At 42.6% G+C, this 56,151-nt stretch carries 62 protein-coding genes, 12 tRNA genes and 1 rRNA gene; 18 read left to right on the plus strand and 57 right to left on the minus strand.

The window, feature by feature from the left end; all coding sequences use genetic code 11:
- The 14 genes from C1A12_RS19010 to C1A12_RS19075 form a co-directional block, all read right to left on the minus strand.
- Positions 1 to 207 (minus strand): 16S ribosomal RNA (locus tag C1A12_RS19010); the annotation flags it as partial.
- Between the two features lie 123 nt (positions 208 to 330).
- Positions 331 to 407, minus strand: a tRNA-Ile gene (locus tag C1A12_RS19015).
- Between the two features lie 20 nt (positions 408 to 427).
- Positions 428 to 501 (minus strand) — tRNA-Gly (locus tag C1A12_RS19020).
- Positions 502 to 684: 183 nt separating this feature from the next.
- A tRNA-Pro gene (locus C1A12_RS19025) sits at positions 685 to 761 on the minus strand.
- Between the two features lie 7 nt (positions 762 to 768).
- A tRNA-Arg gene (locus C1A12_RS19030) sits at positions 769 to 845 on the minus strand.
- A gap of 72 nt (positions 846 to 917) precedes the next feature.
- A tRNA-Leu gene (locus C1A12_RS19035) sits at positions 918 to 1,001 on the minus strand.
- A 43-nt stretch (positions 1,002 to 1,044) separates the two neighbouring features.
- Positions 1,045 to 1,126 (minus strand) — tRNA-Leu (locus C1A12_RS19040).
- Positions 1,127 to 1,133: 7 nt separating this feature from the next.
- Positions 1,134 to 1,209: transfer RNA gene (locus C1A12_RS19045), tRNA-Lys, on the minus strand.
- A 129-nt stretch (positions 1,210 to 1,338) separates the two neighbouring features.
- A tRNA-Gln gene (locus tag C1A12_RS19050) sits at positions 1,339 to 1,413 on the minus strand.
- Between the two features lie 8 nt (positions 1,414 to 1,421).
- Positions 1,422 to 1,498, minus strand: a tRNA-Asp gene (locus C1A12_RS19055).
- 22 nt (positions 1,499 to 1,520) lie between these two features.
- A tRNA-Glu gene (locus tag C1A12_RS19060) sits at positions 1,521 to 1,592 on the minus strand.
- A 19-nt stretch (positions 1,593 to 1,611) separates the two neighbouring features.
- Positions 1,612 to 1,702 (minus strand) — tRNA-Ser (locus tag C1A12_RS19065).
- 4 nt (positions 1,703 to 1,706) lie between these two features.
- A tRNA-Asn gene (locus tag C1A12_RS19070) sits at positions 1,707 to 1,781 on the minus strand.
- Between the two features lie 199 nt (positions 1,782 to 1,980).
- A complete protein-coding gene (locus C1A12_RS19075; RefSeq protein ID WP_373420495.1) occupies positions 1,981 to 2,427 on the minus strand; it encodes a SprT family protein in 447 nt (148 codons plus the stop codon).
- 77 nt (positions 2,428 to 2,504) lie between these two features.
- Between C1A12_RS19075 and cmpA the strand changes: the two genes are divergently transcribed.
- On the plus strand, positions 2,505 to 2,618 hold the full coding sequence (gene cmpA, locus C1A12_RS19080; protein WP_101846581.1) for a cortex morphogenetic protein CmpA: 114 nt from the start codon (positions 2,505 to 2,507) through the stop codon (positions 2,616 to 2,618).
- A 34-nt stretch (positions 2,619 to 2,652) separates the two neighbouring features.
- Here the strand turns inward: cmpA and C1A12_RS19085 are convergent, their stop codons facing one another.
- From C1A12_RS19085 to acpS, 15 genes are all read right to left on the minus strand, one after another.
- On the minus strand, positions 2,653 to 4,812 hold the full coding sequence (locus tag C1A12_RS19085; protein ID WP_101846583.1) for a Tex family protein: 2,160 nt from the start codon (positions 4,810 to 4,812) through the stop codon (positions 2,653 to 2,655).
- A 98-nt stretch (positions 4,813 to 4,910) separates the two neighbouring features.
- Positions 4,911 to 5,507, minus strand: a complete 597-nt coding sequence (locus tag C1A12_RS19090; protein ID WP_101846585.1) for a SpoIIE family protein phosphatase — start codon at positions 5,505 to 5,507, stop codon at positions 4,911 to 4,913.
- Entirely contained in the window at positions 5,507 to 6,286 is a 780-nt protein-coding gene (gene sigB, locus C1A12_RS19095; protein WP_101846587.1) for an RNA polymerase sigma factor SigB, read from the minus strand. Before sigB ends, C1A12_RS19090 begins: the two co-directional genes overlap by 1 nt.
- Positions 6,261 to 6,734, minus strand: a complete 474-nt coding sequence (rsbW, locus tag C1A12_RS19100; RefSeq protein ID WP_101846589.1) for an anti-sigma B factor RsbW — start codon at positions 6,732 to 6,734, stop codon at positions 6,261 to 6,263. Before rsbW ends, sigB begins: the two co-directional genes overlap by 26 nt.
- A gap of 2 nt (positions 6,735 to 6,736) precedes the next feature.
- On the minus strand, positions 6,737 to 7,066 hold the full coding sequence (locus C1A12_RS19105) for an STAS domain-containing protein (protein ID WP_101846592.1): 330 nt from the start codon (positions 7,064 to 7,066) through the stop codon (positions 6,737 to 6,739).
- A 65-nt stretch (positions 7,067 to 7,131) separates the two neighbouring features.
- Entirely contained in the window at positions 7,132 to 8,142 is a 1,011-nt protein-coding gene (locus C1A12_RS19110) for a PP2C family protein-serine/threonine phosphatase (protein WP_101846594.1), read from the minus strand.
- A gap of 12 nt (positions 8,143 to 8,154) precedes the next feature.
- Entirely contained in the window at positions 8,155 to 8,556 is a 402-nt protein-coding gene (locus tag C1A12_RS19115; protein WP_101846596.1) for an anti-sigma regulatory factor, read from the minus strand.
- Between the two features lie 2 nt (positions 8,557 to 8,558).
- A complete protein-coding gene (locus C1A12_RS19120) occupies positions 8,559 to 8,915 on the minus strand; it encodes an STAS domain-containing protein (protein ID WP_101846598.1) in 357 nt (118 codons plus the stop codon).
- 7 nt (positions 8,916 to 8,922) lie between these two features.
- Positions 8,923 to 9,792, minus strand: coding sequence for an RsbT co-antagonist protein RsbRA (locus tag C1A12_RS19125; protein ID WP_101846600.1), 870 nt, complete (start codon positions 9,790 to 9,792; stop codon positions 8,923 to 8,925).
- 213 nt (positions 9,793 to 10,005) lie between these two features.
- Positions 10,006 to 10,356 carry a type II toxin-antitoxin system PemK/MazF family toxin gene (locus tag C1A12_RS19130; RefSeq protein WP_101846928.1) on the minus strand — a complete coding sequence of 117 codons (351 nt, stop codon included), beginning with the start codon at positions 10,354 to 10,356 and terminating at the stop codon, positions 10,006 to 10,008.
- Between the two features lie 5 nt (positions 10,357 to 10,361).
- Positions 10,362 to 10,643, minus strand: coding sequence for a CopG family ribbon-helix-helix protein (locus C1A12_RS19135; protein ID WP_101846602.1), 282 nt, complete (start codon positions 10,641 to 10,643; stop codon positions 10,362 to 10,364).
- A 152-nt stretch (positions 10,644 to 10,795) separates the two neighbouring features.
- Positions 10,796 to 11,962 (minus strand): alanine racemase, encoded by a 1,167-nt coding sequence (alr, locus tag C1A12_RS19140; protein ID WP_101846604.1) that lies wholly within the window; start codon positions 11,960 to 11,962, stop codon positions 10,796 to 10,798.
- Positions 11,963 to 12,097: 135 nt separating this feature from the next.
- Entirely contained in the window at positions 12,098 to 13,123 is a 1,026-nt protein-coding gene (locus C1A12_RS19145) for an outer membrane lipoprotein carrier protein LolA (protein ID WP_101846606.1), read from the minus strand.
- Positions 13,124 to 13,173: 50 nt separating this feature from the next.
- Positions 13,174 to 14,697, minus strand: a complete 1,524-nt coding sequence (locus C1A12_RS19150; protein ID WP_101846607.1) for an NAD(P)H-hydrate dehydratase — start codon at positions 14,695 to 14,697, stop codon at positions 13,174 to 13,176.
- Between the two features lie 56 nt (positions 14,698 to 14,753).
- Positions 14,754 to 15,110, minus strand: coding sequence for a holo-ACP synthase (gene acpS, locus C1A12_RS19155; protein WP_101846609.1), 357 nt, complete (start codon positions 15,108 to 15,110; stop codon positions 14,754 to 14,756).
- A 119-nt stretch (positions 15,111 to 15,229) separates the two neighbouring features.
- On the opposite strand from acpS, the gene C1A12_RS19160 reads away from it, so the two are divergent.
- On the plus strand, positions 15,230 to 15,991 hold the full coding sequence (locus C1A12_RS19160; protein ID WP_101846611.1) for a rhomboid family intramembrane serine protease: 762 nt from the start codon (positions 15,230 to 15,232) through the stop codon (positions 15,989 to 15,991).
- Between the two features lie 353 nt (positions 15,992 to 16,344).
- On the opposite strand, the gene C1A12_RS19165 is transcribed toward C1A12_RS19160, so the two are convergent.
- Complete coding sequence (locus C1A12_RS19165; protein ID WP_101846613.1) at positions 16,345 to 17,820, minus strand: DEAD/DEAH box helicase; 1,476 nt, start codon at positions 17,818 to 17,820, stop codon at positions 16,345 to 16,347.
- Positions 17,821 to 18,237: 417 nt separating this feature from the next.
- Here C1A12_RS19165 and C1A12_RS19170 point away from each other — a divergent pair, with 417 nt between their 5' ends.
- Complete coding sequence (locus tag C1A12_RS19170) at positions 18,238 to 19,152, plus strand: DMT family transporter (protein ID WP_101846615.1); 915 nt, start codon at positions 18,238 to 18,240, stop codon at positions 19,150 to 19,152.
- Between the two features lie 67 nt (positions 19,153 to 19,219).
- Positions 19,220 to 20,071, plus strand: a complete 852-nt coding sequence (locus C1A12_RS19175; protein ID WP_101846617.1) for a DegV family protein — start codon at positions 19,220 to 19,222, stop codon at positions 20,069 to 20,071.
- Between the two features lie 184 nt (positions 20,072 to 20,255).
- Here the strand turns inward: C1A12_RS19175 and C1A12_RS19180 are convergent, their stop codons facing one another.
- The 4 genes from C1A12_RS19180 to C1A12_RS19195 all read right to left on the minus strand — a co-directional run bounded on the left by C1A12_RS19180 (position 20,256) and on the right by C1A12_RS19195 (position 22,049).
- Complete coding sequence (locus tag C1A12_RS19180) at positions 20,256 to 20,552, minus strand: hypothetical protein (RefSeq protein ID WP_235001683.1); 297 nt, start codon at positions 20,550 to 20,552, stop codon at positions 20,256 to 20,258.
- 3 nt (positions 20,553 to 20,555) lie between these two features.
- A complete protein-coding gene (locus C1A12_RS19185) occupies positions 20,556 to 21,263 on the minus strand; it encodes a carboxylesterase (protein ID WP_235001684.1) in 708 nt (235 codons plus the stop codon).
- 45 nt (positions 21,264 to 21,308) lie between these two features.
- Positions 21,309 to 21,674, minus strand: coding sequence for a YppG family protein (locus tag C1A12_RS19190; RefSeq protein WP_159462235.1), 366 nt, complete (start codon positions 21,672 to 21,674; stop codon positions 21,309 to 21,311).
- A 93-nt stretch (positions 21,675 to 21,767) separates the two neighbouring features.
- Complete coding sequence (locus tag C1A12_RS19195) at positions 21,768 to 22,049, minus strand: glutaredoxin family protein (protein WP_101846624.1); 282 nt, start codon at positions 22,047 to 22,049, stop codon at positions 21,768 to 21,770.
- A gap of 328 nt (positions 22,050 to 22,377) precedes the next feature.
- Here C1A12_RS19195 and C1A12_RS19200 point away from each other — a divergent pair, with 328 nt between their 5' ends.
- Positions 22,378 to 23,472, plus strand: a complete 1,095-nt coding sequence (locus tag C1A12_RS19200) for an SDR family oxidoreductase (protein ID WP_101846626.1) — start codon at positions 22,378 to 22,380, stop codon at positions 23,470 to 23,472.
- Positions 23,473 to 23,506: 34 nt separating this feature from the next.
- Here the strand turns inward: C1A12_RS19200 and abc-f are convergent, their stop codons facing one another.
- The 5 genes from abc-f to C1A12_RS19220 form a co-directional block, all read right to left on the minus strand.
- Positions 23,507 to 25,303, minus strand: coding sequence for a ribosomal protection-like ABC-F family protein (gene abc-f / locus C1A12_RS19205; RefSeq protein WP_101846627.1), 1,797 nt, complete (start codon positions 25,301 to 25,303; stop codon positions 23,507 to 23,509).
- A gap of 97 nt (positions 25,304 to 25,400) precedes the next feature.
- Positions 25,401 to 25,508, minus strand: a complete 108-nt coding sequence (locus C1A12_RS21580; protein WP_304441656.1) for an RAxF-45 family protein — start codon at positions 25,506 to 25,508, stop codon at positions 25,401 to 25,403.
- A 58-nt stretch (positions 25,509 to 25,566) separates the two neighbouring features.
- Positions 25,567 to 26,031, minus strand: a complete 465-nt coding sequence (locus C1A12_RS19210) for a MarR family winged helix-turn-helix transcriptional regulator (RefSeq protein ID WP_101846628.1) — start codon at positions 26,029 to 26,031, stop codon at positions 25,567 to 25,569.
- 124 nt (positions 26,032 to 26,155) lie between these two features.
- Positions 26,156 to 26,554, minus strand: coding sequence for a cytochrome C oxidase subunit II (locus C1A12_RS19215; RefSeq protein WP_235001685.1), 399 nt, complete (start codon positions 26,552 to 26,554; stop codon positions 26,156 to 26,158).
- A gap of 45 nt (positions 26,555 to 26,599) precedes the next feature.
- A complete protein-coding gene (locus C1A12_RS19220; protein ID WP_101846630.1) occupies positions 26,600 to 27,541 on the minus strand; it encodes a YegS/Rv2252/BmrU family lipid kinase in 942 nt (313 codons plus the stop codon).
- Positions 27,542 to 27,684: 143 nt separating this feature from the next.
- Between C1A12_RS19220 and C1A12_RS19225 the strand changes: the two genes are divergently transcribed.
- From C1A12_RS19225 to C1A12_RS19255, 7 genes are all read left to right on the plus strand, one after another.
- A complete protein-coding gene (locus tag C1A12_RS19225) occupies positions 27,685 to 28,134 on the plus strand; it encodes a MarR family winged helix-turn-helix transcriptional regulator (RefSeq protein WP_101846632.1) in 450 nt (149 codons plus the stop codon).
- A gap of 128 nt (positions 28,135 to 28,262) precedes the next feature.
- A complete protein-coding gene (locus C1A12_RS19230; protein ID WP_101846634.1) occupies positions 28,263 to 28,937 on the plus strand; it encodes a hypothetical protein in 675 nt (224 codons plus the stop codon).
- A 14-nt stretch (positions 28,938 to 28,951) separates the two neighbouring features.
- Positions 28,952 to 30,241 carry an efflux RND transporter periplasmic adaptor subunit gene (locus C1A12_RS19235; protein WP_101846636.1) on the plus strand — a complete coding sequence of 430 codons (1,290 nt, stop codon included), beginning with the start codon at positions 28,952 to 28,954 and terminating at the stop codon, positions 30,239 to 30,241.
- A 92-nt stretch (positions 30,242 to 30,333) separates the two neighbouring features.
- A complete protein-coding gene (locus C1A12_RS19240; protein WP_101846638.1) occupies positions 30,334 to 31,353 on the plus strand; it encodes an LLM class flavin-dependent oxidoreductase in 1,020 nt (339 codons plus the stop codon).
- On the plus strand, positions 31,340 to 32,011 hold the full coding sequence (locus C1A12_RS19245) for a VOC family protein (RefSeq protein ID WP_101846639.1): 672 nt from the start codon (positions 31,340 to 31,342) through the stop codon (positions 32,009 to 32,011). Before C1A12_RS19240 ends, C1A12_RS19245 begins: the two co-directional genes overlap by 14 nt.
- A gap of 102 nt (positions 32,012 to 32,113) precedes the next feature.
- The gene (locus tag C1A12_RS19250; RefSeq protein WP_101846641.1) at positions 32,114 to 33,061 is read left to right on the plus strand and encodes a BMP family protein; all 948 of its coding nucleotides are present in this window, start codon (positions 32,114 to 32,116) and stop codon (positions 33,059 to 33,061) included.
- Complete coding sequence (locus C1A12_RS19255) at positions 33,058 to 34,794, plus strand: methyl-accepting chemotaxis protein (RefSeq protein WP_101846643.1); 1,737 nt, start codon at positions 33,058 to 33,060, stop codon at positions 34,792 to 34,794. Before C1A12_RS19250 ends, C1A12_RS19255 begins: the two co-directional genes overlap by 4 nt.
- Positions 34,795 to 35,269: 475 nt before the next feature.
- Here C1A12_RS19255 and C1A12_RS19265 read toward each other — a convergent pair whose 3' ends face one another.
- From C1A12_RS19265 to C1A12_RS19310, 9 genes are all read right to left on the minus strand, one after another.
- Entirely contained in the window at positions 35,270 to 35,527 is a 258-nt protein-coding gene (locus tag C1A12_RS19265) for a DUF2164 domain-containing protein (protein WP_101846647.1), read from the minus strand.
- A gap of 311 nt (positions 35,528 to 35,838) precedes the next feature.
- Positions 35,839 to 36,156, minus strand: a complete 318-nt coding sequence (locus C1A12_RS19270) for a thioredoxin family protein (protein WP_101846649.1) — start codon at positions 36,154 to 36,156, stop codon at positions 35,839 to 35,841.
- Between the two features lie 76 nt (positions 36,157 to 36,232).
- Positions 36,233 to 37,048 carry a DUF368 domain-containing protein gene (locus C1A12_RS19275; protein WP_101846651.1) on the minus strand — a complete coding sequence of 272 codons (816 nt, stop codon included), beginning with the start codon at positions 37,046 to 37,048 and terminating at the stop codon, positions 36,233 to 36,235.
- 123 nt (positions 37,049 to 37,171) lie between these two features.
- Positions 37,172 to 38,668, minus strand: coding sequence for a BCCT family transporter (locus C1A12_RS19280; protein WP_101846652.1), 1,497 nt, complete (start codon positions 38,666 to 38,668; stop codon positions 37,172 to 37,174).
- Between the two features lie 83 nt (positions 38,669 to 38,751).
- Positions 38,752 to 39,318: a nucleotidyltransferase domain-containing protein gene (locus tag C1A12_RS19285; RefSeq protein WP_101846654.1), complete on the minus strand. Its 567-nt coding sequence runs from the start codon at positions 39,316 to 39,318 to the stop codon at positions 38,752 to 38,754.
- Between the two features lie 886 nt (positions 39,319 to 40,204).
- Positions 40,205 to 40,816, minus strand: a complete 612-nt coding sequence (locus tag C1A12_RS19295) for a metal-dependent hydrolase (protein ID WP_101846656.1) — start codon at positions 40,814 to 40,816, stop codon at positions 40,205 to 40,207.
- A gap of 120 nt (positions 40,817 to 40,936) precedes the next feature.
- Positions 40,937 to 41,221 (minus strand): hypothetical protein, encoded by a 285-nt coding sequence (locus tag C1A12_RS19300; protein WP_101846658.1) that lies wholly within the window; start codon positions 41,219 to 41,221, stop codon positions 40,937 to 40,939.
- A 159-nt stretch (positions 41,222 to 41,380) separates the two neighbouring features.
- Positions 41,381 to 41,800, minus strand: coding sequence for an organic hydroperoxide resistance protein (locus C1A12_RS19305; protein ID WP_101846660.1), 420 nt, complete (start codon positions 41,798 to 41,800; stop codon positions 41,381 to 41,383).
- A gap of 71 nt (positions 41,801 to 41,871) precedes the next feature.
- On the minus strand, positions 41,872 to 42,156 hold the full coding sequence (locus C1A12_RS19310) for a YkvA family protein (protein WP_101846662.1): 285 nt from the start codon (positions 42,154 to 42,156) through the stop codon (positions 41,872 to 41,874).
- 116 nt (positions 42,157 to 42,272) lie between these two features.
- On the opposite strand from C1A12_RS19310, the gene C1A12_RS19315 reads away from it, so the two are divergent.
- Entirely contained in the window at positions 42,273 to 42,812 is a 540-nt protein-coding gene (locus C1A12_RS19315; RefSeq protein WP_101846664.1) for an NADPH-dependent FMN reductase, read from the plus strand.
- A gap of 117 nt (positions 42,813 to 42,929) precedes the next feature.
- On the opposite strand, the gene C1A12_RS21585 is transcribed toward C1A12_RS19315, so the two are convergent.
- From C1A12_RS21585 to C1A12_RS19335, 4 genes are all read right to left on the minus strand, one after another.
- Complete coding sequence (locus C1A12_RS21585) at positions 42,930 to 43,580, minus strand: lytic transglycosylase domain-containing protein (RefSeq protein ID WP_235001686.1); 651 nt, start codon at positions 43,578 to 43,580, stop codon at positions 42,930 to 42,932.
- A 390-nt stretch (positions 43,581 to 43,970) separates the two neighbouring features.
- Complete coding sequence (locus tag C1A12_RS19325) at positions 43,971 to 44,864, minus strand: diacylglycerol kinase family protein (protein ID WP_101846665.1); 894 nt, start codon at positions 44,862 to 44,864, stop codon at positions 43,971 to 43,973.
- A gap of 35 nt (positions 44,865 to 44,899) precedes the next feature.
- Positions 44,900 to 45,373 (minus strand): GNAT family N-acetyltransferase, encoded by a 474-nt coding sequence (locus C1A12_RS19330; protein ID WP_101846667.1) that lies wholly within the window; start codon positions 45,371 to 45,373, stop codon positions 44,900 to 44,902.
- Between the two features lie 23 nt (positions 45,374 to 45,396).
- Entirely contained in the window at positions 45,397 to 45,669 is a 273-nt protein-coding gene (locus tag C1A12_RS19335) for a GNAT family N-acetyltransferase (protein WP_145997069.1), read from the minus strand.
- Positions 45,670 to 45,771: 102 nt separating this feature from the next.
- Between C1A12_RS19335 and C1A12_RS19340 the strand changes: the two genes are divergently transcribed.
- The gene (locus tag C1A12_RS19340) at positions 45,772 to 46,554 is read left to right on the plus strand and encodes a carbon-nitrogen family hydrolase (RefSeq protein WP_101846671.1); all 783 of its coding nucleotides are present in this window, start codon (positions 45,772 to 45,774) and stop codon (positions 46,552 to 46,554) included.
- 66 nt (positions 46,555 to 46,620) lie between these two features.
- Here C1A12_RS19340 and C1A12_RS19345 read toward each other — a convergent pair whose 3' ends face one another.
- The 3 genes from C1A12_RS19345 to C1A12_RS19355 all read right to left on the minus strand — a co-directional run bounded on the left by C1A12_RS19345 (position 46,621) and on the right by C1A12_RS19355 (position 49,568).
- Positions 46,621 to 47,685 carry a nitric oxide synthase oxygenase gene (locus C1A12_RS19345; RefSeq protein ID WP_101846673.1) on the minus strand — a complete coding sequence of 355 codons (1,065 nt, stop codon included), beginning with the start codon at positions 47,683 to 47,685 and terminating at the stop codon, positions 46,621 to 46,623.
- 284 nt (positions 47,686 to 47,969) lie between these two features.
- Positions 47,970 to 48,176, minus strand: a complete 207-nt coding sequence (locus C1A12_RS19350; protein ID WP_101846675.1) for a zinc ribbon domain-containing protein — start codon at positions 48,174 to 48,176, stop codon at positions 47,970 to 47,972.
- Positions 48,177 to 48,236: 60 nt separating this feature from the next.
- On the minus strand, positions 48,237 to 49,568 hold the full coding sequence (locus C1A12_RS19355) for a CoA-disulfide reductase (RefSeq protein WP_101846677.1): 1,332 nt from the start codon (positions 49,566 to 49,568) through the stop codon (positions 48,237 to 48,239).
- A 134-nt stretch (positions 49,569 to 49,702) separates the two neighbouring features.
- Between C1A12_RS19355 and C1A12_RS19360 the strand changes: the two genes are divergently transcribed.
- The gene (locus C1A12_RS19360) at positions 49,703 to 50,875 is read left to right on the plus strand and encodes a pyridoxal phosphate-dependent aminotransferase (protein ID WP_101846679.1); all 1,173 of its coding nucleotides are present in this window, start codon (positions 49,703 to 49,705) and stop codon (positions 50,873 to 50,875) included.
- A gap of 206 nt (positions 50,876 to 51,081) precedes the next feature.
- On the opposite strand, the gene C1A12_RS19365 is transcribed toward C1A12_RS19360, so the two are convergent.
- Complete coding sequence (locus C1A12_RS19365; RefSeq protein ID WP_101846681.1) at positions 51,082 to 52,536, minus strand: aldehyde dehydrogenase family protein; 1,455 nt, start codon at positions 52,534 to 52,536, stop codon at positions 51,082 to 51,084.
- 61 nt (positions 52,537 to 52,597) lie between these two features.
- Positions 52,598 to 53,041: a GNAT family N-acetyltransferase gene (locus C1A12_RS19370; RefSeq protein WP_101846683.1), complete on the minus strand. Its 444-nt coding sequence runs from the start codon at positions 53,039 to 53,041 to the stop codon at positions 52,598 to 52,600.
- Between the two features lie 155 nt (positions 53,042 to 53,196).
- Between C1A12_RS19370 and C1A12_RS19375 the strand changes: the two genes are divergently transcribed.
- The 3 genes from C1A12_RS19375 to C1A12_RS19385 all read left to right on the plus strand — a co-directional run bounded on the left by C1A12_RS19375 (position 53,197) and on the right by C1A12_RS19385 (position 56,100).
- On the plus strand, positions 53,197 to 54,585 hold the full coding sequence (locus tag C1A12_RS19375) for a DUF2254 domain-containing protein (RefSeq protein ID WP_101846686.1): 1,389 nt from the start codon (positions 53,197 to 53,199) through the stop codon (positions 54,583 to 54,585).
- 299 nt (positions 54,586 to 54,884) lie between these two features.
- A complete protein-coding gene (locus tag C1A12_RS19380) occupies positions 54,885 to 55,796 on the plus strand; it encodes a cation diffusion facilitator family transporter (protein WP_101846688.1) in 912 nt (303 codons plus the stop codon).
- Positions 55,789 to 56,100: a helix-turn-helix transcriptional regulator gene (locus C1A12_RS19385; RefSeq protein ID WP_159462236.1), complete on the plus strand. Its 312-nt coding sequence runs from the start codon at positions 55,789 to 55,791 to the stop codon at positions 56,098 to 56,100. The genes C1A12_RS19380 and C1A12_RS19385 overlap by 8 nt, the downstream gene beginning before the upstream one ends.
- Positions 56,101 to 56,151 lie beyond the last annotated feature (51 nt).

The raw sequence follows: 56,151 nt of genomic DNA on the forward strand, positions 1-56,151 counted from the left end.
CGAGAGAAGGTGTTACCCGGCATTAGCCCCGGTTTCCCGGGGTTATTCCGGTCTTACAGGCAGGTTGCCCACGTGTTACTCACCCGTCCGCCGCTCATTCCACCAGCGTCACCCCCGAAGGGGATCAACTGGTTTCCTGCGCTCGACTTGCATGTATTAGGCACGCCGCCAGCGTTCGTCCTGAGCCAGGATCAAACTCTCCATAAAAGTTGAGAATGACTTGCTCATTTGCACACCGAATGTGCTTGTTTTACTTCCTTCTATATTATAGAAAGAAAGAATTGACGTACTGGTTGGTTCGTTCAGTTTTCAAAGATCAAAAAGACTTAATGGTGGGCCTGAGTGGACTTGAACCACCGACCTCACGCTTATCAGGCGTGCGCTCTGACCAACTGAGCTACAGGCCCCAATGGTAGTAAAGATTTAATGGAGCGGGTGAAGGGAATCGAACCCTCGTCATCAGCTTGGAAGGCTGAGGTTTTACCATTAAACTACACCCGCGTTTATAAAGTTTCATTATCTTTGTATGTTCATGCCTCTTCCTCTAAAAGATTAATCAAGGAAGCGGATCCGTCGAGGCAACTCGTAGCTTATTCGGTTGAAGCCTCGCTCGTGGCTGAGGTTTTACCATTAAACTACATCCACATTTATAAAGTTTCATAGTTTCAGTTTTGTGAGCATCCATGGTCGGGAAGACAGGATTCGAACCTGCGACCCCTTGGTCCCAAACCAAGTGCTCTACCAAGCTGAGCTACTTCCCGTAAGTAATGGCGCGCCCGAGAGGAGTCGAACCCCTAACCTTCTGATCCGTAGTCAGACGCTCTATCCAATTGAGCTACGGGCGCCTTTTGAAGCGACAATATCTAATATATCATGTTTCAGCTTGTAATGCAATAACTTTTTTATTTAAAGCTTAGTGCGGCCGAGAGGACTTGAACCTCCACGGGGTTGCCCCCACTAGGCCCTCAACCTAGCGCGTCTGCCGATTCCGCCACGACCGCTAATTGAAATAGTTGGGTAAGCAGCAAAGCTAACTTACTAAAGTGCGGGTGGAGGGACTTGAACCCCCACGCTGTGAAGCACTAGATCCTAAATCTAGCGTGTCTGCCAATTCCACCACACCCGCGAATAAATGGTGAGCCATGGAGGGCTCGAACCTCCGACCCTCTGATTAAAAGTCAGATGCTCTACCAGCTGAGCTAATGGCTCTTAATAATAAGTGATTCTCGTAAGTTTGGTTATGATGCTCGTCGTGTTGCAAGCTGTTTTGCTTTTTTAAGCACAAGAATCATCATATAACTTCTAGAAAGAAAAGTCAACCTTTTTTTCAAAAGAAAATGGCTGGGCTAGCTGGATTCGAACCAGCGCATGACGGTACCAAAAACCGTTGCCTTACCGCTTGGCTATAGCCCAACTATTAGTGGCGGTCCGGACGGGACTCGAACCCGCGACCTCCTGCGTGACAGGCAGGCATTCTAACCAACTGAACTACCGGACCCCAAATAAATTACAAAAGAAAGTGACCCGTACGGGATTCGAACCCGTGTTACCGCCGTGAAAGGGCGGTGTCTTAACCACTTGACCAACGGGCCATTTTAGACAAATAAAAAATGGCGGAGAAGGAGGGATTTGAACCCTCGCGCCGCTTGCGCGACCTACACCCTTAGCAGGGGCGCCTCTTCAGCCACTTGAGTACTTCTCCGTGATGGCTCCACAGGTAGGATTCGAACCTACGACCGATCGGTTAACAGCCGATTGCTCTACCACTGAGCTACTGTGGAATAATGTCGGATAAATTCGTTTTTAGAATTTATGTAAGTAATGTCAGCGACGTTTTATATATTATAACAATCGGTGTCGATTGTCAATAATATTTCTCTATTATTTTTAAAACAAAAGAGCTTGTCTCTCAAATCGATGTCCCTTTCCTTCAGGGCTTATTTAATTTAACACGGCGCACCCCTTTCGTCAATGGATTTATTAAAGTTTTTTTAACTTCCCTTTACATTTGCCGCAGACGTATCTGGAAAGATTCATTCTTCTCTTGCGCATGTACTGCTGCTTACAGCTGCTGCATTGATATTGGTGGTAACTTTGTTTCTCTGAAGGAAGTGGTTTACAGTGCCGTGGAGAGCCGGTTTTTCTAAGAAGTTCCTTAAATGTCCGATCACCGTGCTTGTACCCTTTCCCTTCAATATGAAGGTGATAATGGCACAGTTCATGTTTAATAATTCCTTCAAATTCGGCTTTTCCTAGTTCGTCTAAATACTTTGGATTTAATTCAATCACCCGTTCTGATGGGAGATAGCGCCCCCCTGTCGTGCGTAACCTTCTATTAAATATCACTTGATCTGTAAATGGTTTTCCGAAATATTCTTTAGATAACTGGTCTGTCCATTGGTGTAAATTGAGTTCTGTTTGATACAAAGCTGCACACCCTCTCCCTTTTTGCATACTTTATTATAAATGGGTTCATTCCTAATTTCAAAAGGGAGGAGATTTCTGTGCCTCGTTGGTTACAGAAGCAAATGTCGGATGCCTTTTTCAATAAAGATAAGTATCAAATCAAAATGCTGAATCAATGCTGGTACTTCTACCGCCATAAATATGAAAAATAACCCGGAAGAGAAAATCCCCCAGGTTATCTGTACTTTATTGTTTCAACATGGTTAAGGCGATACGCTGTTTCTTTATGTCTACGGTGTCGACCCATACGGTGACAACGTCCCCTACAGATACTACGTCCATCGGATGCTTTACAAATTTGTTGGATAGCTTGGAGATATGCACTAATCCGTCCTGCTTCACTCCAATATCAACAAATACCCCAAAATCTACAACATTGCGAACCGTGCCTTCAAGCTCCATTCCCTGTTCTAAATCTTCCATTGATAAGACATTCGTCTTCAACAGCGGTTTAGGAAGATCGTCACGAGGATCTCTCCCCGGTTCCCTGAGAGCTTTCACCATATCTTTTAACGTTGGTTCTCCTATTTCGAGCTCTGCAGCGGTGGAAGCGGGATCGAGCTGCCCTAGTTGATCACTTATTTCCTCATTTCCAATATCTGCCGGCGTGGCATTTACCATTTTCAACAAGTTTCGGGCTGCCCGGTAGCTTTCCGGGTGAACAGAAGTTTTATCTAAGGGGTCTTCCCCTTCTATGACTCGCAGGAACCCAATACTTTGTTCAAAAGTTTTAGCACCTAACCGTGGTATGTCTTTAAGCTGTTTACGGTTTGTGAATTTACCGAGCTCTTCTCGTTTTTTTACAACATTGTTGGCAACGGACTTGCTTAGCCCTGATACATATTGAAGTAACGATGGAGAAGCGGTGTTTACATTCACTCCGACCTGGTTAACCGTTGTTTCTACTACGAAAGTTAACGAATTATTTAATTTCTTCTGACCGACATCATGCTGATACTGCCCCACACCGATAGATTTCGGGTCAATTTTTACTAGCTCTGCCAGTGGATCCTGCACTCGTCTTGCGATCGATACAGCACTTCTCTCTTCCACTTGCAAGTCCGGGAACTCTTCACGAGCCAGCTTAGAAGCAGAATACACACTAGCCCCAGCCTCATTAACGATCATATATGCAGCGTTCAAAGATTGGTTCTGAATCATGTCGGCGACGAATTGCTCCGTTTCCCGCGAAGCTGTACCGTTGCCGATAGCGATCAATTCTATAGGGTATTCCTTAAAAAATTCGAGTATTTTCTGTTCTGAACCCTTCACATCACTCTTAGGAGGTGTAGGATAAATTACAGAAATGTCCAGTACCTTACCCGTTTCATCAATGACTGCTAGTTTACATCCTGTCCGGTAAGCAGGGTCCACACCAAGTACAACTTTTCCTTTCAGCGGCGGTTGAAGCAGTAAACTCTTTAAGTTGCTGGAGAATACTTCAATCGCCTTCTCTTCCGCCATTTCGGATAAGGTATTTCTAATTTCTCGCTCGACAGAAGGCTGAATTAGTCGCTTATAGCTGTCAGCAATGGATTCTTGAAGGATATCCCGAAGCTTGGGAGTAGTCGAGCGGTTGATCACTTGATCTTCAAGATATTTAACAATTTTTTCTTCAGGCGGGTGTACTGCCACTTTCAGTACACCTTCCTTCTCTCCGCGGTTTAATGCTAATACACGGTGGGAGGCAATTGCTCGTACCGGCTCCTGGTATTCATAATACATTTCGAATATTCCCTTTTCGTCATCCTCTACGTTCTTTCCTTTTGATTCAATGATGCCTGTTCGTGTAGTCTGCTGGCGTATATTTTCTCTGTAGACTGGATCGTCGGAAATCCACTCCGCCAGAATATCATTCACACCTGCTCTTACATCATCGATGGTATGTAGCTTGTGCTCTTCTGAGAGAAACTGTTCCGCTTTTTCGTTAAAATTAAATTCTTCCTGCTTCCACAGAAGCTGGGTTAAAGGCTCCAATCCTTTTTCCTTCGCTACTGTAGCCCTTGTGCGTCTCTTTTGTTTATATGGACGGTACAAATCTTCTACTTTTTGAAGTTTATCGGCCTGCTCAATTTTCTGTTGAAGGTCTTCCGTTAATTTATCCTGTTCCTCAATAAGACGGATCACTTCTTCTTTGCGTTGAGCCAGGTTTTGGGCGTAGTTCCACTGATCTTCAATGGACTTAATCTGAACTTCATCCAGTCCGCCAGTTAATTCTTTTCGATAACGGGCAATAAATGGGACGGTATTCCCTTCCGCTAATAGTTCAATAACTTGTTCGATCGGTTTAGCTGCCAGGCCGGTCTGCCTGGCTACGACTTGCGTTAGATTTTCTTTCTCGTTCAATTCAAGAAGCCTCCTCGCGATACATTACTTCCCTATTGTATCAAATTTACCTCATTTAATAAGGGACCCTATTTCTGATACGCAGAATAAGGTCCCTTCTATTTATACTTCATGGCGATCAAGGTTGTATCATCATCCCGGTTCTCTCCATAAAGCTGCTTATATTGTTCTGTTATAAACTTCACATCTCGAGTCGACGTATGTTTCGCTGTTAATTTCCGGTCCTGGACTCCATCAGAAAACATCATAAAGACCATCCCTTCCTCGGCTTTACCCCGGCTCACCTTTAGTTTTTTAGGATAACCAGACAGGTAGCCCGCCAAAGGTATATTTCGGTTTCTATAACCATCACTATCAATGGTAATGATACCGATATTTCCTATAGAAGAGTATGAGTATGTGTTCTGGTTAAAATCGATTTTAAGTATGCCTAACACTACCCCACGCTTACTGAGTAAAGCATCATTGCATTTTTTTATAATCGATTCAATCGGAAGGTCTGGATATTTTTCAATAATATCCATAACTGCTTGGGAAGAATCCATAGCTAATTCTCCACTTCCCAGACCATCTGCTAACGCACAAACAAATTCATTTTCCGTCTCTTTATAATAATAACTATCTCCACAATAATAATTACCTTTCTTCGCCTTCTGATAAATGGAAATAGCTATTCTTGATAACTCGTCTTCCACTAGAATGCCTCAATCGACTCAGCTTGCAGAGCTTCTTTTAATTTTCTAAGGGCTCGACGTTGAAGGCGAGAAACGTGCATTTGCGAAATTCCAAGACGTTCACCAGTATCCTTTTGACTTAAATTCTCAAAATAGGTGCACTGCAGAATCTCCTGCTCACGTTCACTTAAAATAGGCAACACCTTCTGAAGGAGCATCTTCTGGTCAATCTGTTCATAGCCGCCTTCTGGATTCCCTATTAAATCAAGAATCGTAACGGTACTTCCGTCAGAATCTGCTTCAATTTTACGATCGACAGATAGAGCTTTATAGCTTTTGCCCATTTCCATCGTTTCAAGAACATCCTCTTCTGAAACCTCCAGGTAATCGGCAATTTCAATGACAGAAGGAGACCGCTGAAGTTCACTAGTTAGATCTTCAGCTGCTTTTTTTATTTTAGGACCCAATTCTTTAATTCGACGGGGAACATGCACACTCCACGTCTTATCACGGATAAACCGCTTAATCTCACCAATAATGGTAGGAATAGCGAACGATTCAAATGATTTACCAAAAGAGGGATCATATCTTCGAATCGCCGCTAACAAGCCAAGCATTCCTACCTGCACTAAATCTTCGTGAATGGTACTGTTTTTAGAATATTTTCTAGCAATGGATTCGACTAAATCATTGTAAACAAGGACGATTTTTTCCTGAACTTCTTCATCCCGTGGATTTTCTTGTAAATATTCGATCCAATCATAAACCTCATCATTATGATGTTGAGATCTGGTCGCCATCTTGACCCACCCCATTTTCATGAAGGTATTTTGTCATTAGAACAATAACTCCATATTTACTGTTAATTTCGACTTTATCCATTAACGCGTCAATCAAGAAGAGACCAAAACCACCTTCCCGCAGCTCGCCAATATCATCCTTGTGCTGGTAAGGCCCTATATCTTCTTTGATTTCACCTAAATTAAAACTACCACCATGATCTGCAACCATGACTTCAAGGCGGTCTTCATACACACCAAACCCAATCGTAATTTCGCCTTCTCCTGAGTCATTATAGGCGTGCTTTACAGCATTCGTAATTGCTTCGGAAATTGCGACCTTTAAATCTTCAATTTCTTCATAAGCAAATCCCATTCGATTGGCAATGCCCGATGTACTTAGACGGACGACACCCACATATTCCGCTTTTGCAGGGACTTTAACCTCGACAAAATCAAATGGTTCCATGATTACATTCCACCTCGTACAGTATTGTCTATATCCATAATCTCGGTTAAGCCAGTGATCTTGAACAGACGGTGTACACGATCCTGCATATGCACTAATTTCAAGTTCGTATCATGCTCTTTTGTAGATTTCAAAGCACTAATAAACACACCTAACCCCGTAGAGTCCATATAGTTAACCTCTTGAAGGTCTACTTCTATAGTTTGTCCGTCTTCTTTGGTTAAAGGCAGCAGCGTATCCTTTAATTTCGGAGCTGTAAACGCATCTACTTCCCCGGCCAAAGATACCGTTGTCACTTTCTCCTTATTAGAAACATCTATCGATAAGTTCATTTTTTATCCCCCTCCATTTCCGTAAATTGACCCAGTAGAAGATAGTTTCCCTTCACTAAACACGATTAAACCCTTCTTTTTAAAATGATTAATGTAAAATCATCCCTTAAATGAAAATCCTGTAAACGTTCAAAATGTTTATAAACCTGCTCTACCGTTTCCTGAGCAGGCAGGTGAGCATACTGCTGAATAATTTCAAGTACTTCTTCCTCTTCGATAAACCGATCTCCCTGACGACATTCAGTAACTCCGTCCGTAAGCATAATAATCATGTCGCCAACCTCAATCTTCTTCGTGCACTGCTCATAAGTAGCTTCTGAAGAAACTCCCAGCACTAAACCTGAAGCATCAATTTCTTCAAAATGGTTTTGTTCACTGTTATAGTAATAGCCTGGTTCATGACCTGCTGAAGAATATCGAAACGTATGATTATTCGTGTTATATAATCCATAAAACATAGTAATAAACATACTGGAATCCACATTTCGTTCCACCACCCGGTTCAAGCTGCCTAATATAACACCGGGATCCATTCGGTTTTCAGGGAAGCTGTCCATAGAATACTTGATCATAGACATACACAACGCTGCAGGTACGCCTTTACCTACAACGTCTGCTATAGCGATGCCAAGTGCCCCGTTATCATCCTTAACGAAGTGAAAGTAATCTCCATTCATTTGTTTAGCCGGTATACTTATAGCTCCGATTTCCAATCCATCAATCGCTGGTTTATCTGTCGCCAATAGTGTCTTCTGCATATTAGCTGCTACAGAAATTTCAGACTTTAATTCAAGCTGTTTTTCCCTTAATGACTGATATTCCTGATAAGCAAGACCGTAAGAAATCATTGTTTCGAGTAAAAAATCCAGCGAAGACTGAATATGTTCCGGCATTTCAGGGTATAGCTCTTGTAAAGATTGAATATGCACATTAATAATCTCTTCAGGTGAAATATTCTGCTGCATTGAATATTTACTGAATTGCTCTGCTTGATAGAGTGCTTGTTCATCTTTTGTCTCTATATATTGTTTCATTAATTCTTTATAGTTTTCGAGATCGAGTTTTAATGTACTCATTATAAACCTCCTCTAACGGAGCCATTTGACCACCTTTATTTCAGTGCCTTGTCCAAGGTCAGAGTGTATATCAAACTCATCCATAAGCCTTTTAACGCCCGGAAGGCCGGCACCAAGACCTCCAGACGTAGAGAAACCATCTTCCATGACTTGGCTGAGCTCTTCGATTCCAGGCCCATCATCTACGGCTACAATACTAATACCTTTTTGATTCATGTCGTCCAATGCTTCAAAGCAAATCTTACCTGTCCCAGCATATAAATAAATATTTCTTGCTAATTCTGATATTGCCGTGGCAATGCGGGCCTGGTCGACTGTTCCAAAACCGATCTTTCTGGCCACATCACGACCGAGCTGCCGCGCTCCGACAATATCCCATTCTTTTTTAATATTGACACAGGATTGAAATTCCATAATCACTCCTCCAATTCCTGGCGAAGTTTGATCAACCCTTGTTCTAAATCTAGTGCAGTTGGAACTTCCTGCAAGTGAATTCCGAGGTCAATAAGGGTCATAGCAACAGCTGGCTGGATGCCTGTTAAGACCACTTTTGCCCCCATTAAATCAGACATCGTCACTACATCCCCAAGAACTTTTGCAATAAAGGAATCTATAATATCAACGGAAGTCAGATCAATGACAACACCAGTAGCTCCACTTTCATGAATTTTACTTAAGAGGTCCTCTTGAAATTGAATCGCTGTTTGATCGTCTAAATCGATTTGAATGGAGATGAGCAGGTAGTTATGAAGCTTTAAAATAGGTATTCTCATTTTTTCATCACTCCCTATTTAGAGAATCAATTAGTTTTTCTATATCTTCATCTTTTGATTGAACTTCTTCAATGGTCCGGTTTGTCAACTCAAGCGCAGACTGGAATCCTTTCCTCAGTGAGCTCTTAGTAGGGAATTTGCTTAAATCGATACCTAAGTTAACAATCGTTTGAGCAATCTCAGGACGGATTCCCACGAGAATACAACGTGAGCCTATTAAACGAACCGCCTCAGCCGCTTGGATAATATGGTGTGCAACCATCGTATCGACAACAGGTACGCCTGTAATGTCAATCAGTACGACTTCTGCATTATGCTTGATCACACCATCCAGCAGGTTTTCCATAATTAATTTAGCTCTTTCCGTGTCAATTGTTCCAATTAACGGCATGATTGTAATGTTCTCCATAACAGGAATAAGTGGGGCGGACAGTTCCTGAAGCGCCACTCTCTGCAATGAAACGATATTTTCCCAGCTTCCGGAGTATTCATTCACGAGCTTGTTAATAACAGGGTCAACCCAGTTGTCTACTTCTCTAAGAACTTCTGCGAAATAATCGGAATCGACTTTCTCAGATTGACGCAGAATGTATTCCGAGGTCACACGACGGAAGACTTGCATCCCATCTGTTAAATAACTGAGCGGCCAGCCTAAATTAATCAGTCTTTCCGAGAATTCAGTAATATCATTCGCGAGGCCGGATTTCTCAATGCTCGAAAAGATCACATTCACGAATTCGCGATTCGTGCTGTCAAACAGCTCGTCTGATATAGCTGCTGTATAGTCGCTTGACTTCTTTCTATTGACGTCTTCCAACCACATTTTCACAATATCGTCGCTATGCTCAATTACAATATCTTTCAACTTCTGATCCATAAAATATACCTCCGAATTATACTATCATCTCTTCTATAAGAAAGATTGAATCACGTTCTAATCGCTATATAAAAATAATGTTATCAAAAATATCGCGCTAAATATACTAATTAACATTATTTTATACTTTTTTTAGTTGTGACGCCAATCTTATCAGGCAAATTTAAAGTTTATGAAACAAAAATAAAGCTGCCTGTAACAGACAGCTTTATTTTAAAAATCAATTAGACCCAGACTAATTTGCAAGGCTTCATTCACCTGATTCATCATAGGGTCATCCAGTTGAGTAATTTTGTCGGTCAAACGCTGTTTATCAATCGTTCTGATTTGTTCCAACAGAATAACAGAATTTCTTTCGAAACCATATTTCTCGGCATCAATTTCTACATGAGTAGGTAGTTTGGCTTTTTGTATTTGCGCGGTAATCGCGGCGATAATTACTGTGGGGCTGAAACGATTCCCGATATCGTTTTGAAGAATGAGTACAGGGCGGACACCACCCTGCTCAGATCCTACAACTGGGGACAAATCAGCGAAATAAACATCTCCTCGTTTGACTATCACCGACTTCACACCCCGCTCACTAGTTGCTCCAGGGTGTGATCTGCCTCCTCTTCGGCCTGAAACGCTTCTGAAGCGATATTAAGATTGATTTTCGCCATTTCCATATAACCTCGGCGCATTGACTCTCTTACGTGCCGTTGTTTTTCTTCACGCAAATACATTTTCGTAGCTTTACACATAAAATCGCTCCGATCACTGTTTTCGAGTTGAACCTGTCCATCTACTTCAACCAGTAGGTTATCCGGAATCCGAATTACAATCTCTCGCATGTTGTCGGACACATCCATACACCTCCACCATCTTTTACCCAAAAAGAAACCAGTCGTATAAAATTCCAATTTAATCTTATCATTCGCCCGTGTCTATTGCAAAGGAGTCTTAGGTTTTTTTCGTGAAAGATGTAGCGTGACGCAGGATTTTTTCAGCGGTATATCTTTTTTTATAATAACCTTAAAGAATTCTCTACTTCTACAATATGCCCGTTTTTCACATACATGCGCGGGACTCGATAACTTATTGTACATGGGATTTCATAATTAATCGTTTCGAGATGTTCAGCTACATCGTCCATGTGCACTTCTGCTTCTTTCTGCTTGCCAATTAATGTAACCTTACTTCCTATAGAATATTCCTGATCCAGACGAATCATGAATTGGTCCATACATATTCTTCCGACAATCGGTTGTCTTTTACCGTCAACTAGTACTTCAAAGCCTTGAAGCTTGCGGATCCAACCGTCTGCATAACCAACAGGGACAGTGCCGATCCACTCCTCACTCGTAGTCGTATAGGTTGCTCCATAGCTGAGGGATTCGCCTGTCTGTACTTTTTTTACATGGACCAGCTGACTGTGCAGTGAGAAAGCCGGTCTCAGTTCAATCGGTCTTTCTTTTTTCACGTCACTTGAAGGATACAGACCATACATGCTGATTCCAAAACGGACAAACTGCTTCATCCGGTCCGGGAAACGCATGCTTGCCGCACTGTTACCTGAATGAATAGCTACACCTTCTTGCCCCGCTTTCTCAAAGTGAAGCAATAGTTCCTCAAGCCTCCGCTCTTGCTCCAGGAAGTAGGAGGTCTCCTCTTCATCAGCGGTAGCGAAATGGGTAAAAATCGCATCGAGCTCAAAGTACTGTTCTTTATTTATCTCTGCGAGAACTCCATCCATCTCTTCTGTAGTCCGGATACCAATGCGACCCATTCCTGTATCCCATTTCATATGGATTTTGAGCGGATTTTTCAGTTTCTCTGTCTCTACCTGCTCAAACCACTCTTTCTGAAAAGCTGTGACTGCAACGTCATACTCAGAAGCAATCACTGCATCTTCCGGCCGAATCCACCCCATCACTAGTACCGGAGCTGTTATGCCCGACTTTCGGAGTCTGATGGCTTCATCCAAAAGGTTAACGGCAATACGGTCGGCACCTGATTCCAGTGCCTGCTCCGCAACCTGAATGTCACCGTGACCATATCCATTGGCCTTTACGACCGCGTAAATTCCCGTTTCTTCCTTTAATCGTCTGCGAAGTTCTTTTATATTAAAATCTATATTTGATAAGTTAACTTCTGCCCATGTATCTCGGTAATACGGCTCCTGTGACACAACCAGCACTCCTTCTCCATCTTCATTCAATATCTTTCTATTATTGAATGCACGAAGAAGCGTGTCAACTTTCTTATAAAACACAATTAAGGACTAAAATAAAAGCAGACCGTTAAGCCTGCCCGAGGTCGTGCTTTATTTCTCTGAATAACTATTAATTGAATTGGCTACAGCAACCATTTCATCCTGGGTTAATTCACTGCTGGCCAGATGATACGTTGTTGAATCATTGCTCCATTCCAGCTTTTGTTCAGAAAGCGCTCCTACTAATCCACTTGAAAGTTGAACGAGTTCACCGTTTACTTCAATAGATTGTCTTGCGCTTGCTGGTTGAGTCGTCGCAGCTTCCTGAATAATGGTGAAGTCTTTTTCACCCTTATAGGTCATAATAACCCTTGTACCGTTGTCCGTCTCTACCTCCTGCTTGTCCCATAGACTGGCGCCCAGAGTCTCTTCAGGATACAATACTTCAGGGTCAGCCGGCTGCTCATCCGGAGCGTTTACCGGAACATCGTCAGAAGAACTCATAGCCATATTCTGGTCGACGTCAAAGTCTTCTTCTTTAAACGTATCATCACTAGAGAAATTAGAGAATTGCACTTCTACCATCGCTGTCATGTCCTGGTCGAATACTTTCACCATTACAGGGGTGTACGATTTTTTATCAAAATAAATTTCCTGATAAGGCAGCGACTGGTTGTTCTGATAATTGGTCTTTGTCTTAAAGACGTAGTGATTATCCGTAGCATTAAACTCTGTCTCTGAATCGGCTTTAATGTCCTTAATTAAAGAATTAAACAGGTAAGGCTGGCTCGTGTTCTCCGGCCAGTCGCTCTGGAACTTAAAGCTCTTGTTTAGTGCCGGGGTCAAAACAAAAACACCACTGTCGTTCTTTAAGATGATCTGGCTTCCCTTCTCATCTCGATCATTCTCAAGCTCCACTTTATAGAAATCTTTCTTCTTATGGGAAATTTGAATGTGGTATTTCTGCTCTTCTTTTCCTGTTTTCATCGTCATGCTGGCATCTGTCTTATACCCCTTCATTTCACTTTCCTGCTCTTCAAGTTTCTTTACGACATCCTCTTTTGACTGTTCTCCGCATGCTGATAGAACAAGGGTAAGAGCCATAGCCACAAAGAAAAGGATTGTAAAACGTCTCATCTGTAGTTTCAACTCCTTTGTCTCTTCCTGAAGGACAAAGGGAACGTAAATTACTTGGAAGAAGAAAATGTACGAAAGGTTTCTGCTAAACCATCTATGAGATCTGTCGCTAATAAGTCAAACGTTGAGTGGTTATAGGCCGTCAAACGTTCTGCCGTCTTCCCATGAACCATGCAACCATTAGCCAGCGCGTCAAACACCGAATCTGATTGAAGAACCATGGCAAGCAGGATACCCGAGAGAGCATCACCACTCCCTCCTTTGGCCAGCCCTTCATTTCCGGAAGTTTCCACTCGCTGTTCCCCCTGAGGAGTAGTAATAATAGTCGATGGTCCTTTGAGAACAACGTAGACACCGTTTGCTTTTGCAAATTCACGGGTTATCGCAAATGGAGAATCCAATATCTCCGCGATGGAACGTTCGGTCAGATGAGCAAATTCACCAGGATGCGGGGTAAGGATAACAGGATGAGGGTAATCCCTGCACCTGTTCAGCCGTTCTTTCACATGATAGAGACCGTCAGCGTCAATAACAAGCGGCCCTTCGGCATGAGTGAACAGTTCATCCATTTGAACAGAGAATCGCTCACTCCTTCCTAAGCCCATTCCGACAGCAGCACCATCATATGCAGACCAGTCCACCCTTTTCCAATCGTTAATAACGCCCTCTCTCTCTTCCAAAGGATGAAACATCGCTTCTTGAAGGTACGGGGCAATCATAGGTATTGCACTCCTCGACGTCGCAATCGTCAACAGGCCGATTCCACTTCGTAAAGCCGCTCTGGCCGTCATAGCGATCGAACCCGGCATAGAAAAGGACCCTCCAATGACAATTCCTTTTCCATGACTGCCTTTGTGGGAATCGCCAGTCCGCTGAGGGAATGTCTGCCCGGCGTCTTCCTGCTGCCACCATTCCCTCCCCGGGTCTTTAACGAGATGATTTGGGAGGCCGATTTCCACCGTATTCCACTCTCCATAATAAGGGCTTGTCGATTGCAGAAAAGCGCTCATTTTTGGAGCTTCCAGGACGCACGTGTAGTCTGCACGCACCCCGTTAAAATTCTTCGTTCCTTCATCTGCCGGGACACCGCTCGGGATGTCGACTGAAATGGTATAAACCGGTTGCTTGTTGAGGATTTCCACGACTTGGTCTAATGGGGGACGGAGCGGTCCCTGCACTCCAATCCCTAAAATCGCGTCAATCACAACGTCAGCCTGCTTGATCGACTGCTCTAAGGAAGCTGTGTCCTCCATAACATAGAGCTCGTACCCTGAATTTAAATACATCTTCTTATGAGAAAGGGCATCACCTTTTACTTTTTCATCGGGAACGACCTGCCATGCCTCGACCCGACAGCCTCTGTTCCGCAGCGTCCGGGCAATAACAAACCCATCTCCCCCGTTATTCCCACCTCCAATCAGAACTGTAATCTTCTGGTCGGCCGAAACTTTCTTTTTCACATCCTCACAAATCGCTCGTCCAGCATTCTCCATCAGCGTAACGCCGCTTACTCCAACTGTTTGAATAGCAACTTGATCTCTTTCATACATTTCTTGTGCGGTCACAATATCCATTCGTTCCCTCCTACCCGCATTACCATGCTATGACTAAATCTATGTAAATATGTCCACTACCGTTCTTCTAGAATTACCTGAGCTACTGCATACTGTTCACTGTGGGTAATAGCGACCCAAATAGAAAGCCCGGAATATGCGGCTGCCTTTATGTAAGGGGCACCATTTTCCCCGGGCAGAACCTCAATATCCTGAAAACTTAACGTACCTATACCCGTTCCTGCCGCTTTAGCAAACGCTTCTTTGGCTGCAAATCTTCCTGCCAGAAATTCTATTTTCCGGTGTTCATTCAATTGTTCGTAGCGGCCGTGTTCTTCTTTAGTTAATATTCGTTGAACAAAACGATCATTACGCTTTATACTTTGTTTAATACGATCTAGTTCTATCAGATCAATTCCAATCCCTTTAATCATAGTCATCTTCCTTTACATTTTTCATTAGTATACCCGATCTTTTCTCTGGTCAAAAAGCATACTCATTTTGAAAATGGCTTATATTGATTAATAACCCTTTAAATGAAGGAGCACACGCGATGTTTGTCCGAACAGAAAGCTTTCAAGAATTTATTAAATTTTACCCCATTGTATCGGGACTTGTAGCTATCCATTTATTGCTATGGCTTTGTATTGATGTGCTGCAGTTCCCTTTTGCCATGCAGATTTTACGAGAAGGCATAGGAAATAATTATTTAGTCGGCCAGGGTGAGTACTGGCGGCTGGTAACGCCTATTTTTCTACATGGCGGCTTCGCGCACGCCTTATTTAATTCGTTCTCTCTTGTTTTGTTTGGTCCGGCACTGGAACAGATGCTGGGAAAAGCTAAGTTTATCCTCATGTATCTCACAGCAGGTATAGCCGGAAACATTGGAACGTATTTAATGTCCCCGGACGCTTTCTATCAGCACCTGGGTGCTTCAGGTTCAATCTTTGGGATCTTCGGGGTTTATTTGTTTATGGTGTTGTACCGTAAATCACTCATTGGCTATGCCAACACTCAAATTATCATGGTGATTTTTGTGCTTGGCCTGCTAATGACCTTTTCCCGCCCTGGTATTAATATTTGGGCGCATTTATTCGGATTGATCGGCGGGTTTGCTGTTGCTCCTCCGCTTCTTAAGAAGGCGCGCCCTTTTTCCATCTGGCAAAATCGGGCCAAGTTCGCTAAACAGGATCAAAACGACATCGGATTTAATCCCAACCGCTGGAATAAACGTTCAAACAGTACTTGGAAGAAGTATGGTAAATATATTCTTTGGGGCATTATTATCTTTCTAGTTCTGCTTGCTTTTATTTAGTGTTTTAAGCGTCAATAAGGTAACGCACACCCCGTGTTAGAGCTTTACAACCCTTCTTACGGAACAGCCTGAGCCCGATCTTTGCGATCGGGCTCAGGCTGTGTATAGGCATAGTTTCAATGGTTCCTCCATTAGAATTTTGAGAATAGGAGCAAGAAAAAAGCGCCGCTTTCCGAAGGATGTCGTCACTACTTCGCTCAATACAAGTTTTAAGAACTATCGAAGAAGGGTTTTAGAAAACAGCATGTCTCTTACATGGAAGGAATGGTCACACTTTCGAGATAGTAGTGAAGACTATGGTTTCTCAACAATTAAAGCCCGATCATTTGCGATCGGGCTTTTTTTAAAGTTATTTATTTAGTGTTGTTTCGTCCTTTATTTTGAAAGCCTCGGTTGCCTTTCCCTTTATAATTTCGGGATTTGTTGCCGTGCTTGTTGTAAGGGCGTTTTCCGTCTTTACGATAAGGCTTCTTGCCGCCGCCTTTTCCTTTGCTGCGCGATGCCCCTTTAACACTGATCGGCTGAACAGAAGATAAGCGGACAGGAACCTCACTACGTTCCTTCGTCATCATTTTCAACGCTGCAGCTATTAAATCAGAAGCATCATACTGCTCTAATAGTTCACTGGCAGATTGCTGATACTTTTCCAGACCCTGGTGGCCTATGGTTTCAATCAGTTTCTCCACAGCAATTTGCTGCTGCCCGCGGCGTGCTTCATCAGATGATGGTACGCTGCGGCGTTCTACTTCCTTCTTCGTCAGCTTCTCAATTAAGTTAAGCTGCGCTTTTTCACGCGGTGTGACAAATGAAATGGACTTCCCTTTACGTCCCGCTCGTCCTGTGCGGCCGATACGGTGAACATAACTTTCAGGGTCCTGCGGGATATCAAAGTTATACACGTGAGAAACCTCTGAAATATCAAGCCCACGTGCCGCCACGTCAGTTGCAACAAGGATTTCGATACGGCCTTTTTTGAACTTATTAAGAACAGACATACGCTTGCCTTGTGTTAAGTCACCGTGAATTCCTTCCGCACGGAAACCGCGAGCCTGTAGGCCGTCAGATACTTCATCAACACGGCGCTTCGTACGACCGAAAACAATGGCTAAAGCAGGTGCATCAATATCCAATAAACGAGTTAACGTATCAAACTTGTGCTTTTCTGGAATTTCAATATAATATTGCTCAATATTTTCTACAGTCATTTCCTTCGCTTTTACTTTAACCTCTTCAGGCTGTTTCATAAGCTTCGTCGCGATATCGCGAATCTCTTTCGGCATAGTTGCAGAGAAAAGAAGGGTTTGACGATGCTCCGGAAGAGATTTAAGAATATCACGAATATCATCAATAAAGCCCATGTTGAGCATTTCGTCAGCTTCATCCAACACAGCCGTGTGCACATTCTGAAGCTTAATCGTTTTACGGCGGATGTGGTCAAGCAGGCGTCCAGGCGTAGCTACCACAATGTGATTATCCTTTAACGCGCGTATTTGACGGTCCATGTTTGAGCCGCCGTAGATCGGCAGTGCACGCACGCCTTTATTTTTCCCAAGACGGTTGACTTCTTCTGCCACCTGAATGGCTAGTTCACGAGTAGGAGCAATAACAAGCCCCTGGACAGAACGAATGTCTTTATCGATTTTCTCGATCATCGGGATTCCAAAGGCCGCCGTTTTTCCTGTTCCTGTCTGCGCCTGACCGATAACGTCTTTGCCTTCCAACCCAAGTGGAATCGTCTGTTCCTGAATTGGGGTTGTTTCTTCAAATCCCATATAATCTAATGCTTTTAGTACGGGTGCTGATAAACCTAATGAATTAAATGTTGTCACTATACTTTCATACTCCTTTTTTATATAAAGTGAAACCTCCACCTGCGTTCGCAGTGGCCAGTTAAAATATTACGCGTCTAACCGTTTGAGGCTCGTCTTCCACTTTATTGCTTGAAGTATGATAAGCCTCTATGCTGTTAGACCCGAAATGTAGAATTTAGTTGTTACAACAAGTAAAAAAAGCCCCCAGTCCTGAAATTCCGGAGAGGCTTCGACATACCTGCCTGAACGATTCTTCCATCATAACACACATAACTGTATTAATTCTACACATTTTTATTATGCTTTTCAAACCTAACAATGATAAAATTATAAGAAACGGAGATCAATAAAGAAGACTGTACGTCTCCGATGCATTCAAACGAAACAGGCATTGGAACTGTCAATTTCCTACTCACTAAAAGGAGGACCGTATATATGGATAAACCTCCATTTCACCCCATTATATTACTAATAATCGGCGTCATCTCAATTTCAACCTCAGCCATATTTGTAAAATTAGCTGGTGACGCTCCATCTTCCATTATTGCTTTTTATCGGCTGATCTTAGCCGTTGTTATTATGGCACCTTATGTTTTTGTTAAACACGCAGCGGACTTAAAGGAAGTGGCCGGCAGGGACTGGGTCTGGGCTGCTGCGTCCGGGGTATTCTTAGCTCTCCATTTTATTTTGTGGTTTGAATCATTAAATTATACCTCGGTTGCAAGCTCGGTTGTTCTCGTTTCAATGCAGCCCATCTTTGCTTTTATCGGAACGTTTTTATTTTTTAAAGAGCGATTCTCAGCTGGAGCAGTCTTAAGTATGATCATCGCGATTACCGGTTCGGTTATTATCAGCTGGGGCGACTTTCAGATCAGCGGGACCGCCCTATACGGAGACCTGCTGGCTTTAGGCGGAGCGGTAATGGTGACAGGCTATTTCTTAGTCGGCCAAAGCCTGCGCAAACGCCTATCGATGACATCCTACACATTTATCGTCTATCTTGTCGCTTCCGTAACGCTTCTTATTTATAATGTTGGGTTAAATGTGCCTTTTGGAGGGTACTCAGGAAGCCAATGGCTGATATATATAGGTCTTGCCATCATCCCAACCTTCTTTGGCCATTCGTTGTTTAACTGGTCCTTACGCTGGGTCAGTGCTTCCAAAATTTCTATGAGCATTTTACTAGAACCTGTGGGAGCTGCGATCTTAGCGTTTGTCCTTTTAGGAGAAAGGATTTCCTGGTCTCAATGGCTAGGCGGCTCCATCGTAATCTTCGGTCTCATGCTGTTTATCATCAGCACGAAAAAAATGATGAAACCAAAGCTTACTCACTATTCAGACAAGTCCTGACAGCGGGGTATCTGTTATAATATAGTAAGATAGAGAGTATGATCATTCAGGGAGAGCAGGTGAAGGAATGACGATTCAATTGATTATTGACGGAGGAGCCGATCTTCCCCAGCATATGATTGAAGAACACGACCTTAAAGTGGTTCCATTAAACATTCACTTTGGTGAAGAGCAGTATAAAACAGGCGTGACGATTGACCTGCCCACCTTTTATGAAAAGCTAACAGCTGCAAAAGAGCTGCCCACTTCCTCGTCTCCAAGCCCGTATGACTTTTATGAAAAGTACAAGCAGGTTGATAACAGCACGCCGATTCTTGTATTGGCTTTAACTCAAGGGTTAAGCAGTACATACGACAGTGCTGTTATGGGAAGAGATATGCTTCTGGAAGAAGAGCCTGAGCGCCGGATTGCTGTACTGAATACGAAGACTGCATCATGCGGAATTGCCCTGCTTGTGCATGAAGCCGCGAAGCAAATTGAAGCGGGGCATCAGTTTGACGAGGTTGTTCTTCATATGGAAGGAAAAATCGAGCAAACAACCACACTATTCATTCTGAAAACGTTAGAAAACGTCATTAAAGGCGGTCGTTTAGATAAAGTTAAAGGAACAATCGCTAAAACCTTGAATATTAAGCTGTTAATGAAAGAAGAAGAAGGAAAGATCGAAGTGAGCGAGAAGATTCGAGGGGATAAAAAGTCCCTTCGCCGCTTTGTCGAGCAAATCGGCGAATATGCTCACCATTTCGAAGATAAAGTAATTGCTATGTCTCATTGTCATGACGAAGAACGGGGCCGTGCCGTGCTGAAATCGATTAAAGAGAAGTATCCGTTCAAAGATTCAATGTTCACTGAAATGGGACCGTTAATCTCAACGTATGCAGGTGAAGGCGGTCTAGTTATTGCCTTCTTTAAAGATTAAGTCCATATTTTCTTAAGTAAATTTGGATCCAATTTCTCTTTTGTCGCGGAAGATCAACAGCTCTTGATAGAAACATAAAAAAGCAAACAATCATCTGATTGCTTGCTTTTTTATTTATTGTGATCGTCTTCATAATGGCAGCGGTCCAAGTGCAGAGCCGGTCACCACGACCGTCTGAGCTAATTCAGCTCCCAGCTGCTCGTAAAGTAAAAAATAAGAACATCATGCGCTGTCCAAAGCGGTCAACAACCCGTCCCATTAAAAACAAAGTAAAACCTGCACACAGGGTGGCCGTAGAATATAATCCAGAAACAGCTGACCTGGTATAATCGAAATCTTCTATGTAATAATCAATAAAAATAGAAATTGAATATGTTTGGCCTGGTCCCGAGAAGAACACACCGAGACCTGCCACAAAAACAATTATCCACCCATAATAAAATGGAGTGTTTACAGGTGGACGCCCCTTGTTATTTACCATAAATTAATTCCTTTCATAAGCATACTCCCCCAGAAAGCGCCATACTTTCTCACATAATGTGTCGCGATCATTATCGTGACAGACTAAATGCTTTGAATTTGGCAGAAATACAACTTCTTTATGAGAAGCCCCTATTTCCTGCTCCAAAAAGTTGGCCGCTTTACTCGGTACCGTGCCATCCATCTGCCCCTGCATAATTAGCGTCGGACACTTTACATGTTGAAGATAAGGTTTCGTAAACTCGACACATTTCATAAATTCAAAACTCGATAAAAAGTGGGTCTGGGTCACCTTTGCCTTATAACGTACAAACAATTGATTCTCTAGCAGCGACCCCTTCCACGCATCAGTAACGATGCCAAAAGTGTCTTTTACCAATTGAGGAAAACTGATGTATTTTAAAGCCGCTGACAACAGGACGAGCCGCTCAACTTCATATTTGGCCGCCAAATATGAAGCAATCATGCCTCCCATCGAAAACCCTATAATAAGAATTGTATCATGATGTCGCTTTAAATCGAGCAGTGCCAATTCAGCTGCGGCAATCCACTCTTGATAATAATGCCCCTTCAGATGAAGTTCCTCCCCATGCCCGGGCAGCGTCGGAACACTAAATTCCCAATCTGTTTCCGCTTGTAAATACCGGACTAGAGGCTCAATTTCTGTAGGACTTCCTGTATAACCATGGATACATAAACAACCTGTACTCAATGCTCTCACCATCTTTGTTTAACGTATGTAAAAAAAGACTGCGGATTAGCGCAGCCCTTTCACAAAGGTGCCGATCCCTTTAACCATAGGTGATACCTGCTGGATTGTTTGAACTACCTGCCCGGTTGTGTTCATCATTTTATCAATATCCAACTGACCATTCTCATCCTGGAAATAAGTCATCATTTTCTTCTTCTGCATTCCAAATGGTCCATTATTATAATAACCCGGATAACCGTAGCCTTGCATAAATGGTGCTTGCATTTCTGGCTGAACCGGCGGTTGATACATGTTCGGATCCCATCCATACGGCACATGATTCTGAACTTCGTTATAACTGCGGTCGATCGCCTCGTTTCCATATGGTGAGTAAGGCGGCTGCCAATAGTATGGGTTGTACGTTGGATACATAGAAGGACCCCCTTTACGTTTAATACTATAGGCTATGAAGACGGGGGTAAAAAAGTGTAAAAAAAAACAAGTGAACATCTATCACTTGATCGATTAAGAGAAATGGATTGTATCTGTACTTTGAAAGCGTCCGGCATCCTCAATCCCAAGCACCCTCTTCAAACTGCGCTCCTGATAGCCCAATACTTTATCGTCACCGATAAACGTAGCAGGCGTGCCGTAAACCTTCTGCTGCTGCAATTCTTTAAAATACGACCTATTCTGGGTTACGTTTTTCTCTTTATAGTCAATTCCCCACTCATTTAACTTGGAGAGAACTTTTTTACAGTGGGTACAATGATCACTCGTATACACGACTACTTCTTGTTGACTCATTGGTGACCTCCTCTTCCTTACTTTCACCTAGTTCTATAGACTCACTACTAATATAGATACCCGGTTACAAGGGATGTAAACTACAAATTTACAAAAAAATGTCTTTGGCTCTAATACTCCGTGTACAGCTCTTCATCCGATAACATCTCCGATCGTACCTTCGTATAAATCAACTCCGAATTTCCTTTGAGTTAAACCCCTGAATCCTCTTTACCGTTTAATGTTAAACTTCCATTTCTTTTAAAGTAAAACAGTCCCGAAATTGCCTGAAGGATATTTTTTACGGGCAGCGAACTTACTTATGTAACAGAGAAAGGAGAGAGTTGTTATGGCTGTTTATATGCTGACCGGGTTTCCAGGCTATCTGGCCACAAATTTAATCAAAGAAATCTCAAACCAAAAGGCACCCATTGAGAGACTTTACCTTCTTTACCACCCATCTGTCAAAAAAACTGCAGACTTTGAACGTGACAGGCTAGTAAAAGAAAGTTATCTCGCTGAAGAGGATGTGCAGCTTATTGAAGGGGATATCACGAAACGCTGCCTCGGATTATCGTCTTCACAGTCTTCTTCTCTTCTAGCTGAAGTGACTCATTTCTTTCATTTGGCTGCTCTTTATGATTTGGCCGCTCCTTTCCTCCCCTCGTGGAGAATTAATGTAGATGGAACCCGTAACGTTCTTCAGTGGCTTGAGCATTCCGGGAATCTGCAGCATTTTATCTATTTCAGCAGTGCCTTTGTATCAGGAAAACGTGCAGGTAAAATTTTTGAAGAAGAGTTAAAACATCATGAAGGATTCAAAAACCATTATGAATACACGAAGTATGAGGCGGAACGGTTAGTTCAGCAGTCCAGAGCCTTAATCCCTTCTACAATCATCCGTCCTGGTATTGTGGCAGGGCATTCTCAGACCGGGGAAACGATGAAGTTTGACGGGCCTTATTTTATATTGAACCTTTTACATCTATTAAGGAACCTGCCGCTGATCCCCGCTTTTGGAAGAGGAGAGGTGTATATAAATATTGTCCCGCAGGATTACGTGACCAAAGCTGCAGCCTATCTAGCCCACAACAAACCTAGTATTCATAAGACTTATCACCTGACAGATCCTCATCCTTATACTGCTCACGACCTTTATCACTTATTTACAAAGCATTATCTCGGACGCGAACCAGCCATCAACCTTCCACTGCCTTTTGCAGAATCAGCTCTTTCGCTAAAATCAATCCGTCGATTGGCTGGAGTTCAAAAGCAAGCCCTGGCTTATTTCACCTGTGCAAGTGAATACCAGCAGGAGCAAGCCCTGGCGGATTTAAACGACGCGCGTATCAGCTGCCCGGACTTAAAAAGCTATCTCCCCGCCTTAGTAGAGTATTATTCTCATCAACGTAAAGACGCACATAAACATCTTGCCATTTTATAAAGAAATCAGCCTGCATCGACACAGGCTGATTTCTTTATTCTTTTATCCATTTAGCATATAGTTTTTCAATTTGATCGTTCAATTCAACTCGAACACATGGATCCTTTTCGTTTGCAGCACATTCTTCCAAATAAACAATTCGATCTTCATAGCTTTGAGAAGAATAAACCTTTTTATTTCCCTCTTTCACTTCAGCCCCGCCGGCTTTCGTTTCCAAGAGTGATTTCCAATGCCCATTTGTTTCTTCATAAGTACCGATGCAGCGATGCAGCTGGCCCTCGACCAAATAAGCTGTTTCAGGAAAACATGCATTCATGAAATGCCGGTCGTGAGAGACACAGATAACAGTTCCGGTAAACCGCTGCAGCGCTTCTTCCAGTACTTCCCGGGACTCTACGTCCAGATGATTCGTTGGTTCATCCAACACGAGCAGGTTGATGCCTTGATGCATAAATACTGCAAGTTTTAGTCGCATTCTTTCCCCGCCGCTCAATCGAGAAATCTTCTGAAACACATCATAGCCATAAAACATGAACGCAGCCAGCATGTGTCTGGCCTGTTCCTCGGTCACAGTAATATGATCGCGGAAATAATCAATCAGACGCAGCTGCTCAGTACCTGCGTGGAGAGGATTCTGCGGCAGATAACCCACATTCACTGATTCTCCTGTCTTTGCCCTTCCCCCGTCAGGAATTTCCACACCAAGAATAATCTTAAGCAGCGTTGACTTGCCGCTCCCATTCGCTCCTACAATCGCAAGCCGTTCCTGATAACGCAAGTGAAGATCAACACCCTTGAGTATAGAAAGCCCGTTGTACTGTTTCATCACTTGTCCAAGCACGATTACGTCGCTGCCGCTTCTACGAGCTGCTCTTAAAGAAAGACCCATTTTCGCCGCATCCATCACAGGTTTGTTCAGCCTATCCATGCGTTCGAGGGCACGCTCCATGCTCTTAGCTTTCTTAAACAGTTTGGGATTCGGAGGAGTCGCTTCGTTTGCCCATTGACGGAGGCGGCGGATAGCTTCTTTCATCTTTTTAATTTTCTTCTGCTGTTCCTGATATTGATGGAACTCGACGAGAAGCTTCTCCTCTTTTTGTTTTTCAAAGGAGGTGTAATTCCCCTGATATCGAACTGTTTCACCTTCTTCCAAATCAACAATCGCTGTCACCACGCGATCAAGAAAGACGCGGTCATGAGAAATAATACACACCGCCCCTTTATATTTGTGTAAGAAATTCTCCAGCCACTCAATCGCGTTTAAGTCAAGATGGTTCGTCGGTTCATCCAATAACAGAACGTCCGGCTTCTCTAATAAAATTTTTGCTAAAGAAAGTTTCGTTACTTCTCCTCCGCTTAAGTGGTGAAATGGCTGATCCAGCAGCAGAGAGACTTTAAGTCCATGGGCGATCTGGTTAATGGATGATTCCATTTCATAGCCGCCCTGTTCGGCAAAAAGCTGCTGCAGTTCTCCATAACGGGTTAAAGCTTTTTCCATATGATCTGGGTTCTGCATCTCACGTTCGAGCTGCTGCAGATTGTCTGCTATTTGAGTCAATTCAACGAAAGCGGAACGTAAATAGTCTCTGCCTGTTCCTTCAAAATGATCAGGGATTTGTTTTAAACAACCGATCGTCAGCCCTTTTTTTATAAAAAGGTCACCTCCATCCAGTTCTTCCTCTCTCGTCAGCAATCGAAAGAGTGTGGATTTGCCGCTGCCGTTGCGGCCGACTAATCCAATCTTGTCTTCTTCCTTTAATTCAAAGCTCAATGACTCAAATAATATTTTACCGCCTACCATTTTATAGGCGTCTTTTAATGTGATATTCATTTTATAAAATCCTCCTAAAGACAAAAAAAGCCAGAGGTCTCGGGACCTCTGACTTTAGAATCGTGATTTATCAGGTATGAGACGCTGTCTATTTCCATTATTTAACTGCCATTTTGGACACACTTGCCCCTTGTACAGTTAAATCATGAAAAAGCGCACGATTGATATAAAGCAGTTCGCGATCAATAACGTGCTTCGGCAGCATCTTCATCCCTCCTTTTGTCCTTAGTTACATTCTATTATACCTTAAATCAAATGTTCGTCTAGTCTATTTGCTGATCCGCATATGTTCCCAGTTTTTTCAGTAATTCAATGGCCTGCTTCTTCTCTACTTCCGTTAAACCGGCAGTGATTCTCTCAATTTGTTTCCAATGGTCGGGAAAAATGCCATGCAGCAAGTCTTTCCCTTTCTCATTAATAGAAGCATACGTAATCCTGCGATCGTTCGGACATGGTATACGCTGGATAAAACCTTTCTGCTCAAGTTTGTCCACAACGTACGTAATACTGCCGCTGGCTAATAGGATCTTTTCACCAATTTTCTGAAGCGGTTGCTCCCCTTCATGGTACAGCAGTTCCAGCACACCGAACTCAGTCGGATTCAATCCGTACCGTTGAATGTCTTCTTTGACCAAATCAGCAATGGATCGCTGTGCTTTCGCCAGTACAACAAATAACTTCAGCGATGGATCCTGCTTCTTTCGTTTGTAAGATTCATGTTCGTCCATAGATCTCTTCCTCTCATCCTACCCTTAGTTACGTATAATATATCAGAGAACGTAAGCCGGCAAAAGCAAAACTAAATACTTCTTCATAAAAAATCCGCTTTTAAAAGCGGATTTTTAGTGAATCCTATTCAACAATTAACGTAGACTGCATATCTTCATGCCCTTCACCACACGGTACGCTGCACTCAATCGTATACTCTCCCGGCTCTTCAGGAGTAAAAGTAGTAGAACCTTCTCCTTCCATATTAACATCAAACTCATCGATCGCTATCCCGTGCGTTCCTTCTTCATTCGTTAAATTTACCGTAACCTCTTCTCCGGCTTCTACAGTATATTCTGACTGGTCAAATTCAAAGTTCGTTGCTGAAATGTCAAGGTTATTGCCTGAAGCACTCTCTTCCCCGCCGTTTTCTTCCATTTCCTCTGAACCTTCATCTGAACCAGTGTCTTCTTCCGATCCCCCACAGGCGGCCAGCACAAAAACGAGACTAAGCATCAGTGACATAAGTATCTTTTTCAACATCGAGCCTCCTCCTTTGTTTTTCGAGTGGTTCTCTATAGTCCGCTTTTACCGTTCATTTCCATTAGTAAACCTGCCCATATTCTCAACAGCCGCGGGATCAGGAGTTAAAAATGTAAAATGATTCGAAAGTACTTGAATATTTGAAGGAGTCGTGCTTTTAATCTCTCCATCCATATCTACTTTCTGCTGAGGCTCAACATCAATTTTAATGTCTTTTCCTTGCAAATACGTCAGCTCCTGAAAGTTTTCAGGTTCTGACCACGGTTTATTCATCGCTAGAAGCTCTCTAAACAGGGTTAAATTAGAATTTTTTATAATCAGAAGATCAAGCATACCATCCTGTGGACGGGACTCCGGCATGGGCACCTCTCTCGTCCCCACAAAACGTCCGTTCATCACAAGAATCATGACAGCCTCGTCCCTCAGTCTCTCTCCATCAACTTCTACGGCAAACTGAAAGGTTTCTGCCTGATTCATTGTTTTAAAAGCACTAATGAAATAACTGAGTACTCCGAAACGATCCTTCTGTACTTCATCAATATTGCTGGAGGTTTCCGTAATTAACCCGATACCCCAGAAGTTCATAAAATAGTGATCATCAGCCTGTCCAATGTCCATTTCTATTTCCTCACCCTTGATCACGGCTTCAGCAGCCTGTTTCAGCGGCTGAGGTGTTCCGAGTACACGGCTGAAGTCATTGCATGTACCTCCTGGAAGAACACCGATGACCGGTCTACTCGATTCCTCCGCTAAGCAATTAATGCATTCATGAAGTGTTCCATCGCCCCCTAAGATAAAGAGGACATCGACGTCCGGCCCGTAGTTGCAGCACGTTTCTTTAAATTCCTCAAGAGTCTCAGTTTGTACCACTTGCAGCTCTTTTATTTCCTTTGTAATGACAGGCAGCGTCTCTGTCAGGTTCTGTTCTAACTCACCGTTACCGGCACTGCCATTATAGATGAATAATCCACGATTATAACGAGGCACTATTTCTCCTCCTTTTCCCTTGATCCGTCTTATTATAATTTCCTGTTTTCCCCTGCATCAAACGTTCCCCCTTTCGGTACACAGAGGTTTACCATTTACGCAAAAACTTATATACTATTGGTGTTTAGGGGGCTGACGAAAGCATGAACCGACAAATCGAACCGTTGCTAGGCTATAACATTAATGTGATTTCCCATTTCTTAAAAAATATTTATAACGAGAAACTGAGCGAATACGGGTTAACGAGTGCGCAGGCTAAAGTCATTTACTTCTTAGCTGAGCATGGTGAGCAGACCCAATCCGCCCTGCAAAACCGGCTCTACATCAAAGCCTCTTCTATGAACGGAATTATAGAGACTCTATTAAAGAATGCTTGTATCACTAAAGATTCAAGCTCTGAGGATAAACGGACCAAGGTCATTCGACTGACGAAGAAAGGTGAAGAACTTGACCAAACCATCTGGTCGATTATCAAGGAGATTGAGGAAGAAATTACGGAAGGTTTCTCCGAGGAAGAAGAGCGTGTTATCGTTTCCTGGTTGAAAAAAATTCAAAACAATTTAACTGAAGATACGAAAGATGCCCGTGAATAATTTTCTTTTAGTTTTCCACGCCGTTTCCATATTGGAACGGCGTTTTCCATTTATTGATAAAAATCGATAGAAAGATTAAGAATTTTCAGTTACACTTATGGATAGATGTAATAGGAAGGTGACGTGCAATGTCGTACTCAATTCACTTTATCAAACTACTAATCTCTCATTCTGATCAGCTTGTGCTGCTGCGGAAGGCAGAGCGCCTGCGTCATTTTTGGAAAAATTTTTTCCTCTTATTCTTTCTTACGATCCTTACATATGCTGCCGTCACATGGACAGGAATCGGTACTGATCCTCTTTCCTCTGATATTAACACTCTCAGCCGGATCGATTTTGAGTTCCAAAAAGTATGGTTTCTTTTTGGCCGTGCGGCCGTTGGGCTTACTCTGTTTCTCGGTGTCCTGTTTTTCATCCCCTTTATTTTCTGGCTGCTCTTTGATTTACCTTTTAAAAAAACAATCGTCATCCAGCTTAGTGTTTGGGCCGTTATGCTGCTCGAACGACTGACGTGGATCCCGTTTATGATTTACTTCGGTTTGGACTGGTACGTTTCACCTTTGTCTTTTGGTATCATCAGTTCATACTTTACGCAGCTGGAATGGATTGTCTATTTCTTTGGCTCCATCTCTTTATTTCAGCTTTTCATTGTGTGGTTTCAAATCAAATCAATCACCTTTCTTTCTCCTTCAAGAAAGTGGTGGGTGGTTACAGGCGTGACCTTATGGAATATTATCCTGTGGGCCGGCACAGCCGCGCTTGTCTATTTTGACGAAACAATCGTGCAGCTACTACTTTCCTAAAGGATGGTTGAATTATGAAATTGTCTCGAAAGAAAAAAGGGATTGTTATCGGAGCATTACTATTTATTATTTGCAATAGCCTGTTACTTTACTTCGATAAAAATCAGTTCGTCGAACGTAAATCCTTTGTACATAAATGGTCGGGCACCTTTACTTCAGATCTGGTTGAATCCGTAAGTATCCGCGGTGTATTTGCCTCTGAAGAAGATGCTCCTGTATACTTTGATGAAAATACCGGGGCTTTCCAGGAATTCTTTGTAGAGGTTGGGGATGAGGTGAACGAAGGTGATGAGCTGTACAGTTATGAAGTGCTGAATTACGAGAACCAGGTGAACGACCTCGAGCTTGAAGCTTCGAAAATTGAAGAAGAAATTACAGCAATTAATACATATATAACCGATCTTGAAAGTTATTCCATCGAAGAAGCAGAAACAGATGATCCGTTCGGAAGCTTTGATTCTCCGTTTTCTGAGGACGAGGAAGGATTAGAAGAGGATAGTGACGAAGACAGTGAAAATGACGACTCCACCGCTGCAGCAGAAATTATTAAAGAAGAGGCACTCAGCGACAAAGAGAAAGAGCTTGCTCAAAAAGAAGCCGAATTAGCGATGGTTAATGACCAGCTGGATCAACTGACTACAACAGGACAAACCATTACCGTCCAAAGCTCCTTTAACGGTATTGTCCGCGATCTCTCTGAAGACCTGTCCTCCCCGCTGCTCACCCTTTCTTCTACTTCGCTTATTGTGGAAGGTGAGGTTAGTGAAGAAGACCGCAAACTACTGGAGGAAGAAATGCGCACTGAAGTTACAGTTACAGACTTAGATGAAGGGGAAGTCACCCTTCAGGGCACGTTAGCTGAGCTCGACACATTTTCTGAAGAAACAGCTGTTCAAAAAGCGAGCAAATACCCATTTGAGATCACAATTTCCGAGGAGCATGAAGACATCCACCCCGGCTATCATACTGACGTAGATGTCATTACTGATGAAGTTTCTGGTACGATTGCTGCCTTCGACGAACTCCTCATTACAGAAGAACACTTATATGCCTGGGAAATGACAGACAGCGGCACCCTTGAAAGAAAGGAAATAGAGACAGGCCTGGAAGAAGACGGAGTCGTAGAAATTGTGGATGGTTTGGAAAACCAGGTAAAGCTCGCTGAAGAAAACAACGAACGGTTTCGTAACCTTACTCCTTTTGTTACCCCTATAGATCTTCGCCACATTAAAGAAGATGAACTTTTTCAAGGATCAAAGGCAGTAATGAAAGAGAATTTCCTACTCGGGGTCTTTAATCGTTAGCTTTAAGGAAAAGGTTTTGCAAAAATGCTCGTCTCATGACAAGATGTATAATAGTTTTAGCAGAAACATCGCAGAGTAAAGGGGCAGGCTATATGAAATTAAGCGTATTAGATCAATCTCCTATTCTTCCTGGAGCCACACCGGAGGAAGCCTTTCATCAGACAACGGAGCTTGCGAAACAAACCGATGAACTCGGTTTTCACCGGTTCTGGGTCGCTGAACATCACAGCACAAAAGGACTGGCTGGTTCCTCCCCTGAGATCCTGGCCACCCATTTGGCAAGCCAGACAAAAAGAATACGCATTGGAACTGGAGGAATCCTCCTCCCCCACTACAGTCCTTATAAAATCGCGGAAATATTCCGTGTGCTTGAAACGCTGTACCCTGGAAGAATTGACTTAGGTGTCGGACGCTCGCCAGGTGGTATTCCTAATGTAAATCTTGCCTTAAATCGCGGAGAGCTGCCCTCAATTGAGAATTACCCTTCTCAGCTCAGTGAACTGCTTTCTTATCTTTACGGAGAAGATCCTAACGGTATGGGGATCCATGCTTCCCCTAAAGGAGAAAGCACTCCGCCGATCTGGATGCTGGGTTCAAGCGGAACAAGTGCCAGGGTTGCTTCAGAGCTTGGTGTTTCCTATTCGTTTGCTCACTTTATAAACGGGTATGGCGGTGTGCGTGCCATGCACCGCTATTTCGATCACTTTCAGCCATCCGTTCAGCAGACCGAGCCCCAGGGAAACGTATCTATCTTCGCCGTTTGCGCAGAAACTGATGAACATGCCGAATTTCTTGCTTCAAGTCTCGATTTGGCCATATTGAAAATAGAGCAAGGCGGGCTGCAGCGAAGCTTCCCATCTCCCGCTGAAGCACTAGGTTATACCTATACTCTTGATGAGGAGCAGCAAATTCAAGAGAACCGAAACCGGATGGTGGTCGGTTCTCCGGAGAAAGTAAAAGAAGAAATCGAACGGCTGGCCGACTTCTATAACGTTGATGAAGTTATAATTAACACGATCACCTCTCCTTTTGAAGAACGACTGAAATCTTACCAATTAATTGCTGAAGTTTTTCAGCTAACAAAGGAGGGAAGTGAACATGCTTTCTTTTGATCATCTTGTCATTGCTTCAAAACACCCTGGGAAAGACCAGATTAATTTCACGTATGATAACAGCCTTAAGGGTGTGGAGGGCGGCGACCACAGCTTATGGGGAACGTACAACGAATTGTGCTACTTCATGAATGATAACTACATTGAGTGGCTCGGTTTAAAGGATCCCAAAACCGCGGAAAACTCTGACAACCCGCTTATTCAGCAGTTTAAACAAACGTTTGACCAAGGTGAATTCGGACCTTTTCAATTTGCACTCCGCACCTCTGATATGGATGAATACATCAACCACTTTAACCTGCATAATATCCCGTATTACGGACCTTTTCCGGGAGAGCGCAAGCGGCCGGATGGGACAATGTTGAAATGGAGAATGCTCTTTCCCGTCTCCGCTAATGAGCCTGATATTCTCCTTCCCTTTCTTATTGAATGGTCGGGAAAAAATCTCCCATCCAGCTTTCAGGAGATTAACACTCCCCGCTTTCAAAAGCTAATTCTAAGAGTTAAGGATATAAAAACTACCGAGAAGCTTTACGAAACGATTTATAAACTGAAACCTACGAAAGACCGGACAGCCTATTCGCTGGAGAATGGTCAATTGGTATTAGAAGCGGGGCCCTCCAGTCTTAAAGCTCACTATACAACCTTCTCTATTTAACGCTGACTTTGACGTCGGCGTTTTTTTATGGAATGCTATTAAAATTTATTAAAAACAACCGATATTACAGGAGGTCAGACATCTTACGATAGGAGTGAGTTTATGAATGGATACCGGTTGTTGAGTCTGCTTATTATATGTTTAGCTGCTGCCGGCTGCAGCAGCAGCGAGGATCATACAGCCAGCGCTGAGAAAGGAGTCAGTGCCGGCCTTCTTGTTACAGAAAGCGGGCTTGGGGACGACTCGTTTAGCGATTCAGCCTTTCAAGGACTGGAACAAGCCAGGGATGAACTGGATATTACGTTTGATTATCGCGAACCCTTTGATGGAGACTTCGAGGCCCATATGGAAGATCTAATTGAACAGGATCATGATGTCATTATGGGACTAGGGTATGATTCTCAGGAATCAATTGATGCGCTTGCGGAGGAATACCCTGATCAGCACTTCGTGTTAATCGATGCAGTGTCTGAATTTGATAATGTGACCTCAATTACGTTTCGTGAAGATGAAGGCAGTTACTTAATTGGTTTACTTGCTGGAATGAAGACGGAATCTGATGTAGTAGGATTTGTCGGCGGAGAGCAGATTGAGGTTGTGGAGCGATTTGAAAATGGGTTCCGTGACGGCGTCCAGTCCGTAAACGAAAATGCGGAGATCCTCGTAGAGTACGCGGAAACATTCGATGACGATGGAATAGGAGCTGAGCTGGCCCAGGACATGGAAGATAAGAATGCGGACTATATTTTTCATGCAGCCGGGTTCACTGGTGTAGGTGTAATGAAAGAAGCAGAGAATCTAGGAATTTATGCCTTTGGAGCTGACAGCGATCAATACTTCGTTGCCGAGGAGGCCGTGGTGTCTTCGATGATTAAAAATGTAAATGTAGCTTTGTACGACGTAATGGAGCAACTGGCTGAAGGTGAAGAATTGGAAGGCGGTTTAAAAGAGCTTGGGATTGAAGAAGAAGGCGTCGGCCTTGCACCGATTCGATTGATTAGTTTATCCGACGAGGAACAAGACCGGATTGACGAGGAGGTTAAACAATGACAATTGGTAAACGTTTGTATACGATGACCCTTCTCCCTCTGTTATTAAGCTTACTGCTGATATCTTACATAGTCTTTCAAATGATCAGCTTCGAAAGCTCCTCAAATGAAGATGTGGCTTTTCTTTTAGAAGGAAAAGAAGTGAACAGTCAACTCATCACTGTCGAACAGGCGTTAGATACCTATGGCTATAGTCCCTCTAATGCCACCCAGCAAGAAGCTTTGACACAGATTGAAACTACGGGAGAAGCCTTCGAAAAGCTGGCGCCCATGCTCCAGACGAAAGCTCAAGAACAATGGTACGAACAAGCCCGGACAAAGTATCAAGACTGGCGTCAAACAGCCACAGAGGCTCTTGAGAATGAGGACAACAATGAAGTGCAGCGCCAGGCTTCTCGAACGGCTGGTATTGTAAATGATACCTATATGCTGCAACAGGAAGCTCAGGCCTGGTATGACGATAAAGTTTCGGCACAGAGTGATTCAATTCGTAATTTGATTATTTTCGCAATTGCAGCAGCAGCTGTACTTATTACGATATCAATTTTAGCTACATCCCGTCTGACAGCTCGGATTGCTAAACCCATGAGAGAGCTCGCCCACAAGGCCTCCCGAGTAGCAGACGGAGATTTAACAACGCGGATAGAGGCATCCGTTAAGGAAAAAGATGAAATCGGTCAGCTAACACAGGCTTTCCAAACAATGGTTGATAATTTAACAAACACGTTGCAATCCGTTCACCGCATTGGCGGCAATGTCGAAGAATTTAGTGCTAAGCTGAATAAAGAAATGTCAGGCTTATCAGAAGTAACCCAACAGGTAGCAACATCGACCGATGAGTTAGCACAGGGAAGTCAGTCGATCTCCAATGATATCCAGGATATCGCATCTTTAATGGATCAAATGAATCGCGATTTTGTACAAAATACAGAAGAAAGTCAGTCTGCTTCAGAGAAAAGTACACAGGCTCTTTCCTACGCCCAGGAAGGACAGGATACGATCAATGATCAGCGCCAGGTCATGGAGAAACACAATCAGTCGATCACAAAAGTAGAAGGTTCAGTCAATGAATTTATCCGTTACACGGACCAGATTGAAGAGACAGTAAAGCTTGTCAATGAAATTGCAGAACAAACAAACCTGCTGGCTTTAAACGCAGCCATTGAAGCAGCGCGCGCCGGTGAGCACGGAAAAGGGTTTGCAGTTGTAGCAGAGGAAGTCAGAAAGCTTGCCGATCAATCTACAAAAGCGACTGGTGAAATTACGACGATGGTCCAGCAAATTAAGTCCGGTGTATCGACGATTGAGAAAGAAATGCAGGAAACAATGTCATTGACTGAGCATCAACATCAGTCACTTAATGCTTCCGAGGGCGCATTTAAAGTGATTTACACGCAGGTAGATACCGTTTACACCCAGTTAAATGAACTTGTTGAAGGTATGATGCAATCGAAAGAGCAAAGTTCTCAAGTCACTTCTTCTGTTGAAAACGTAAGTGCTATTACTGAAGAAACAGCAGCAGGGACGGAAGAGATTTCCGCTTCAACCGAGGAACAGCAGAATGCCTTTAATCAATTAAAAAATGAAGCCGGTCATTTAGAAACTATGATTGCTGAATTGAATGAGCAGCTCGCTCATTTTCAGTGGGATCAGCTTACTGCAGATGAAGAATTCTTAAACGTGAACAGTATCAGCCGCGAAGGCAAAAAAGATACACCCTCTGCCGCAAGTTGAAGGCATCGAGAGAGAGCAGATCATTGCTCTCAGCTTGTGGAGAAACCCCTGTTTTTCCGCAAGTTTTTTTCTTGCCGCCAGGAGCGAAGACCCCTTCCCTTTCCGCGGACGAGCGCCCGAGCTTCCTCGCGAAACCCATGCTCGGCGATCTCGGCTCACTCGTTCTTCCGCAGGAGTGGAAGGGGCTCCGCTCCTTAGAATTTCTTTTCATACAGAAAAAAACTCTCCTTCACCTGGCTCATCTTGGATAGTTTATTGACAATCTTCTTCATGTTCTGGCAGGCAGCTGTCATCAGTACATGTGCGAAAATATTTTCCCTATCCGGGCGAGCGACAATAAATCAGCCTATCACGTTCTTTAGTGTACGGAAAGATAAAATTTAAGTAATGCCAAAAATTAAAGCTGTAGAGAACTTTCTCGACAGCCTGAGAGAGCAGATCACTGCTCTCTTTTCTTTATGAATTCGTATATTTACTAATACCGTTGAGGCCTGCCTGCTGGACGTTCCAACGATAATAAATCTTCATCGAGATTCATGACCTTCTGCTCTACCATTTGCCTTGCTTCATAAATACCTTTGTTATACATAAAAGGACCTAATTCTTTCACCATAAACTCAAGCAACTGATCCGCAGCCAATTCGCCAATCTGTTCATCGCGCTCAAGTTCAAAGTATTCCTGAATCTGGTTAATCATATATTCTCTTTGTTCTTTTGATAAATTTTTAATCATGAGATCTCCTCCCTGCCATTATCGTAGCACACTATCTATCCTAAGGCCCCTGCTCCATAGCCCGGATAGTAAGGGATGCTGTTTTACTATTCATAAAATAATCCGAACGATTCTATTGAATCAGTTCGGATTATTTATGGGCCCGGATAGAATTATTACGACTACTCCATCAAAACACTTCTTTTTTCCTGAGGGAACTTCAGCTCACGCTGTTTCCGCAGGAGACTTATATATTTTGAATAATCGATGTTTATATGATGGTTCGTTTGATGTCATTGCTTACCTTATGTCCAAACCTCGTCGCTGACGTTCTAAAGATGTCCTTGAAGGAACTCTTCTACTTCTTCAGGTGTTTTGGCATAGGCACTGTGAAGGTGTCCAATTTTCTCACCATTTTGAAAGATAAGAATACTTGGGATGCCCATTACTTCATATTGCTCCGCTACAGCAGGAACTTCATCTCTATTGACATCATACCAGTTATAGTCCTTATACTCTTCTAAGATTTCACCGATAAACATTTCCATACGACGGCAATCCGGACACCAGTCTGCCTGAAATTTAACCATCACGGGCTTGCTGCTTTGAATGACCTTATTAAATTCATCTTGAGTATGAATAGATTCCATCTTACTGCATTCTCCTTTTTTAACTTAATTCTACCTTTATCATATAGGAGGATCGGCCTCATGTCTTATGATTGGCTCACTTATATTCTACGCGGCCCAGCAGCCACGCAGCGGATAAGCCACCTGCAAAGGTACCAATACACGCCGTCCACATAGCTCCGTTTTCAGGAATGCCGGGAAAAATAACAAAGATAGACCCGACGACTAGTCCAATAATCAGCGCAAAAGTACCAGACGTATAGTTTTCAAGAAAGAACTTTACGACTTTACTCATAACAAGGATACCGATAACAATACCGAGGCCCACTACTAGAATAATATCAAACCTTAAATTGGAGATACCTGAAATAATCGTACTGTACATTCCAATGATCAGCAATAAAAAGGAGCCGCTGATTCCGGGAAGAATCATGGCACTGCTGGCCAGCCAGCCGGAAAAGAACAAACCAACGTAAGAAGCTAATGACAGGTCCGTCATGGGTGCTCCTTCAGATGTTTGAAAGATTGCCATTGAAGCTACAAGCAGCAGGCCTATTAATAAGATGATGTAGTGTTTTCCTGTAAAGTTATGTTTCACATCGGCTTTATGAGTTAGATAAGGAATTACCCCTATAATTAACCCTAAGAAAAAGAATTGCGTGGGTGCCGGGTAATGTTCAAAAAGCCACTCGATTAATTTTGCCAGCATAAGAATAGATGTGCCTATTCCTATGCCAAGTGGAAGCAGGAAACGAAGATGCTTTTTCCACTCGCGGCTGAAAAAACCGTTTATTGCTTCAATTAATTGATCGTAAATCCCCAGTACAACTGCAATCGTTCCTCCGCTTACTCCGGGGACCACGTCGCTGGCCCCCATCAGCAGGCCACGATAAATATTTTTCCACTTCCACATAAGTACGTTCTCACCTTTCAACATAATCGTCACTTTTCTTATTTTATCAAAATTTTACAAGATTCATAGCTTAACTCTAAAAATAAGACTGCAGACAGTGTATCTACAGCCTTATCTTTACCACTATATGTCGCTCTTGTCCAAATTAGCACGATCTGCCCGTAATGCTTTATACATTGAGATTACCATTAAGATCATAATAAACGAAAAAGGAAAAGCAGCTGAGATGAGCGCATTCTGCAGGGCCTGCAACCCACCTGTATAGAGGAGCACTGCAGCCATCGAGGATTGCGCCAGCCCCCATACAAATTTGACCATCGTCGGTGGAGTAAGCGATCCATTCGTTGTCTGCATTCCTAAAACAAACGTAGCCGAGTCTGCAGAAGTAATAAAAAATGTACCGATTAATGTCATTGCAATGATCGACATGAGCAGTCCAAGCGGATATTGGTCAAACATTCCAAACAGTGCCTGTTCAGTGGCCATCCCCGCAATATCAGCCGTGTTCTCCTGTTGAAGTTTGATGGCTGACGAACCGAACGTTGAAAACCAAAGAAATCCGACAATTGAAGGGACGAGCAATACCCCTGACAGAAATTCCCGGATCGTCCTGCCTTTCGAGACACGGGCGATAAAGATTCCAACAAACGGTGACCAGGCAATCCACCAGGCCCAATAAAATACGGTCCAATCATTAATCCACGTTCTCTCTTCTGCACTTTCAGGTGCTAAACGAAAACTCATCTGAGGGATATTCCTCAAATAGGACCCTATCGTGTCAGTAAACACATTCATAATCATTAAAGTAGGTCCAATAATCAGCATTATAACAAGAAGAGCTAAAGCTAACACCATATTCGTATTGCTTAAATATTTTATTCCTTTACTTAAGCCGGTATAAGCCGAAATCATAAACAATACAGTAACGATCAGAATAACAATCAGCTGTAGTGTAAAGGACTCTTCCATACCTGTTAAATAAGTGAGACCGCCATTTATTTGAGCAGCTCCAAATCCCAGGGTCGTTGCAACGCCGACAATCGTGGCAAACACTGCAACCACATCAACTGCTTTACCCAGCGGGCCCTTCATTTTGGCTCCAAACAGAGGCTCAAGCGTTGCACTGATTAAAGCTGGCGCTCCTCTTCTAAACTTGAAATAAGCTAATACGAGAGCCACAACAGCATAGATTCCCCAGGCATGAACACCCCAATGAAAATAAACAAATTGCATAGCCTCTTCCATTGCTGCAGAGGTACCTGCTTCTTCTGTAGGCGGATCGGTTCCAAAGAAATAAATTGGTTCGGCAGCCCCCCAGAACACAAGGCCAATCCCCATGCCTGCACTAAACAACATAGCAAACCAGGTAGGATAATTATAATCGGGTTTGTCCGTTTCTTTGCCCAATTTTATTTTACCGTAAGGACTTACAATCATGTATAAACAAAAAACGACGAACCCTGTCACGATTAATAAATAATACCATCCAAAGTGCACTGAAATATACTGTTGAATTGTACCTGTGATGCTTTCTAAATTGGCTGGAGCGATTGCTCCCCACAATACTGAAAATAAAGCAATGATAAAAGTTACCCAAAATACTGAAGTGAGCTTATTCATGTTCCACCCCTTTCTATCCCCTTCATAGTTTGCTGCATTTTACAGAAATTAATCGAAGAATAGCAGACCTGCTTTTCTATAAGCTAATACAATAGACGTTCGAGCCATGGATGTTTAGGCTGATGGATAATAAGCGCCTGCTTCAGCCATTCCTTCTGCTGCTCATTTAAAAAAGGAAAGACTGCCTGAAAATCCTCTTCATCTTTTTCCTGCGTATCTTTCGCTTTATACAAAAGAACAATTTCTGGATTAAGGTAAGGAATACCATGCTCCGAACGAAGGTTCATACGGCTGAGTGGAAATGTAATTTCTGGTTCCCGCCTAAATTTAAATATATCCCTGGATTTCAGATTTAAAAGTATTTCAAGATTTGCTTCTTCTCGATGAACATGAATTTCGTGAATATGCTCCTCCAGAGATTCATCTACCGGCCCTTCAATCATTTGAGAGTGATCCACGACATAAGTATTCCACCCATTCAGCCATTTCGATAATTCCGGCAATTCATCACGAAATACAGCTATTTCAATATCCTCATGCTCTCTCGTTTCTTCGCCAATATGTAAATCAATGGCCCAGCCTCCTGCAACCATCCACTTCCCTTCAAACGGCGTCATAAATTCTCTTACCTGCAAACAGGGTTCAAACATAGCAGATCCTCCTTCCTTTTTACCCTACCATTCCCTAAAAAGACAAAATTACAACTCTCTTCTCTCGCAGGAATGGATGTTAAAAAATATTGCATAGAAAAAAAGGCGGCTCTTAAGGATGCCACTGAAAAAGTCCTTTCTAAACTGGAAGAGCTTTTCAAGTTTGTTGTTGCTTCTTTCGAATCGCTTATCGGTGGATGCTTGCCGCGGGCACGGCCTCAGCTAACTTGGTCAAGAAGATCACTTGACCAAGTGGATCTTCGGCTCGCGCTGTTCCCGCAGGAATGAAGAGAAGAATAGCGAGTTGAAGCATAGACATGGATATGAGACTGCCTCATCTTCGGTTCTCCGCGGCATGCGTGTACAAGGAGCGATGGCGATATTCCCCGTTAATCTAAAGCGAATTATGAAGCTCATGGAGGAATAAGAGGGGAAGTACCCTCTTAAGATCAAAAGGTATGGGAGTGGGACATAAGTAACGCAGTGATGTCAAAAAACGAACATTCATATAAACGCAGATGATTAGCGTAGTTAAAATGCGAAGACTCCTGTGGGAACAGCACGATCCGAAGATCCCGCAGGAAAGCGATCTTTGCTTTCTGAGGAAGCTTAAGGCCGTGCCCACTTAAAAGCGAAGCGTTTTGACGGAGCGATGGTGTGAATTCTCTTTAACATAAATAATCCGAACTGATTTCAACAAAATCGTTGGGATTATTTTATGCTTTATTCAGTTTTGTCCCAACCTCATATTTTTTTTACACATCACTTGAAATCGTGCAGTTCTTCAGTGGCCTCCTCTTAAGGAGCGCCTTTTGCTGATAAGAATAGTTTATAGAACAATATGTTTTGGCTGCCGCCGGTCCGCGGGGAGGGCCTGCTATGTACATTAAAAAACCTGTGTGACAAGAAACCAGAGATTCCAAATGGAGAGAAACCAAATCAGTCCCTTTTCTAAAGCTGAACCCGTCTTAAAAGTAAACAGAAACCTGAAATGTTTTCTATAAACCGGGTAGAATAGCGGAATTCCTCTTTTCGTTACATAATCACCAAGCAGATGGGAAACTACCCCAGTGATAAAACCGAAGAAATAATACGAGGGTACATTAAAAAAATGAATAATAACCATATGGTAGATCACCAGTAAAATGATAAAAAATAGTGAATGCGTCATTTTCCGATGACTTTTAACCATTACGAGTAACGGTGTCATTAACATGACAAACACTTTCAACTCATTTCTATATTGATCCAGGTACTCGGGAGCAAACAAATAAAACCCAAAAGCAAGCAGTAAAACAATAATAAGACCCCGCCAGAAATGATAACCCAGTTTCGAGCGCGGCGTATCGATATCCGGGATTAATGAACCAAACAATACAAAAACCATAAATAACACCGTCTCAAATGGAGTCCCCGGAACTAACCCTATTTGCGGCAGAAGCGTCATGACGATGAGTCCGCTGCTTAAACCAAGCGCTTGATGTCCAGATGCCAGCATGATGTCTACATTCTCCTCCAGCTCAATTAAGCCCTAATGATTAACATTAGGACTTTCTCTATACTAGCTTAAAACAGCTTCTATCGTAAACTAAAAAGAGAACATTTATTCCCATCTTGATTAACAGTCTTTCTCCGGAAGCCCGAGCATTTTGAATTTAGGTCCTTCCATCGTCTGTTTGCCGTCTATTGTTAACGGCTCAGTTAAATGAAGAATCTTTTTATCCACCGCTACGGGAACAGAATTAACACGATCCAGCTCATCATCAGCTTCAGGATCCGCTATCGTGAGACCAACATCAGGCTCCCCGCAGCCATAGCCGGCGAAATATAATCGTAAAACACCATGCTCTGCATCTTCTAAAATTTGCAGAAGCAAGTCACGTGCCTCATCAGTGATCTTCATTTTACGTATCCTCCTTTTTCACCGTACTCCTCTCCTTATATTATGAAGGTTTTAGTGTATTTCTAATAAAAATATGCTCAAATTCCTTAAGAGGCATTCGGCACACCAAATAAAACAAGCCCCCTTATTATAAGGAGGCCTGTTGATTATTAAAGAGGATTATACAGCTTTTGCATTTAACTCCACATCGATGTTGCCTCTGGTTGCTTTAGAGTAAGGGCAGAAATCGTGAGCGTCTTCCACAAGCTTCTCTGCTTCCTCTTGAGAAACTCCTTTAACACTTACATTAAGGATGACCCCAATCTTAAATCCATCATCTGATTCATCTTTAATTAAGCTGACATCAGCCGTAGTTTCAGATTCAATATCCTTCTTCTGCTTACTTGCCATCAAGTTTAATGCCCCGTCAAAGCAGGCCGAATAACCAGCAGCAAACAGTTGCTCTGGATTAGAGCCTTCCTCATTGCTGTCGCTCCCAGGCATTACAAGATTTACGTCAATAACTCCATCGTCTGATCTTACCTGGCCTTCACGACCGCCTTTGGCTGTAGCATGTGAAGTAAACATTACATTACTCACTATAATCACTCCTTGATTTAATTAAATCGTTCCACAACTAGTATGTACCTCAAATTACATTCCATTAAACCTTAGCGCTTTTCTTCAATTTGAAATTCTTCTTTCAATGATGGCGGCGCCATTTTAACAATTTGCTGTAAAATAAAAGTCAGCACAGCAGCATCATCAATTAAACCTATAAACACAAACATATCAGGGATTAAATCCCACGGAAAAACAATATACCCTATCATTAGAGCAATCGAAATTACTTTTTTATTCCCACTGACTTCTTCAGAGCGAAAAAACTTAATTAAGAAAGGAATCGATTTTTTTAATTTGGCCAGAAATTTAATTCTTCTCCACATTTTTAACATTTAACTCTCCTGCCTCCTTTAGTCACAATTGCTAATTTTGTACGTATGATTTAACATAATGAATGATAAGAATTCGTGTAACTCTAGTAAGAACCTGTTAAAGAGGAGACCGCATGATGAAAATTCTGCTTCTAAACGGTACAATCGTCGGTACGAAAACGAAAACATTATTAATTGAAATTGAAAAATATATCAATAAACTCCAGCAGCAGTACGATACAAGGATCATCCATTTGGAAGATTACGACCTTCAGTTTGTCGATGGGCGCCCTTCTGACCAATATAATGAAGATATGCGCTTTCTGATTGAAGAAATGGAACAAGCTGATGCTTATGTCATATCTACTCCTATTTTTCAAGGTTCCATCCCTGGCACTTTAAAAAACCTCTTTGATGCCGTCTCACCGCTTGCGATGCGTCATAAGCCGGTTTCAATTGTTGCCAATGGAGGAACACTACAGCACCACCTCGTTATAGAGAATCAGCTTAAGCCTATTTTAAATTATTTCCGCTGCCTGGTTACGCCTAATTATGTTTACACTCACACTAATCACTTCTCCACCCAGGGAGAGTTGATCGATGAAGATGTGCACAACCGCCTTGAGGAAATGACTCGCGTGTTCCATCAATATATTCAAATGAGCAAGAGCATATAAAAAATCCTCATGATTGCCAATGAGGATTTTTTGTATCTCGTGGGTAAGAAATTTGTATGTGCTTTTACGCCTAAAAAAGGGCTTTAGGAAACAAGTCGATTTTCTTGAGAATAAGCCCTACCCCAAAATCTTACCTACATAGTTCCGGGTCTCTTCAAAAGGAGGCACTCCTCCATATTTGTCAACATTTCCGGGACCTGCATTATAAGCTGCCAGTGCAAGTTTCTGATCGCCATCATAGCGATCCATCATCTGTTTTAAATATTTAACTCCACCCATTACGTTCTCTTTCGGATCAAAGGAGTTTCCTACACCCAACCTTTTAGCTGTTTCCGGCATGAGCTGCATTAATCCCTGGGCCCCCGCCGGACTTACGGCATTAGGGTCAAAATTAGACTCTGCTTTTACTACAGCTCTTACGAGTAGCTCATCCACACCATTTTCCTCTGCCGCTTCTTTTATGTATTGATTTAACTGGTCATCCTCTACGTTAACTTCAACCGGAGCCGATTCTTCCGGGACTGAAGAAGAAATATGTATAGGGCCCGCGGGTTCAAAGGCATTTAAATTAGTCAATACCGGTCGGGTTTGCCGGGAGTTTTCTGACTGGAAAGCTTGAGCCTGCCCTGAAGGTGTTAAGAAACTTTGTAGTAACGCTTGAAAAACACTATCTCCTCTGCCCTGAGACTGGGGTTCTGGTTTCGAATTACCATCTAATAATGACATAGACTGCATTTGCATTGCATGACGAATCATATTAAAATCCATCGGTTCACCTCAATAAGTTAATTAACTTAATCTTAAAGGAAAACGAATGCTGATACAAACTTTGTTGTAGACCTTCTGATTGACAGTAAAACCCAAAACTTGAGAAAGTTCTTATGTTTCCCCTCCAGTCATCAGCCGATCAGGAAAAACTTTTCCCAAAGCGAACCTCCTCCGATCGATGATATAATAGCAAGTAGCAAAAGAGATATCTCTTATCTTGAATCAAATGTTATTCAAGGCGTCTGGTCATATGTTCTCAAAACTGAGAAATTCTCTTTTGTCTCTAATGTCGAATCACCCTTTCTATTCTTGTCGTGAGAATAGACCTGTAGATTTCGCGGCAGACGGTCTTCGTCTTGCCTTCCCCTTTATTGTAAAGGGGTTTTTTTATTAGAACTCTTCTTCTCTGACAAGAACCTCTATATGGCTTGGCAATACTTCCATTTCCACAGGAAGCGGTTCTCCTTCTTCTCCATCTACATTTGTGTGCAACTTTTCAGAAGAGGCTACATGAAGTTTCTTCGCCGTAAAATATTCAACGTCTTTATCATCTTTTAAAGTACCCTGCAGGACAGAGGTGATAATAGAAGCCATACGAATGACCCCCACATCTTTAATGACATAACAGTGCAAGAGTCCGTCATTTACTTTTGCTTCCGGTGCCAGCTTCTCAAAGCCGGCCGTGGATTTCGTCAGCGCGGCAAGGAATAAAAAAGAGTCCCCTTCCCAGACTTTATCATCGTATTCGATTCGCAGCGGGTAAGCAGTTGTAGAAGCCAACGTTTTTACTCCTTCCATCACATATGCCAGCGGACCGAATTTTGTCTTTTGTTCCGGCGAGACTTCTGAGGTTGCTTCAGCAATGGATCCTACAGCCACGATATTTACAAAGTACTGGTCATTAAAACTTCCTATATCAACCTTTTTCGTAAGAGTCGATTTTAATGTTTCAATGGCCTCTTCCGGCTCTAATGAAATGTTTAAAGCTCGAGCAAAATCATTTACAGTACCCAGGGGCACAATCCCTAGTTTAGGACGGTGGGTTTGATCGACCATTCCATTAATTGTTTCGTGGAGAGTTCCATCTCCCCCGAGTGAGACCACCAAGTCGTATTCATTCTTGCATGCATTTACACAGTAATGAGTAGCATCTAATTCTTTTTCTGTTTGTACCGTATTTACCTTGTATTCTTTCGCTTTTAGTATCTCTTCAATTTGTTCTACATAATCGACAGCTTCTTCTTTACCGGAAGAAGGATTAACGATAATCATTGCCTGCTCCACGAAACCCGCTCCTTTTACATTGAAAAACGCACCGCTTAATTGTTCTTATGATCCATTTTTCCATCTGGTGAAAAAATACCATCAGGAGAAAAACCTATAGAATCAATAAATCCCTGAACCATAGAATCTTCTGATGAAGTTCCTATTTTAATACGGTCCACCTGCTTATCTCTTAACCACTTTAACAGGGATTGTACTAATTCAGAACCAATTCCCTCCCGACGATAAAATTCATCGACGAATATTTCTTTTATTTTTCCTACGGTTTCGCCGTTTTCTTGCTCTGCTTCTCCAAATCCATATCCGACTACACTTCCGTTTTCTTCAGCTACGAGCAGCCTGCGGTCAGGATTATCGTTAAATAAATGATCCGCCGCCCAGTCTTTCTTATTCTTAAGTTTTTCAGCACTTTGAGGATCATCTCCGGTCAGGCTGATCCACGTATAATCCACTGCATACTTCGTTACATGCATTAAATCCTTTTCGACTGGTTTCCTTACGATAGCCATTATCTAAACCACCCTTTCAAGAATTAATCTTTTAATACATCCTGGTGTTTCGGGTCATTACTAAGCACTTTTTCCGCGAATGCGCACACTGGCTTTATTTTTACATCATTCTCCCTGGCATATTGCACAGCATACTCAACTAGCTCTGTAGCCAATCCTTCTCCTTGATCTTCCGGGTTAACTTCGGTATGAGTAATAATCATGTCTGATCCTTCTTCTTCAAAAATTAACTCTGCTATCGTTTGATTTTCTTTAATTATATAAAAACGGCCTTTCTCTTCTTGGATATCCGCCATTTCAACCACCCTTTCCTTCCCCTGTATACCCTTTACTTTAGGAAGCTATTCCATGATTTAACTAAATTGTTTTGGTAAAATAAAAGGTAAAGAGGTGAAACGATGACAACTACTGTAGCTATTATTCAAATGCATATCGAACTTGGAAAGCCTGAAACCAATCGTCAGCAGGCTCTCCCGCGGATTAAAAACGCTGTCTTAGAAGGAGCAGAGGTAATCGTTCTTCCTGAATTATGGACGACAGGGTATGACCTCAGCCGATTTGACGATATCGCTGAACCCCTTGACGGCCCGACCCATCAAATGATGATTGAGCTCGCCAAACAGCATAACGTCACGATTACCGGTTCTGTCGCCGAGAAAGAAAACGGACATTTCTATAATACTCTTGTTGCTTATGATCCTAATGGTAATCGTATATTAAATTACCGTAAGGCCCACTTATTCCGTTTAATGGACGAAGAGAAATACTTAAATTCCGGTAACGAGAAAGGAAATTTCATGTTAGACGGGACACTAGTGGCAGGCGTGATTTGTTATGATATCCGTTTCCCTGAATGGATTCGGACGCACATGCTCAATGGGGCCAGGGCGTTGTTCGTTGTCGCAGAGTGGCCAAAACCAAGAGTAGAACATTGGAGAAATATTCTGATCAGCCGCGCCATTGAAAACCAGAGCTTCGTCATCGCTTGTAACCGGGTAGGTGCTGACGAAAACAATGAATTTGGCGGCCATTCGATTGTAATCGATCCGTGGGGAAATGTAGCAGCAGAAGCCGGTGAAAAAGAAGAAATACTGCTTTGTGATGTGGACTTTTCAAGAGTAGAAGCTATTCGTGAACAAATTCCTATCTTCCAGGATAGACGGCCTGACTTATACGAGTGATAAAGCCCATCCAGGCTCTGCCCCCCAAACTTTGGGGGGACCGCCTCATTGGGCTTTTTTCACCGTTTAATAGGCTTTTTCCTGGTAAAAGTAGTTAGGAGTATCGATTCGATCTTCAAACGATTGATGAAAAATCTGAGTGGAAGCCGGTGATAGAGGTGGAATCAACCAGGTCCAGTCCCCTGTTGCTTCCCGCCCGCATGATTTCTCCTTCGATAAAAACAATTGAAACTGCTGTGCCGCACTGTGATGATCGACGATACTCACCTTATCACTTTTATAAGAGTGAAGCACTGCTTGATTCAGTTCAATCAAGGCACGATCTTTCCACAAGCTTGAATTCCTACGAATATTCAGACCCATCCCTTCTGCTACTGCCGGCAGTAAGTTATAGCGGAACTCATCTGCTAAATTACGGGCACCGATTTCAGTTTCCATATACCAGCCATTAAAAGGAGCTGCAGTATAATCAATCCCACCTATTTCCAAGCGCATGTCAGATATGATCGGCACTGCATACCACTTAAGCTGCAAATCCTTAAACCACTCATACTCTGGGTGTCGAAGCGGAACTTCGAGTATTTTTTCAGCAGGGATTTCATACCATTGAGGTTCGTTCTCTCCGATTTGAACTACGAGTGGAAGTACATCAAAGGGACTCCCTTTTCCTTCCCATCCCAGGCGGCGGCAGGCACGAGTCAATTCAATCGACGCAGGATCGCCAATCACCCCTGTTAATTCTTCATACCCTGCATAACGAATTAATTGATGGTTCCAGATCCGTACGGCCTCCCCATTGATCTCAGGCGGAAAAATCGTAATCGTCGAGCGGATTCTGCCTTGATTGGTCGCGTAATCGATATGTTCAAGCAATCCGTTAATTATATCTTCTTCCGTTTTCGAATTCCGGTGATCCAACACCCTTAAACTATCCCAGAACAGACGGCCGATACATCGGTTGCTATTGCGCCATGCTGCCTTAGCCCCGTACTCCAATTCCTCATATGTATGTTCATATCTACCTGTATGATTAATAGCTGACTTAATTTCAGCCAGCCGCGCATCGATCTCGGAAAGTTTATCAAGCTCTGTGTAACACTGTCGTATAAAGGATTCTGCTTTTTTCCACATTATTTTCAATCCCCTTATCTACTTCCTTATCTTTACATCCTACCACAACAATATCGCTTTACAGAATTGGAAGATAAGGAAACGGCCTAATGAGTGTCGAACCTGTTTGAGCTAAAAAAAAGCAGGATCAAATCTCGCGGACTCCTGTGAAGAAACAGCCGGTCTGATACCTCTGCTCATAGAATTGAGGCGACTTGGAGTTCCTTCATAGAAAACGAGTAATAATTGATCCTGCAAGGCAAGGATAAAAAACATGGACTCTGCATGCTTTTTAAACAGCCGGCTTAACCTCCAAAAAAGAAATCAAAAATATTGCTTGCTTTGGATGCTTGTTTGTTATAAAACTCTGAATATCCACAGTTTTTGCAGAAGACGACCGTAAATTGATTGTTTTGTACGTCCATCAGTTTGGAAAGTCCTGTACCTGTCATTGCTACATCTTTCGAATCAGCATCAGTACTTCCGCATTTGATGCATCCTTGATCACTCATAGAATCCCCCTCCTTATATCTTCCTTATTGAATACATACGGACGAGAACGGCAGTAGGTTTCACTCAGCTCTTCTTGCTGCCTGCTGAATCGGATCCCAGACACTATTGAACGGCGGGGCATAAGCTAAGTCCAGTTCGATCAGACTGTCCACAGACATGTGATGATAAAGAGCCGTAGCCAGGACATCAATCCTCTTATCGACACCCTCTCTACCTATGATTTGTCCGCCTAACAGAGCTCGCGTTTTCTCATGATAAATAAGCTTTACATTCATCGTGCCTGCTTTTGAATAGTATCCAGCCGCGTGTGTCGACTCAAGCGATACTGTTTTATACGGAATACCCTCCTGCTCCGCTTCACGGGAAGAGATTCCAGTTCGTCCTAGCGTTAAATCAAAAAACTTAAGAATCGACGTGCCTACAATTCCGCGAAAGCTTGTGTGCTCATTAACTATATTCAACCCTGCAATTTGTCCTTGTTTGTTAGCATGAGTGCCAAGCGGTATGTAGTCATGCCGTTCTTTAATGCGATGATACTGCGTAGCGCAGTCTCCGGCCGCATAAATATCCATAATGCTTGTTTCCATAAAGCCATTAACTTGGATAGCGTCATTGTAACTTTTATAAATTCCTGTTCCTTCAAGAAAAGAGGTATTGGGCGTTACTCCAGCAGAGATTAGGACGTGATCAGTCTTGTAACGGGCTTTATCTGTGATCACATATTCGACCCGATCCTCTCCTTCAAAACCTTCAACTGATTCTCCTAAGGCCAGCTTGACCCCGTTTCTTTCTGCTTCACCATGGATTAGATCTGCCATCTCCTCGTCAAAAATCTTAGCCAGCTGGGCTCCACGGTCAATGATACAGACGTCTTTTCCAATACTCACAAGATTTTCTGCCATTTCCAGCCCGATATAACCTCCACCAATAATGACAGCTTCCTGCACCTCATTATTCAAGTCTTCCATAATCGCTTTTGCATCAGGAATCGTTTTTAACGGAAAAATTCCCTCAAGCTGTTTCCCTTCCCAGGGGGGAATAACCGGGTCGGCACCAGTGGCTACAAGCAGGCGGTCATATCGTTCCTCAAATACCTTCCCGTTTTGATGATTAATACCGTGTACGATTTTCTTATCACAATCCACACGTGTCACTTCGTGTAAAACTCTTGCATCAATGCCGTATTTTTCCCGGAAAGTTTCAGGAGTCCTTGCAATTAAGTCCTCGGTGGAATTGACCTCTCCCCCAATGACATAAGGAAGTCCGCATTGTCCATAGGAATAAACCTCCCCACGTTCTAGAGCGATCACCTCGTGTCCCTCGCTGTTTCTCACGATTTGCATTGCAGCGCTCATCCCGGCAGCATCACCGCCGATAATTAAAATCCGCATCTCACATCACATCCTTCCTTTTAGTTATTCCCCAAAGCGACAGCTTCTCAAAACATTCTCTTTACAAAAGTAGTGGAGCACGTTAGTATAAATTATTAAACTTTTCAAAAAATAAGCAGAAGAAGGAGGATATTATGAAAGAATTCAAGCAGTCTAAAGCCTTGCAGCGGTTACCAGACCAGTTTTTTGCCAAGCTTGTAAAGAAGCTCAATACATACCGGGAACAGGGACACGATCTGATTAACCTCGGACAAGGAAACCCTGATCAGCCTACTCCCGATCATATTGTGAAAGCGCTGCAAAAAGCAGCTGAAAACCCTGTTAATCACAAGTATTCTCCTTTTCAAGGCTTCGACCATTTAAAGGAAGCGGTTGCTACTTATTATAAACGAGAATACGACGTTGATATTGATCCTTCCCAAGAGGTTGCTGTCCTTTTTGGAAGTAAAGCCGGTCTCGTTGAATTAAGTCAGTGTTTTTTAGATCCTGGAGACACAGCACTTGTTCCCGATCCGGGATACCCCGATTATTGGTCAGGCGTAGCATTAGCTGACGGTGTAATGGAGCCCCTCCCTTTACTTGAGAGTAATGGCTTCCTCCCTGACTATAAAGAAATCAGCAAAGATACATTGGAAAAAGCAAAGCTTATGTTTCTCAACTATCCAAATAATCCAACTTCAGCAGTTGCCAATCGCTCATTCTTTGAAGAGACGATTGAAGTTGCGGATAAAAACGATATTTGTGTTGTGCACGACTTTGCCTACGGGGCAATTGGATTTGATGGAGAGAAGCCGTTAAGTTTTCTGCAGATACCAGGTGCTAAAAGTGTAGGTGTAGAAATCTATACCATGTCTAAAACATACAACATGGCAGGATGGCGGATCGCCTTTGCTGTAGGTAATCCAAGCGTAGTAAAAGCGCTTGAATTGATCCAGGATCATTACTACGTCAGCCTGTTTGGGGCCGTCCAGGACGCTGCGGCCACGGCTCTTCTCGATTCTCAAGACTGTGTGGAAGACCTAAAAGAAACTTATGAGCGAAGAAGGAATATCTTAGCGACAGGTCTACAGGAGGCTGGTTATGAAATTACGCCGTGTAAGGGCTCATTTTTCATGTGGCTGAAGGCGCCTGAAGGCTACACGTCCGAGTCCTTCGCAGATGAACTTCTTGAGAAAACCGGTCTGTTTGTTGCACCCGGAATAGGATTTGGAGAATACGGGGAATCATATGTACGAATTGGACTGAACAATTCGGATAAAAGTCTGCAGGAGGCAGTAAAGCGATTTAAAGCTTTTAAAGAAAAATAAAAAAAGAGACAAAGTAAAGCAGTGATAACAAATAACGACAATAATAATCCGAACTGATTTCAACAAAATCGTTCGGATTATTTTATGTTTTACTCAGTTTTTTCCCAACATACTGGGCATGATAAAGGTTCACCAAACTAATAAAATTATTAAAAAAACCTAACATTTCTCTACAAGCTTCACTCGTTTTTTGGGGTTTTCTTTATTTAAAATGGAAACTCTCGATAGCCGTTCATTACTCCAATCCATTTTACCGTTGTAAACTTATCTAACGCCCATTCACCGCCAAAGCGGCCGATTCCGGACTCTTTTTCACCGCCAAACGCCACGTGCGCTTCATCGTTAACGGACTGATCATTAATATGAATCATTCCTGTTTCTACTCTTTTACCTACTTCCACCCCGCGGTGCACATCTTCCGTAAACACAGCACCGCTCAAGCCGTAGAGTGAATTGTTCGCTTCTTCAATAGCTTCTTCTTCACTGCTTACTTTAATAACAGAAGCCACCGGGCCGAACATCTCATGCTCTGCAACAGGCATCTCGCTTTTAACGCCTGTCAGGACTGTAGGCTGCATGACACTTCCCTCAGCCTCTCCCCCGGTTAAAATTACAGCTCCCTGTTCTACACTTGTTGAAATCTCATTCTGGATTCGTTCAACAGCTTCATTATTAATCAATGGACCAACAACGGTATCTTTTTCAGAAGGATCTCCGTATTTCAAGCTTTCCACCTTCTCTTTAAAAGCTTCCACAAACTGATCGTGCACTTTTTCATGAACAATAATACGGTTAAGTGACATACAAATCTGGCCTTGATGCAAAAATTTACCGAAAGCTGCTGCTTGAACAGCTTTTTCAATATCGGCATCATCAAGAACGAGCATAGCGTTATTCCCGCCAAGTTCCAATGCCGTATCTTTAATATGCTTTCCAGCCAATTCGCCGATATGGCTGCCTACTTCCGTGGAGCCTGTAAACGAAATAAGCTTAACGTCAGGATGGGTTACAAATGCATCTCCAATTTCCGAACCTCTTCCGACAACTACATTACAAACTCCCGCAGGAAATCCTGCTTCTTCAAATAATTCAGCGATAAACAACCCTGACGTCACCGGAGTATCAGAAGCGGGTTTAACGACCACCGTATTTCCAGTGGCTAAGGCAGGAGCAATCGAACGCATCGCTAAATGAAATGGAAAGTTCCATGGTCCTATGACACCGATAACCCCTTTAGGAGAACGATAAATTCTATTCTCCTTCCCTTTTGTATTAGAAGGCAGGATTTGACCGTTCATCCGCGTAGGAAATGAAGCAGATTCTTTAATGATACCAAGCGCTGCCTGGTATTCGACCTCGGCTTTTACAAGGGTGCTCCCTGCTTCTTTTACGAGCCAGTCAACGATTTCATCTTTCCGATTCTCTACTACCTTCATTAAAGCGTCAAAATAAGCTTGTACCTCTGCGGGACTATAAGACATCCACTCTTTTTGTGCTTCTTTTGCCGCTTGATACGCTTGATCTAAATCTTCTTTATCAGCGGATGGTATATCAGCCAGCGTCTGTCTCGTGTAAGGATTGATATTATTAACGCTTTTATCACTGGAACCTGTCCGCCACTCCCCATTTATATATTGCTTAGTAAATGTTTGTGGACTCATTATCGTAACCTCCATGTTTATACTCACAAGAGTATTTCCACTTAAGTTTTCCTCTCAAACTCTATTTGATTAGCATCTGCATATCTACGTGAGGGATGTCATCTTCTAAATAGACGTCTGAAACCTCAGTAAAACCAAAGGATCCATAGAAACTACGTAAGTACTCCTGGCCATGCAGCCAAATGGATGAGGCATGCACCTCTTCTTTTAGAAAACTAATCGCCCGTTCCATCAGTTCCCTGCCTGTACCTGTACCTCTTGCCTCTTGGGTGACGAGAACACGACCGATAGCATAAGATCCATTTTCAACTTCAGGAGGAACAATTCGACAATACGCTTCAATGCTCCCGTTACGTTCTTTCCAAATATGTACACACCTCTCATCCTTCCCATCCACTTCAGGGTACGGGCATTCCTGTTCAACAACAAATACTTGAACACGTAATTGCAAAATGGAATACAACTCCCGCTTCGTCAATTCTTCAAAACTTTTCCTTTCCCACATCTGTAACACCAGCTTTCTTTTTGATTGAACTTACTATAACTATACAAAACTTCTTTGGGATTCAAACTATTTTTTGTATGTTTTTTGTTTAAATCGGTCGGGGCGGGGAATATTACGTCTAGCAAAATTATATTAGTATAAGGAGGTCGTATTACTTGTTCTTAAATTTCATTCCTATGGAAATTCGCAAATACCTTCAAATGTCCAAACGGCAGCGCAAACACGAAATGCAGATGACATTGTGGTATATGCCAGCTTTCTATATTTTAATATCTGTTATTCTAGTTGCCATTACCTTATTTCTAGACCTCCAAATTGGGTTGGAAGAAGTCGCCCCAAGTATGCTGCAAATTCAAGCTTCGGTGACCCGGACCCTCGTCAGTACATTAATCGGCGGGATTTTAACTCTAAGTGCATTCACGCTCAACTCCCTGCTTGTCGTACTTACAACGTTCAGCGGACAATTCTCCCCCCGAATGCTCCTGAACTTCGTTTCCGACCGGCAAACCCAGCATGCCCTGGGGATATTTAACGGAAGCTTTGTTTATGTATTGCTCGCTTTCTTATTTATAGGAAATGCTTCCACAGATACAATATTCGTAGCCACCCCTGTAATTACTGTGGCTCTTGCTTTTACCACAGCTATTGTATTTATTTATTTTATTAACCATGCTACGACATGGATGCAGGTTCATAACATAACGTATACGATGAAAAACGTCTCTAAGAAAATCATCTATGACTCTCTTCGCAAAGATCTGGACGAACACAGGACGAGAAATCCTGGTGACCTTAAGGAAGAAGAACAAAAGGATCAGCATCACGTACTGGCCCGAAGATCAGGGTACTTACAGACAGTCGATTATAATACCATGATCAACGAAGCTAGAAACGATGATGTTATTATTCAATTACACTTTCAAGTAGGCGATTATGTGCTTGCAGGTAATGAATTTTTCAGTTTCTGGGGCCCCGGTGCTTCTGAAGTAGAAGAATCAAAGTATTACAACATGTTCGAACTCGGTCACAAAGAAACTGAGATTCAGGATTTACAAATGGGGATGCACAAGCTGGCGGAAATTGCGATCAAAGCGATAGGCAACGATGATCCAAAGACCGCTTCAAACACGATTCATCAAATGTCTGAGCTCATGCTCAGTGTTGACAGCTATATCACGTTCAGTCCTTATTTGGCAGACGAGCGTAAACAAGTCCGTGTTATTCTTAAAGAAGAGACGTTTGATTATTATTTGTACCGAGGATTTGGCTTTATCAGACACTACGCGAAGGACAACCACTTAGTTATCACTGATATTATGGCGTCACTTGCGAAGGTGGCCGAGTCAATTGACGTATCCAAGCATGATAAATTATGGGAGTTTGGCTGCAATACAATGGACCATATTGAACATGAAGTCATCTATGAGCTGGATAAAACTTTCTTGCTTCGAGAAGTATACAATTTAGCTAAAGTGACAGATCATTTGAATGAATATCCGCGAATAGAATCTAAATTTTTTCCTAACGCTAATGAGAATACGTAATAAAATCAGGCTCCGGCCTGATTTTTACTTGTAAATAGCTTTTATTCAAGTATTTTTATTACCCATAAAAAACCTTCTAAATACAGAAATCCATTAAAAGAAAAGTTTCTTTTATTTAGATCGGAACGCTTGGAAGTAAGCGGGACGTTATGATCTAACCTCCTTCCCTATAGTTGAGGCTTTCCCGGTATTCTTACAACCAGAATTATGATAATGGTGGAACTGTTGACACATTTAATTCATTTACTTAATATTATATATGTACATATACACATATATTGAAATAAGGAGGTGCTTTTATGGGACATCATCACCACCATCACCATGATCACACCACAGGTAATATCAAAATTGCTTTCTTCCTAAACCTTGGCTTTACAATTATTGAGCTGATAGGCGGTATCTTAACAAACAGCATGGCGATTATTTCAGATGCCCTTCATGATTTAGGAGATTCGTTGTCTCTTGGGCTGGCATGGTTTTTACAAAAGTTTTCCCGAAAAAAGAAAACCCAGCAATTTTCCTTTGGATTTAAACGTTTCTCCTTACTGGCTGCCTTAATTAACAGCATTGTATTAGTTGTAGGGTCGATCTTTATTCTTTCAGAAGCCATTCCTAGGCTAATGAACCCTGAACAGCCTCACACTTTAGGAATGATGGGGCTTTCGGTGCTTGGGATTATAGTGAATGGAGCAGCCGTCCTCAGGCTTAAAGGCGGTGAATCGATGAATCAGAAGGTGATGACATGGCACTTGCTGGAGGATGTACTGGGCTGGGTAGCTGTTTTTATTGTCAGCATTGTGATGACTTTTGTCGATTTTCCAATATTAGATCCAATCGCCTCCATTCTGATTACGATTTACATTCTCTATAATGTAGTGGTCAATTTAATTAAGACGATGAGGTTATTCCTGGAAGCAGTGCCAGAGAATATTGATCTGGACGGAATTATTAACAAAATCAACACCTTACCTCACGTTCAATCCACTCATCACACGCACTTATGGTCACTGGACGGCGAGCATCACGCCTTTTCAACACACGTAGTCGTGCCTTCAGATTCAACAAAGAATGAAATATGTACCATTAAAGAGAATGTCAAAGAAGTGATCAACTCCATCCACCTGGATCACATTACCATAGAAATTGAATACGAGGACGAATACTGTTCGATGCTGGAAGAAGATGAAGGAGGCACTGATCATGGATGATTCCTTTTACACAAAAGATCTTGACGAAGAAACATTGTTCGTTGTAACTCAAACCTTTAAAGCCTTATCAGACCACACAAGAGTGAGAATTCTTAATTTACTTTTCGAGAAAGAATATAGTGTAAATGAGATCGCTGAAAACTTAAAGCTCCGCCAGTCCACGGTTTCACACCAGCTCCGTTTCTTGAAGAACCTGCGGCTTGTGAAATACCGCCGGGAGGGAACAACGATTTATTATTCCCATGATGACGAGCATGTCATTAATGTGCTGCAGCAAATGATTCAGCACGCTCTTCACCATTAAATATAAAATAACAGCGCCGTTATGTATAAAAAAATCGGGTATGGAACCAGA

This window comes from Halobacillus sp. Marseille-P3879, from assembly GCF_900240285.1.
Classification (GTDB): Bacteria; Bacillota; Bacilli; order Bacillales; family Halobacillaceae; genus Halobacillus_A.

Excerpts from the sequence above, each read along its gene's own strand:
- sigB (WP_101846587.1), bottom strand. The coding sequence starts at position 6,286 with ATGGCGACCAGATCTCAACATCATAATGATGAGGTTTATGATTGGATC.
- rsbW (WP_101846589.1), bottom strand. The coding sequence starts at position 6,734 with ATGGAACCATTTGATTTTGTCGAGGTTAAAGTCCCTGCAAAAGCGGAA.
- C1A12_RS19105 (WP_101846592.1), bottom strand. The coding sequence starts at position 7,066 with ATGAACTTATCGATAGATGTTTCTAATAAGGAGAAAGTGACAACGGTA.
- C1A12_RS19110 (WP_101846594.1), bottom strand. The coding sequence starts at position 8,142 with ATGAGTACATTAAAACTCGATCTCGAAAACTATAAAGAATTAATGAAA.
- C1A12_RS19115 (WP_101846596.1), bottom strand. The coding sequence starts at position 8,556 with ATGGAATTTCAATCCTGTGTCAATATTAAAAAAGAATGGGATATTGTC.
- C1A12_RS19120 (WP_101846598.1), bottom strand. The coding sequence starts at position 8,915 with ATGAGAATACCTATTTTAAAGCTTCATAACTACCTGCTCATCTCCATT.
- C1A12_RS19125 (WP_101846600.1), bottom strand. The coding sequence starts at position 9,792 with ATGGATCAGAAGTTGAAAGATATTGTAATTGAGCATAGCGACGATATT.
- C1A12_RS19135 (WP_101846602.1), bottom strand. The coding sequence starts at position 10,643 with ATGGATGTGTCCGACAACATGCGAGAGATTGTAATTCGGATTCCGGAT.
- C1A12_RS19145 (WP_101846606.1), bottom strand. The coding sequence starts at position 13,123 with ATGAGACGTTTTACAATCCTTTTCTTTGTGGCTATGGCTCTTACCCTT.
- C1A12_RS19150 (WP_101846607.1), bottom strand. The coding sequence starts at position 14,697 with ATGGATATTGTGACCGCACAAGAAATGTATGAAAGAGATCAAGTTGCT.
- acpS (WP_101846609.1), bottom strand. The coding sequence starts at position 15,110 with ATGATTAAAGGGATTGGAATTGATCTGATAGAACTAGATCGTATTAAA.
- C1A12_RS19160 (WP_101846611.1), top strand. The coding sequence starts at position 15,230 with ATGTTTGTCCGAACAGAAAGCTTTCAAGAATTTATTAAATTTTACCCC.
- C1A12_RS19170 (WP_101846615.1), top strand. The coding sequence starts at position 18,238 with ATGGATAAACCTCCATTTCACCCCATTATATTACTAATAATCGGCGTC.
- C1A12_RS19175 (WP_101846617.1), top strand. The coding sequence starts at position 19,220 with ATGACGATTCAATTGATTATTGACGGAGGAGCCGATCTTCCCCAGCAT.
- C1A12_RS19180 (WP_235001683.1), bottom strand. The coding sequence starts at position 20,552 with ATGGTAAATAACAAGGGGCGTCCACCTGTAAACACTCCATTTTATTAT.
- C1A12_RS19190 (WP_159462235.1), bottom strand. The coding sequence starts at position 21,674 with ATGTATCCAACGTACAACCCATACTATTGGCAGCCGCCTTACTCACCA.
- C1A12_RS19195 (WP_101846624.1), bottom strand. The coding sequence starts at position 22,049 with ATGAGTCAACAAGAAGTAGTCGTGTATACGAGTGATCATTGTACCCAC.
- C1A12_RS19200 (WP_101846626.1), top strand. The coding sequence starts at position 22,378 with ATGGCTGTTTATATGCTGACCGGGTTTCCAGGCTATCTGGCCACAAAT.
- abc-f (WP_101846627.1), bottom strand. The coding sequence starts at position 25,303 with ATGAATATCACATTAAAAGACGCCTATAAAATGGTAGGCGGTAAAATA.
- C1A12_RS21580 (WP_304441656.1), bottom strand. The coding sequence starts at position 25,508 with ATGCTGCCGAAGCACGTTATTGATCGCGAACTGCTTTATATCAATCGT.
- C1A12_RS19210 (WP_101846628.1), bottom strand. The coding sequence starts at position 26,031 with ATGGACGAACATGAATCTTACAAACGAAAGAAGCAGGATCCATCGCTG.
- C1A12_RS19215 (WP_235001685.1), bottom strand. The coding sequence starts at position 26,554 with ATGTTGAAAAAGATACTTATGTCACTGATGCTTAGTCTCGTTTTTGTG.
- C1A12_RS19225 (WP_101846632.1), top strand. The coding sequence starts at position 27,685 with ATGAACCGACAAATCGAACCGTTGCTAGGCTATAACATTAATGTGATT.
- C1A12_RS19230 (WP_101846634.1), top strand. The coding sequence starts at position 28,263 with ATGTCGTACTCAATTCACTTTATCAAACTACTAATCTCTCATTCTGAT.
- C1A12_RS19235 (WP_101846636.1), top strand. The coding sequence starts at position 28,952 with ATGAAATTGTCTCGAAAGAAAAAAGGGATTGTTATCGGAGCATTACTA.
- C1A12_RS19240 (WP_101846638.1), top strand. The coding sequence starts at position 30,334 with ATGAAATTAAGCGTATTAGATCAATCTCCTATTCTTCCTGGAGCCACA.
- C1A12_RS19245 (WP_101846639.1), top strand. The coding sequence starts at position 31,340 with ATGCTTTCTTTTGATCATCTTGTCATTGCTTCAAAACACCCTGGGAAA.
- C1A12_RS19250 (WP_101846641.1), top strand. The coding sequence starts at position 32,114 with ATGAATGGATACCGGTTGTTGAGTCTGCTTATTATATGTTTAGCTGCT.
- C1A12_RS19255 (WP_101846643.1), top strand. The coding sequence starts at position 33,058 with ATGACAATTGGTAAACGTTTGTATACGATGACCCTTCTCCCTCTGTTA.
- C1A12_RS19265 (WP_101846647.1), bottom strand. The coding sequence starts at position 35,527 with ATGATTAAAAATTTATCAAAAGAACAAAGAGAATATATGATTAACCAG.
- C1A12_RS19270 (WP_101846649.1), bottom strand. The coding sequence starts at position 36,156 with ATGGAATCTATTCATACTCAAGATGAATTTAATAAGGTCATTCAAAGC.
- C1A12_RS19275 (WP_101846651.1), bottom strand. The coding sequence starts at position 37,048 with ATGTGGAAGTGGAAAAATATTTATCGTGGCCTGCTGATGGGGGCCAGC.
- C1A12_RS19280 (WP_101846652.1), bottom strand. The coding sequence starts at position 38,668 with ATGAATAAGCTCACTTCAGTATTTTGGGTAACTTTTATCATTGCTTTA.
- C1A12_RS19285 (WP_101846654.1), bottom strand. The coding sequence starts at position 39,318 with ATGTTTGAACCCTGTTTGCAGGTAAGAGAATTTATGACGCCGTTTGAA.
- C1A12_RS19295 (WP_101846656.1), bottom strand. The coding sequence starts at position 40,816 with ATGCTGGCATCTGGACATCAAGCGCTTGGTTTAAGCAGCGGACTCATC.
- C1A12_RS19300 (WP_101846658.1), bottom strand. The coding sequence starts at position 41,221 with ATGAAGATCACTGATGAGGCACGTGACTTGCTTCTGCAAATTTTAGAA.
- C1A12_RS19310 (WP_101846662.1), bottom strand. The coding sequence starts at position 42,156 with ATGTTAAAAATGTGGAGAAGAATTAAATTTCTGGCCAAATTAAAAAAA.
- C1A12_RS19315 (WP_101846664.1), top strand. The coding sequence starts at position 42,273 with ATGAAAATTCTGCTTCTAAACGGTACAATCGTCGGTACGAAAACGAAA.
- C1A12_RS21585 (WP_235001686.1), bottom strand. The coding sequence starts at position 43,580 with ATGGATTTTAATATGATTCGTCATGCAATGCAAATGCAGTCTATGTCA.
- C1A12_RS19330 (WP_101846667.1), bottom strand. The coding sequence starts at position 45,373 with ATGGCTATCGTAAGGAAACCAGTCGAAAAGGATTTAATGCATGTAACG.
- C1A12_RS19335 (WP_145997069.1), bottom strand. The coding sequence starts at position 45,669 with ATGGCGGATATCCAAGAAGAGAAAGGCCGTTTTTATATAATTAAAGAA.
- C1A12_RS19340 (WP_101846671.1), top strand. The coding sequence starts at position 45,772 with ATGACAACTACTGTAGCTATTATTCAAATGCATATCGAACTTGGAAAG.
- C1A12_RS19345 (WP_101846673.1), bottom strand. The coding sequence starts at position 47,685 with ATGTGGAAAAAAGCAGAATCCTTTATACGACAGTGTTACACAGAGCTT.
- C1A12_RS19350 (WP_101846675.1), bottom strand. The coding sequence starts at position 48,176 with ATGAGTGATCAAGGATGCATCAAATGCGGAAGTACTGATGCTGATTCG.
- C1A12_RS19355 (WP_101846677.1), bottom strand. The coding sequence starts at position 49,568 with ATGCGGATTTTAATTATCGGCGGTGATGCTGCCGGGATGAGCGCTGCA.
- C1A12_RS19360 (WP_101846679.1), top strand. The coding sequence starts at position 49,703 with ATGAAAGAATTCAAGCAGTCTAAAGCCTTGCAGCGGTTACCAGACCAG.
- C1A12_RS19365 (WP_101846681.1), bottom strand. The coding sequence starts at position 52,536 with ATGAGTCCACAAACATTTACTAAGCAATATATAAATGGGGAGTGGCGG.
- C1A12_RS19370 (WP_101846683.1), bottom strand. The coding sequence starts at position 53,041 with ATGTGGGAAAGGAAAAGTTTTGAAGAATTGACGAAGCGGGAGTTGTAT.
- C1A12_RS19380 (WP_101846688.1), top strand. The coding sequence starts at position 54,885 with ATGGGACATCATCACCACCATCACCATGATCACACCACAGGTAATATC.
- C1A12_RS19385 (WP_159462236.1), top strand. The coding sequence starts at position 55,789 with ATGGATGATTCCTTTTACACAAAAGATCTTGACGAAGAAACATTGTTC.